The 55603-nt window shown below is 59.7% G+C and carries 57 protein-coding genes and 2 pseudogenes (1 of these 59 cut by a window edge); 34 read left to right on the forward strand and 25 right to left on the reverse strand.

Going from position 1 to position 55603, the window contains the following annotated elements; translation table 11 throughout:
• From HF257_RS19925 to HF257_RS19935, 3 genes are all read left to right on the forward strand, one after another.
• Positions 1–277: ribonucleotide-diphosphate reductase subunit beta (locus HF257_RS19925; RefSeq protein WP_185707844.1), on the forward strand; the 277-nt coding region annotated here is incomplete at its 5' end.
• A 72-nt stretch (positions 278–349) separates the two neighbouring features.
• A complete protein-coding gene (locus HF257_RS19930; protein WP_185707846.1) occupies positions 350–859 on the forward strand; it encodes a hypothetical protein in 510 nt (169 codons plus the stop codon).
• A 160-nt stretch (positions 860–1019) separates the two neighbouring features.
• Positions 1020–1664, forward strand: a complete 645-nt coding sequence (locus HF257_RS19935) for an HAD-IB family hydrolase (protein ID WP_185708202.1) — start codon at positions 1020–1022, stop codon at positions 1662–1664.
• A 42-nt stretch (positions 1665–1706) separates the two neighbouring features.
• Here HF257_RS19935 and HF257_RS19940 read toward each other — a convergent pair whose 3' ends face one another.
• Both HF257_RS19940 and HF257_RS19945 read right to left on the reverse strand, forming a co-directional pair.
• Positions 1707–3251: a Fic family protein gene (locus HF257_RS19940; protein ID WP_185707848.1), complete on the reverse strand. Its 1545-nt coding sequence runs from the start codon at positions 3249–3251 to the stop codon at positions 1707–1709.
• 264 nt (positions 3252–3515) lie between these two features.
• Positions 3516–4475 carry a LysR family transcriptional regulator gene (locus tag HF257_RS19945; protein ID WP_185707850.1) on the reverse strand — a complete coding sequence of 320 codons (960 nt, stop codon included), beginning with the start codon at positions 4473–4475 and terminating at the stop codon, positions 3516–3518.
• A gap of 193 nt (positions 4476–4668) precedes the next feature.
• On the opposite strand from HF257_RS19945, the gene argH reads away from it, so the two are divergent.
• From argH to HF257_RS19980, 7 genes are all read left to right on the forward strand, one after another.
• On the forward strand, positions 4669–6096 hold the full coding sequence (gene argH, locus HF257_RS19950) for an argininosuccinate lyase (RefSeq protein ID WP_185707852.1): 1428 nt from the start codon (positions 4669–4671) through the stop codon (positions 6094–6096).
• 97 nt (positions 6097–6193) lie between these two features.
• Positions 6194–7072 carry an amino acid ABC transporter permease gene (locus HF257_RS19955; RefSeq protein WP_185707854.1) on the forward strand — a complete coding sequence of 293 codons (879 nt, stop codon included), beginning with the start codon at positions 6194–6196 and terminating at the stop codon, positions 7070–7072.
• Positions 7073–7096: 24 nt separating this feature from the next.
• Positions 7097–7861 (forward strand): amino acid ABC transporter ATP-binding protein, encoded by a 765-nt coding sequence (locus HF257_RS19960; RefSeq protein WP_016974699.1) that lies wholly within the window; start codon positions 7097–7099, stop codon positions 7859–7861.
• A gap of 25 nt (positions 7862–7886) precedes the next feature.
• Positions 7887–8708, forward strand: coding sequence for an ABC transporter substrate-binding protein (locus HF257_RS19965; protein ID WP_185707856.1), 822 nt, complete (start codon positions 7887–7889; stop codon positions 8706–8708).
• Positions 8709–8856: 148 nt separating this feature from the next.
• Positions 8857–10026 carry an MFS transporter gene (locus tag HF257_RS19970; protein WP_185708203.1) on the forward strand — a complete coding sequence of 390 codons (1170 nt, stop codon included), beginning with the start codon at positions 8857–8859 and terminating at the stop codon, positions 10024–10026.
• A gap of 54 nt (positions 10027–10080) precedes the next feature.
• A complete protein-coding gene (locus tag HF257_RS19975; protein ID WP_185707858.1) occupies positions 10081–11034 on the forward strand; it encodes a hypothetical protein in 954 nt (317 codons plus the stop codon).
• 175 nt (positions 11035–11209) lie between these two features.
• The gene (locus HF257_RS19980; protein WP_185707860.1) at positions 11210–11569 is read left to right on the forward strand and encodes a helix-turn-helix domain-containing protein; all 360 of its coding nucleotides are present in this window, start codon (positions 11210–11212) and stop codon (positions 11567–11569) included.
• Between the two features lie 160 nt (positions 11570–11729).
• Here the strand turns inward: HF257_RS19980 and HF257_RS19985 are convergent, their stop codons facing one another.
• The 3 genes from HF257_RS19985 to HF257_RS19995 form a co-directional block, all read right to left on the reverse strand.
• Positions 11730–13181 (reverse strand): amidase family protein, encoded by a 1452-nt coding sequence (locus HF257_RS19985; protein WP_185708204.1) that lies wholly within the window; start codon positions 13179–13181, stop codon positions 11730–11732.
• A gap of 201 nt (positions 13182–13382) precedes the next feature.
• Positions 13383–13928 (reverse strand): hypothetical protein, encoded by a 546-nt coding sequence (locus HF257_RS19990; protein WP_233081397.1) that lies wholly within the window; start codon positions 13926–13928, stop codon positions 13383–13385.
• Between the two features lie 328 nt (positions 13929–14256).
• A complete protein-coding gene (locus HF257_RS19995) occupies positions 14257–15315 on the reverse strand; it encodes an MBL fold metallo-hydrolase (protein WP_185707862.1) in 1059 nt (352 codons plus the stop codon).
• Between the two features lie 123 nt (positions 15316–15438).
• Between HF257_RS19995 and HF257_RS20000 the strand changes: the two genes are divergently transcribed.
• The 4 genes from HF257_RS20000 to HF257_RS20015 all read left to right on the forward strand — a co-directional run bounded on the left by HF257_RS20000 (position 15439) and on the right by HF257_RS20015 (position 19496).
• A complete protein-coding gene (locus tag HF257_RS20000; RefSeq protein WP_185707864.1) occupies positions 15439–16065 on the forward strand; it encodes a TetR/AcrR family transcriptional regulator in 627 nt (208 codons plus the stop codon).
• A gap of 189 nt (positions 16066–16254) precedes the next feature.
• A complete protein-coding gene (locus HF257_RS20005; protein WP_185707866.1) occupies positions 16255–17313 on the forward strand; it encodes a diguanylate cyclase in 1059 nt (352 codons plus the stop codon).
• 226 nt (positions 17314–17539) lie between these two features.
• Complete coding sequence (locus HF257_RS20010; protein WP_185707868.1) at positions 17540–18901, forward strand: methyl-accepting chemotaxis protein; 1362 nt, start codon at positions 17540–17542, stop codon at positions 18899–18901.
• 76 nt (positions 18902–18977) lie between these two features.
• Entirely contained in the window at positions 18978–19496 is a 519-nt protein-coding gene (locus HF257_RS20015; protein ID WP_185707870.1) for a DUF1003 domain-containing protein, read from the forward strand.
• 140 nt (positions 19497–19636) lie between these two features.
• Here the strand turns inward: HF257_RS20015 and HF257_RS20020 are convergent, their stop codons facing one another.
• A complete protein-coding gene (locus HF257_RS20020; RefSeq protein WP_185707872.1) occupies positions 19637–20518 on the reverse strand; it encodes a LysR family transcriptional regulator in 882 nt (293 codons plus the stop codon).
• 80 nt (positions 20519–20598) lie between these two features.
• Between HF257_RS20020 and HF257_RS20025 the strand changes: the two genes are divergently transcribed.
• Positions 20599–21300: a CTP synthase C-terminal region-related (seleno)protein gene (locus HF257_RS20025; protein ID WP_185707873.1), complete on the forward strand. Its 702-nt coding sequence runs from the start codon at positions 20599–20601 to the stop codon at positions 21298–21300.
• Positions 21297–21620: an antibiotic biosynthesis monooxygenase family protein gene (locus HF257_RS20030; protein WP_185707874.1), complete on the forward strand. Its 324-nt coding sequence runs from the start codon at positions 21297–21299 to the stop codon at positions 21618–21620. The genes HF257_RS20025 and HF257_RS20030 overlap by 4 nt, the downstream gene beginning before the upstream one ends.
• 49 nt (positions 21621–21669) lie before the next feature.
• Here the strand turns inward: HF257_RS20030 and HF257_RS20035 are convergent, their stop codons facing one another.
• Positions 21670–21993, reverse strand: a complete 324-nt coding sequence (locus HF257_RS20035; protein ID WP_185707875.1) for a DUF2025 family protein — start codon at positions 21991–21993, stop codon at positions 21670–21672.
• Between the two features lie 232 nt (positions 21994–22225).
• Here HF257_RS20035 and HF257_RS20040 point away from each other — a divergent pair, with 232 nt between their 5' ends.
• Together HF257_RS20040 and HF257_RS20045 are read left to right on the forward strand one after the other, a co-directional pair.
• Positions 22226–23353 carry a glycerophosphodiester phosphodiesterase family protein gene (locus HF257_RS20040; RefSeq protein ID WP_185707876.1) on the forward strand — a complete coding sequence of 376 codons (1128 nt, stop codon included), beginning with the start codon at positions 22226–22228 and terminating at the stop codon, positions 23351–23353.
• Positions 23354–24007: a helix-turn-helix domain-containing protein gene (locus tag HF257_RS20045; RefSeq protein ID WP_185707877.1), complete on the forward strand. Its 654-nt coding sequence runs from the start codon at positions 23354–23356 to the stop codon at positions 24005–24007.
• Here HF257_RS20045 and HF257_RS20050 read toward each other — a convergent pair.
• Entirely contained in the window at positions 23999–24862 is an 864-nt protein-coding gene (locus tag HF257_RS20050; protein ID WP_185707878.1) for a sterol desaturase family protein, read from the reverse strand. The two genes, HF257_RS20045 and HF257_RS20050, sit on opposite strands and share 9 nt — an antisense overlap.
• A gap of 155 nt (positions 24863–25017) precedes the next feature.
• Between HF257_RS20050 and HF257_RS20055 the strand changes: the two genes are divergently transcribed.
• Both HF257_RS20055 and HF257_RS20060 read left to right on the forward strand, forming a co-directional pair.
• A complete protein-coding gene (locus HF257_RS20055) occupies positions 25018–25323 on the forward strand; it encodes a PepSY domain-containing protein (RefSeq protein ID WP_185707879.1) in 306 nt (101 codons plus the stop codon).
• A gap of 182 nt (positions 25324–25505) precedes the next feature.
• Complete coding sequence (locus HF257_RS20060; protein WP_185707880.1) at positions 25506–26678, forward strand: sensor histidine kinase; 1173 nt, start codon at positions 25506–25508, stop codon at positions 26676–26678.
• Here HF257_RS20060 and HF257_RS33610 read toward each other — a convergent pair whose 3' ends face one another.
• Positions 26679–27446, reverse strand: a complete 768-nt coding sequence (locus HF257_RS33610; RefSeq protein ID WP_408635723.1) for a methyl-accepting chemotaxis protein — start codon at positions 27444–27446, stop codon at positions 26679–26681. It abuts the gene before it with no gap.
• A 165-nt stretch (positions 27447–27611) separates the two neighbouring features.
• A pseudogene (locus tag HF257_RS33615) lies at positions 27612–28364 on the reverse strand (methyl-accepting chemotaxis protein); the annotation flags it as partial.
• A gap of 204 nt (positions 28365–28568) precedes the next feature.
• On the opposite strand from HF257_RS33615, the gene HF257_RS20070 reads away from it, so the two are divergent.
• Positions 28569–29591, forward strand: coding sequence for a transporter (locus tag HF257_RS20070; RefSeq protein ID WP_185707882.1), 1023 nt, complete (start codon positions 28569–28571; stop codon positions 29589–29591).
• Positions 29592–29822: 231 nt separating this feature from the next.
• A complete protein-coding gene (locus HF257_RS20075; protein WP_185707883.1) occupies positions 29823–31430 on the forward strand; it encodes an inorganic phosphate transporter in 1608 nt (535 codons plus the stop codon).
• Between the two features lie 125 nt (positions 31431–31555).
• Here the strand turns inward: HF257_RS20075 and HF257_RS20080 are convergent, their stop codons facing one another.
• From HF257_RS20080 to HF257_RS20090, 3 genes are read right to left on the reverse strand one after another with little or no spacing between them, the layout of a single operon-like run.
• The gene (locus tag HF257_RS20080; protein ID WP_185707884.1) at positions 31556–32530 is read right to left on the reverse strand and encodes a 5-oxoprolinase subunit C family protein; all 975 of its coding nucleotides are present in this window, start codon (positions 32528–32530) and stop codon (positions 31556–31558) included.
• Positions 32527–33405: a 5-oxoprolinase subunit B family protein gene (locus HF257_RS20085; RefSeq protein WP_185707885.1), complete on the reverse strand. Its 879-nt coding sequence runs from the start codon at positions 33403–33405 to the stop codon at positions 32527–32529. Before HF257_RS20085 ends, HF257_RS20080 begins: the two co-directional genes overlap by 4 nt.
• Positions 33406–33461: 56 nt before the next feature.
• Positions 33462–34220, reverse strand: a complete 759-nt coding sequence (locus tag HF257_RS20090) for a 5-oxoprolinase subunit PxpA (RefSeq protein ID WP_185707886.1) — start codon at positions 34218–34220, stop codon at positions 33462–33464.
• A 120-nt stretch (positions 34221–34340) separates the two neighbouring features.
• Between HF257_RS20090 and HF257_RS20095 the strand changes: the two genes are divergently transcribed.
• Entirely contained in the window at positions 34341–35258 is a 918-nt protein-coding gene (locus HF257_RS20095) for a LysR family transcriptional regulator (protein WP_185707887.1), read from the forward strand.
• Here the strand turns inward: HF257_RS20095 and HF257_RS20100 are convergent.
• A complete protein-coding gene (locus HF257_RS20100; protein WP_185707889.1) occupies positions 35255–36151 on the reverse strand; it encodes a LysR family transcriptional regulator in 897 nt (298 codons plus the stop codon). The genes HF257_RS20095 and HF257_RS20100 overlap by 4 nt on opposite strands.
• 105 nt (positions 36152–36256) lie before the next feature.
• Between HF257_RS20100 and HF257_RS20105 the strand changes: the two genes are divergently transcribed.
• On the forward strand, positions 36257–37015 hold the full coding sequence (locus HF257_RS20105; protein WP_185707891.1) for an SDR family NAD(P)-dependent oxidoreductase: 759 nt from the start codon (positions 36257–36259) through the stop codon (positions 37013–37015).
• On the opposite strand, the gene HF257_RS20110 is transcribed toward HF257_RS20105, so the two are convergent.
• Positions 36972–37433, reverse strand: a complete 462-nt coding sequence (locus HF257_RS20110) for a multidrug/biocide efflux PACE transporter (RefSeq protein WP_185707893.1) — start codon at positions 37431–37433, stop codon at positions 36972–36974. The two genes, HF257_RS20105 and HF257_RS20110, sit on opposite strands and share 44 nt — an antisense overlap.
• 89 nt (positions 37434–37522) lie before the next feature.
• Here HF257_RS20110 and HF257_RS20115 point away from each other — a divergent pair, with 89 nt between their 5' ends.
• Positions 37523–38377 (forward strand): LysR family transcriptional regulator, encoded by an 855-nt coding sequence (locus HF257_RS20115; RefSeq protein WP_185707894.1) that lies wholly within the window; start codon positions 37523–37525, stop codon positions 38375–38377.
• 150 nt (positions 38378–38527) lie between these two features.
• On the opposite strand, the gene HF257_RS20120 is transcribed toward HF257_RS20115, so the two are convergent.
• Positions 38528–39370, reverse strand: coding sequence for a LysR family transcriptional regulator (locus HF257_RS20120; RefSeq protein ID WP_185707896.1), 843 nt, complete (start codon positions 39368–39370; stop codon positions 38528–38530).
• Positions 39371–39482: 112 nt separating this feature from the next.
• Between HF257_RS20120 and HF257_RS20125 the strand changes: the two genes are divergently transcribed.
• Positions 39483–40208: an SDR family oxidoreductase gene (locus HF257_RS20125; RefSeq protein WP_185707898.1), complete on the forward strand. Its 726-nt coding sequence runs from the start codon at positions 39483–39485 to the stop codon at positions 40206–40208.
• Position 40209: 1 nt separating this feature from the next.
• Here HF257_RS20125 and HF257_RS20130 read toward each other — a convergent pair whose 3' ends face one another.
• Positions 40210–40689: an SRPBCC family protein gene (locus HF257_RS20130; RefSeq protein ID WP_185707900.1), complete on the reverse strand. Its 480-nt coding sequence runs from the start codon at positions 40687–40689 to the stop codon at positions 40210–40212.
• Positions 40690–40831: 142 nt separating this feature from the next.
• On the opposite strand from HF257_RS20130, the gene HF257_RS20135 reads away from it, so the two are divergent.
• Positions 40832–41332, forward strand: a complete 501-nt coding sequence (locus HF257_RS20135; protein ID WP_185707902.1) for a GNAT family N-acetyltransferase — start codon at positions 40832–40834, stop codon at positions 41330–41332.
• Positions 41333–41392: 60 nt separating this feature from the next.
• On the opposite strand, the gene HF257_RS20140 is transcribed toward HF257_RS20135, so the two are convergent.
• A complete protein-coding gene (locus tag HF257_RS20140; RefSeq protein WP_185707904.1) occupies positions 41393–41875 on the reverse strand; it encodes a GyrI-like domain-containing protein in 483 nt (160 codons plus the stop codon).
• A gap of 196 nt (positions 41876–42071) precedes the next feature.
• Here HF257_RS20140 and alaC point away from each other — a divergent pair, with 196 nt between their 5' ends.
• The gene (gene alaC, locus HF257_RS20145; RefSeq protein WP_185707906.1) at positions 42072–43289 is read left to right on the forward strand and encodes an alanine transaminase; all 1218 of its coding nucleotides are present in this window, start codon (positions 42072–42074) and stop codon (positions 43287–43289) included.
• Positions 43290–43409: 120 nt separating this feature from the next.
• On the opposite strand, the gene HF257_RS20150 is transcribed toward alaC, so the two are convergent.
• Together HF257_RS20150 and HF257_RS20155 are read right to left on the reverse strand one after the other, a co-directional pair.
• A complete protein-coding gene (locus HF257_RS20150; protein WP_185707908.1) occupies positions 43410–44762 on the reverse strand; it encodes a GntP family permease in 1353 nt (450 codons plus the stop codon).
• An 84-nt stretch (positions 44763–44846) separates the two neighbouring features.
• Complete coding sequence (locus HF257_RS20155; RefSeq protein ID WP_185707910.1) at positions 44847–45380, reverse strand: gluconokinase; 534 nt, start codon at positions 45378–45380, stop codon at positions 44847–44849.
• A 213-nt stretch (positions 45381–45593) separates the two neighbouring features.
• Between HF257_RS20155 and gntR the strand changes: the two genes are divergently transcribed.
• The 5 genes from gntR (at position 45594) to HF257_RS20180 (ending at position 50432) form a co-directional block, all read left to right on the forward strand.
• Complete coding sequence (gene gntR / locus HF257_RS20160) at positions 45594–46625, forward strand: HTH-type transcriptional regulator GntR (protein ID WP_185708206.1); 1032 nt, start codon at positions 45594–45596, stop codon at positions 46623–46625.
• Positions 46626–46846: 221 nt separating this feature from the next.
• Entirely contained in the window at positions 46847–47479 is a 633-nt protein-coding gene (locus HF257_RS20165) for a glutathione S-transferase family protein (RefSeq protein WP_185707912.1), read from the forward strand.
• A 15-nt stretch (positions 47480–47494) separates the two neighbouring features.
• A complete protein-coding gene (locus tag HF257_RS20170; RefSeq protein WP_185707914.1) occupies positions 47495–48232 on the forward strand; it encodes an NAD-dependent epimerase/dehydratase family protein in 738 nt (245 codons plus the stop codon).
• 140 nt (positions 48233–48372) lie between these two features.
• On the forward strand, positions 48373–49788 hold the full coding sequence (locus HF257_RS20175; protein ID WP_185707916.1) for an MFS transporter: 1416 nt from the start codon (positions 48373–48375) through the stop codon (positions 49786–49788).
• Between the two features lie 134 nt (positions 49789–49922).
• Complete coding sequence (locus HF257_RS20180) at positions 49923–50432, forward strand: hypothetical protein (protein WP_185707918.1); 510 nt, start codon at positions 49923–49925, stop codon at positions 50430–50432.
• Between the two features lie 78 nt (positions 50433–50510).
• Here HF257_RS20180 and HF257_RS33620 read toward each other — a convergent pair whose 3' ends face one another.
• The 3 genes and pseudogenes from HF257_RS33620 to HF257_RS20190 form a co-directional block, all read right to left on the reverse strand.
• The gene (locus HF257_RS33620) at positions 50511–51080 is read right to left on the reverse strand and encodes a methyl-accepting chemotaxis protein (RefSeq protein ID WP_408635724.1); all 570 of its coding nucleotides are present in this window, start codon (positions 51078–51080) and stop codon (positions 50511–50513) included.
• Positions 51054–51875, reverse strand: a pseudogene (locus HF257_RS33625) (PAS domain-containing protein); the annotation flags it as partial. The pseudogene HF257_RS33625 and the gene HF257_RS33620, both read right to left, overlap by 27 nt.
• A gap of 122 nt (positions 51876–51997) precedes the next feature.
• The gene (locus HF257_RS20190) at positions 51998–52867 is read right to left on the reverse strand and encodes a LysR family transcriptional regulator (RefSeq protein WP_185707922.1); all 870 of its coding nucleotides are present in this window, start codon (positions 52865–52867) and stop codon (positions 51998–52000) included.
• Positions 52868–52963: 96 nt separating this feature from the next.
• On the opposite strand from HF257_RS20190, the gene gstA reads away from it, so the two are divergent.
• The gene (gene gstA, locus HF257_RS20195; RefSeq protein WP_185707924.1) at positions 52964–53566 is read left to right on the forward strand and encodes a glutathione transferase GstA; all 603 of its coding nucleotides are present in this window, start codon (positions 52964–52966) and stop codon (positions 53564–53566) included.
• Positions 53567–53706: 140 nt separating this feature from the next.
• On the opposite strand, the gene HF257_RS20200 is transcribed toward gstA, so the two are convergent.
• The gene (locus HF257_RS20200; protein WP_185707926.1) at positions 53707–54711 is read right to left on the reverse strand and encodes an ABC transporter substrate-binding protein; all 1005 of its coding nucleotides are present in this window, start codon (positions 54709–54711) and stop codon (positions 53707–53709) included.
• 63 nt (positions 54712–54774) lie between these two features.
• A protein-coding gene (locus tag HF257_RS20205) for a TonB-dependent receptor domain-containing protein (RefSeq protein ID WP_185707928.1) crosses the window boundary here: on the reverse strand, positions 54775–55603 show its 3' portion. The gene runs 1808 nt beyond the window's last position; the window shows 829 of its 2637 coding nt (coding positions 1809–2637); its start codon lies off the right edge, out of view; the stop codon is at positions 54775–54777.

The following is a 55603-nucleotide window of genomic DNA, read 5'->3' on the forward strand; positions in this document are numbered from 1 at the left end:
GACCCAGATGATCCTGCAAGGGACCCAGCTGGAGATCGAATACGCTCGCGACACCATGCCGCGTGGGGTGTTGGGCATGAACGCGGCGATGATGGAGGACTACCTCAAGTTCATCGCTAACCGTCGTTTGTCGCAGATTGGTTTGAAGGAAGAGTATCCAGGGACGACGAATCCGTTCCCGTGGATGAGCGAGATCATGGACTTGAAGAAAGAGAAGAATTTCTTTGAGACGCGTGTGATTGAGTACCAGACCGGCGGCGCGCTGAGCTGGGATTGATATAAAAAATGAAAAAAGAGCTGCTACGGGCAGCTCTTTTTTTTGACAAAAATTCAGGATCGGATCAACAGCATGGAAATGCTTGTCTTCACACTTATCAGCATCGCCCTACTTTCCCTGGGAGCCTGGGGCATCCTGAGCGGAAGGCTTTACAGGAAACCGTTTACCCTTTATCTGATTGGATTCCTCTTGGCACTGGGAGGCGGATACATTGCCTACGGTCTGGATCTGGGATCTCAAAACGATACAGTTTCCACGTTTTTTACCCACCTAAAACTGGCCTCTTCCTTTGTCAGCTACACCATCGCGGCTGCAGGCGGTAGCCTCATTGCCAGCGGTATTGTCTTGAAAGCGCAGCACCAAGCAAAAAAAGATCACCTGAGGGCGAAAGCCTTCGTAGAGCTTATTTTGAAAAGCATCAGGATCATCCAATTGAGCGCCCAGGAGATACTCGATGATCCTGAAAGATTTCCGTTAGAACAGCAGGAAAAAAGACTTCAATACCTGCGCCAACGTTTTTTCGACCAGCAAATCGCATTGCGTGAAGCCACCGACCGACTGGAGCGCATGGAATACCTATAAAGTCGAAGCATTGCGGACTGCTTTTTTCATCAGCCCTCCAATGCTGTAGCCTTGTTCCCCAATTGCCGCCTGCGTTGTCATTGGTCCAAATGGCCGCTGTCATCGCTGAGGCGTGACTAAAATTATTAGATAGGACCGAGGCCTCCCCGTGAACCCAGACATGCTCGAAGCCGGCCCCGCTGACGCCAAAGTACTCTCCGTCTTTGACTTCGACGGCACCCTGACCCACCACGACAGTTTCGTCCCGTTCCTCAAGTTCGCCTTTGGCCCCGGCGAGTTCTATGGCCGGATGGTGAAATTGGCGGTACCTGGACTGCGGTTTTTGCTGCGCCAGATCAGCCGGGATGAGTTGAAGGCGCAGTTGATCCGCACCTTTATGACTGGGGTGGAAAAGGCGTGGGTTCAGCAAAAGGCGCAGGAGTATTGCCAGCGGTACTGGACCAAGTTGATGCGCCCCAGCGGCTTGCAGTCGGTGGCCGATGAAGTGAAATCCGGGGCGGTGGTGACATTGTGTTCGGCATCGCCAGCGCTGGTGTTGCAGCCGTTTGCGGATCGGCTGGGGATCAAGTTGATCGGCACTGAGCTTGAGGTGGTCGACGGCGTGTTGACCGGTAAGCTCACCGGGAATAATTGCCGGTGTGAGAACAAGGTGCTCAGGCTGGAAGCAGTGTATGGGGACCTGGGGGAATATCGGCTGCGGGCCTGGGGTGATACCCGTGGGGATCGGGAGTTGTTGGCGGCGGCGCAGGATGCGCATTTTCGGCATTTTCATGCGAAGAAGAAGCGGGCTCGGTTGCAGCGGTGATACTAGTGGGCGGGATCGGCAAGGAGACCGGGGCGATCCCGATCAATTGTCGCCGCTACCTGAGTCTCGTTCTTCAAATGCAGATCGCACCGCTTCCACTACCCGCTCGGCCAAGCGAGCAACTTCCAACTGCGGATACGCCTTCTTCAACTTCCCCGATACCTGCCAGCCATTTTCCTTTAGAGAGCGAATGACGCGGTTTGCATCTTGGTCCGGCATTTCCAGCACTTCTTTGAGCTGCTCTTGAGCGCGTTGAAAAATGACCAACACACGTGCTTCATCAGCCATTTCTGTAAGGACTGTGTGCGCCACAACCTGTGCCGTATACAAGACATGCTCGGTCAAGTCGGGATAGCGCCATGCGAATTGCGCATCCTCGTAGTCATCAAAGACCAAGTTGCTGCGGGTGCCGTCCTCGTAAACTACGAGTTCGCCAAACCGATAGGACGCGGCGTAGCGTTGCATGAAGGGCCGCGAAAACACCTCCAGCGTGCGATCGTAACGCACCCGGAAATCAATCGAACTTGTGATCGTGGCTGACACCGGCAGGATCACGCCATCAGGCACCGCGTTATCACGGATCAAGCTGTCGTTGATTAGAAAGCGATGGATCCGACCATTACCATCCCGCATTGGGTGGATGTACACGAAGGCGAAAGCAATGACCGCTGCCCGTACCAGCGACTCAGAGCCTCGAGTTGCTCGCTCGAATGCCTTCAAGCCATCGAGCAGCTGTGTGAGCACCTCATATTGCGGCGCAATGTAGTGCACGATGTCTTCGCGCATGGTTGCTTGCCCCACGAAGACTGGCGAGCGGCGCAAACCCAGCCCGAGCGCCTCTTCCCCCAAAATACCGGTTTGCAACGTGTGCAGGCTTTCGCTGCTCAACGGATCCTCAATATGGCCACAGTACTTGGCGATCACGTGGGCAAACCGCTGGATCCTGTCGGCTTTGTCTGCCTCTCTCTCGATCAAAAAGCTGGCACGCGACTCCTTGAACGTCAGCCAACTTGCGGTGCGCATCAGGATATCGGCGCCAAAGGCTTGGTTCAGTTCCCGCAGTGCCGCGCCCAGATCAAACTGCAACGCTTCTTGCACGGCCTCGGTACGGCGAATCAAGGGGGAGAACGCTGGTACGCCAGGAAGGTTATCGTTGATGCGCCAGCGCCGTATCCGTATCGGCTCAACACGGGTCAGGTAAAGTTGCGATGAAACTGCGTCGACATAACCGCCGTTAGTGACATCTGGCACGTCAAGATGCAGTCCGGTTAACCACTCGTACAGGAATCCGGTGCGGCGGGCATATTGACCAAAGGGTGTTTGCCGGCACCAGGCTTCGACCGGCGCAGGGCCGACTGCAGCAAACAGGCGAGCGAAAAATTCGAGGTGAATTTCTTCGTACTTGAGCCCAAACTCGAAATGTCCCGCAAAGTCGTCCGAGGGTTGATAGCTGATCGGGTACTTGCGCTCGACACGTCCATTGTTCTCGTGGCTCGTGCGTGTCGTAGCGATTACAGACTCGACGCGTAGGGGTTGCGCAAGCGCGATACGGTAGCGGTCAGCGAGTGCCTTAAAACCTACTTGCATTGTCGAATCCCCTAACGAGAGCTAAAAAACGATAACTATTGGGAGATAGTAGGCGAAAACGATAATGTCGAGGTTACGAAAATGCTAATGCGCACTCAAATTTGCTAATAAATCCACTATTCGCGTTGAAAACGCTAAATGTCTGAATAGGGGCGATGCGGGGTTGTGGGCTCGGGAGGGGCACTGAGTCGATCCCTTCGCAGCCTCGCTAAAGCTCGACAGCTTGCTCCCACATTTGATCTCTGTTGCTGGGTAGAGTGGTGTTTATGCCGTGGCTTTGAGGTCTACGCCCAGCGCAGTGGCGAAGGCTTTTACCATCGGGCTTCTGGGGGCGTTGTGACGCAGGATCAGGTTGAACGCGGTGCTCAAGTGGACATGCTCCGGGCACAGTGCGCGCAGGCGCCCTTCCCTAACCAATGGCGCGGCGTAATGTTGCGGCAGGAAGCCCAAGAACCGACCGGTGAGGATCAGGATCGCGACGGCTTCCACTTGTGAGGCCGAGGCGGACTGGCTGTCGTAGTTGACGAAGTTGGTCTTGTCGCGGTGGATCGCATAACGATGGTTCACCACTTCGTATTGGCGCAGGGCGTCGGGGGTGATGTCGCTCGCATTGAACAGTGGATGTCCTACAGCGCAGTAGGCGTGGGCCTTTTCTTCGTACAGCGGGAAGTAGTCGAACTCTTCACGACGCTGGTACACCGGCACAATTCCGACAATCAGGCGGCCTTCCACGACGCCGCGCTCAACTTCGTCGAGTTGCGAGGCATGTAGGCGCAATCTTATTTTTGGCGAGTCACCGTGTAATTTTCCCAGCGCAGCAATAAGCGGGGAGTTAACGTCGGACACGGTGTTATCAATTACGCCCACACTAAGGTCGCCAATAAGCTCGTTTTGCGCCGAACTAAGCTTGTCGCGAAAACTGTCGACCGAGGTAAATAACTCGATGGACGCTTGATACACCAGCTTGCCTTCTTCGGTCAGCCCAAAACCTTCCCTTCCCCGCGTGCACAGGCGCATGCCGATGCGGATTTCCAGGTCGGATATCTGTTTGCTGATGGCCGCCAGGCCTACATTGAGCTCATTTTGCGCAGCACTGAAACCGCCGGCTTCGACCACGGCCATGAACACGCGCAGCAATTTGAAGTCCAGCCCGCTCAGTTGCAGGGGCGGTCGTGTGCCGGGTTTTGGCGGTATGTTTCCAGAAGTGGAAAGTGGGGTTTCCATAATACGCGTTGACCTCTAGTGCCATATTCAACAGGCTTCAACCCAGTCCTTGAACATAGCCAGGCGGCGATAATGAACATAAACATCCGCCCTTGGCAACCTTGAATACGGCGCGTCAGACGCTGGTTCAGTCTAGTTGAAAACTTATTTTTACTGCCTCCGACTCTTCTAAAAACAAGCGTGAGGAATACCCATGTCTCAACCCACCGACCGCCTTTGGGGCGCTCGTTTCAAGACCGGTCCGTCTGCTGCATTGGCCGCGTTGTCCCGTTGCCCCGAGCGCTACTTTCGCCTGACGCCTTACGACCTGGCGGGCTCCCGTGCCCATGCCCGTGAGCTGCAGCGCGCCGGTCTGCTGGATGAGTCGGAGACCCTGCGCACGCTGCAAGCCCTAGACGCTATCGGCGCTGACTTCGCCGCCGGCAACCTGCATCCGACCCTGGATGACGAGGACGTGCACACCTTTATCGAACGCGTGTTGACCGAGCGACTCGGCACCCTGGGCGGCAAGCTGCGCGCCGGGCGTTCGCGCAATGACCAGACGGCCAACGACCTGCGCCTTTTCCTACGGGACCATGCGCGCACTATCACCACCGAGGTGCTGGGTTTGCAGCAAGCGTTGGTGGAGCAGGCTGAGCGGCACGTCGAAAGCATCTGCCCTGGCTTCACTCACTTGCAGCAGGCGCAACCCATCGTGTTCGCCCACCACTTGCTGGCTCACTCGCAGTCGATGCTGCGCGATGTGCAGCGCTTGGTGGATTGGGATGCGCGCACAGCCCTGTCGCCGCTAGGTGCGGCAGCGATGGCTGGTTCTGCGATTGCCCGTCAGCCGGAACACTCGGCCAAGGAAATGGGCTACACCGGGCCATGCGAAAACTCCATCGATGCGGTCGCCAGCCGTGACCACGTGGCGGAGTTCCTGTTTGTGGCGGGCATGCTCGGGGTGAATATTTCGCGCCTGTCGGAAGAGTTTTGCCTGTGGTCTTCGCGCCAGTTTCGCTGGGTGGTGTTGGACGATGCCTACGCCACCGGCAGCTCGATCATGCCGCAGAAAAAGAACCCGGATATCGCCGAATTGGCGCGAGGCAAGGCTGGGCGCTTGATCGGCAACCTGACCGGGTTGATGTCCACGCTCAAGTCGTTGCCACTTTCCTACAACCGCGACTTAAGCGAAGACAAGCACAGCGTATTGGACAGCGTGGATACCTTGTTGCTGGTGCTGCCGGCGATGGCCGGAATGGTCGCGACCATGAAGGTGCAGGTGGAAGAACTACGGCGTCAGGCGCCGATGGGTTTTACCTTGGCGACTGAGGTTGCGGATTGGTTGGCGACCCGTGGTGTGCCGTTCAAGGAAGCCCACGAGATTACCGGCGCGCTGGTACAGGCCTGTGAGAAGCATGAGATTGAGTTGTGGGAAGCCTCGCCGGCGATGTTGGCAGAGGTGGATGCGCGGTTAACCCCTGAGGTGCGCGACTGCCTGACGCTGGAGGCGGCGATTGCGGCACGCAGTGGTTGGGGTGGGACGGCGCCGGAGCGGGTTCGGGAGCAGATTGGGCGGTTGAAGGTGGCGTTGGCTGGGCAAAAAAAGTGGGCCGAGAGTTACCAGGGTTTCAGGATTTAAATCTGCGGTGTGTGGGCTGGCGCCTTCGCAGGCAAGCCAGCTCCCACATTTGAACCGCGTACAGCATTAGAGCGTTGTTAGTTTTTGGAGTAGCACCATGAACCAAACCCCGGCAGAGCGCTTGGAAGCCGAGCGAAAGTTGTCCGAGAACCAGTTCGATATCACGCAATACGAGCACGTGCCACGTCGCTATTACGGGCGAATGTTTTTCGCCACATTGATCGTGATCACACTGGCTGCGTTGTTGCGTGCGTTTGCCAATGGCCAGATCGAATGGTCCTACATCGGTCAGTTCCTCACGTCTGAGGCCATCCTGTGGGGCTTGGTGAACACCATCGTCATGTCAATCCTGGCCATGGCGCTGGGCGTGGTGATCGGGGTGATCACGGCGATCATGCGCATGTCGGCCAACCCGATCCTGCGTTATGTGGCCATCACCTACACCTGGCTGTTTCGCGGTACACCGCTGATTCTGCAACTGCTGCTGTGGTTCAACCTGGCGCTGATTTTCCCGGTGATCGCGATTCCTGGTGTGTTCAGCATCGACACCGTCGACCTGATGACGCCATTCGTGGCCGCCCTGCTCGGCCTGAGTATCAACCAGGGTGCATACACCGCCGAGGTGGTACGTGCCGGTCTGCTGTCCGTAGACACTGGCCAGTACGAAGCCGCCAAGTCCATCGGCATGCCGAGCCTGCAAGCGCTGCGTAGGGTAATTCTGCCGCAGGCGATGCGGGTGATCATTCCACCTGTAGGCAACGAGTTCATCAGCATGGTGAAAATGACCAGCCTGGCCAGCGTGATCCAATACTCGGAGCTGTTGCACAACGCGCAAAACATCTACTACGCCAACGCACGGGTCATGGAGCTGCTGATTGTGGCCGGCATCTGGTACCTGGCGGTGGTGACTGTTCTTTCATTTGGTCAAAGCCGCCTTGAGCGTCGTTTTGCCCGCGGCGCCGGCAAGCGTTCGTAAGTTTGGGTTGAGGAGATTTGCCCCATGAGAAGCATCGTCAAGGCCGTCAACCTGAACAAGTATTACGACCAGTATCACGCACTGCGGGACATCAATATCGAGGTCGAGCAAGGCGAGGTGATGTGCATCATCGGCCCGTCGGGTTCCGGTAAAAGTACCCTGCTGCGCTGCGTCAATCAGCTGGAAAAAATCGACAAGGGTGGCCTGTGGGTCGACGGCGAGTTGGTGGGTTACCGGGTGGTCGGCAACAAGCTGCATGAGATGAACGAATCGCAGATCGCCCGCCAGCGCCTGGCCACCGGCATGGTGTTCCAGCGCTTCAATTTGTTCCCGCATATGACCGTGCTGCAGAACATCATCGAAGGCCCATGCCAGGTGCTCAAGCGCTCGCCCAAGGAAGCCACTGAAGACGCGCTGGAGCTACTCGCCCGTGTCGGGCTGGCGGACAAGCGCAACGCCTACCCGGTGGAATTGTCCGGTGGGCAACAGCAGCGTGTAGCGATTGCCCGAGCCTTGGCGATGCGCCCCAAGTTGATGCTGTTTGACGAACCCACGTCAGCCCTCGACCCAGAGTTGGTAGGCGAAGTGCTGTCGGTAATGCGTGATTTGGCCACCACCGGCATGACCATGATCGTGGTCACCCATGAATTGGGTTTTGCCCGTGAAGTGTCCAACCGCATGGTGTTTATGGATGCCGGCCAGATTGTGGAAGCCGGTAGCCCCGAAGAAATTCTAATAAGCCCACAAAACCCGCGTACCCAAAGCTTTATTTCTGCCGTTCGCACTTAACTAAAAAACAAACGAGAACGCCCCCATGAAAAAATTGTTTATTCCAACGTTGCTCGCAGGCCTGATGGCCTCCACTGCAGTTTTCGCGGCATTGCCGGCGGCAATCAAGGAAAAGGGTGAAATCAGCGCGGCCATCGTGCCGAACTATCCACCGATGGATTTCAAGGACCCGGCCACCAACAAGATCACCGGCCTGGACTTCGACCTGGGCAACGCCCTGGCCGAGCGCCTGGGCGTGAAGATCAAGTGGCAGGAAACCGGCTTCGAACAGATGCTCAGCGGGCTGACCACCAAGCGCGTAGACATCGTGTTGTCGGGCATGTCCGACACCGCCGAGCGCCAGAAGGCTGTGACCTTTATCGACTACTTCACCAGCGGCCCGCAGCTTTACACCCTGGCCAAACGTGAAGACCTCAAGGAATTGACTGACCTGTGCGGTAAAAAAGTCGGCACCAGCCGCCGCACTACCTGGCCGTCGGAAATTGCCGCGTGGAGCAAGGAAAACTGCGAAGCCGCGGGTAAGCCAGCCATCGTAGTGATCGGCACCGAAGGCTCGGCGGATGCGCGGGCGCAGTTGCAGCAGAACCGTCTGGATGCGGCGATGCAAGGTAGCGAAACGATTCCTTACCTGATGTCGCTGGATAAAGGTAAGTACAAGCCAGTGGGCCTGGCGCTTTCCAAGCAGTTCACCGGGCTTGGGGTTGAGAAGAGCAACACGGAGCTGGTTACTGCGATCAGTGAGGCCATGCAGGCGATGATTGACGATGGCACCTACGGCAAGATCCTCAAGAAGTGGGATCTGGAGCAAGGTGCGGTCGAAAAAATCACCATCAATTCCGGCCAATAACACAATCTAAATGTGGGAGCGGGCTTGCTCGCGAATGCGGTGAGTCAGTCACCGAATATATTGGCTGACACACCGAATTCGCGAGCAAGCCCGCTCCCACATTTGATCTGTGTTGTCTCGAAGCTATAACAAGGACATCCGCCCCACCGTGGCCACCTACTCCCTGGTAATCCGCCGCCTGATGATCTGCTCGGTGACCATCGTGGTCAGCCGCGCCATGACCAGCCCGTTGCTGGCCTTGCTGTTGAGCACCCGCCTAGGCCTCAACCAACAGGACATCGGCCTGCTGATGGGCATCGCCGTGTTCATCGCCACACTGCTGGGCCTATACGGCGGCTACATCATCGACCGCCTGGAAAAGCGCAAGCTGCTGATCCTGGCCATGTTGTCCAGCTCCATAGGCTTTCTATTGCTGACTTTTGCCAGCAACCTCTACCTCACCACTTTGACCCTGGTGATCACCGAAGCGGCGTCTGCACTGTTCCTGATCGGCTCCAAAGCCATCATCAGCGAGAACCTGCCGGTGGGCGACCGGGCCAAGGTGTTTTCGTTGCGCTATACGCTGACCAACGTCGGCTACGCCACCGGCCCGATGGTCGGTGTGGTGATCGCCGGCCACATGCAACTGGCGCCATTTCTGATCGCCAGCGCCATCGCGTTTGGCAGCCTGTTCCTGATGATCGGCATCCCGCCCACGCAACGGGATGACAGCAACAAACCTTTGAGCTTCCTGACCACCCTGCGCACTTTGCGAAGTGATCGCACGTTGATCCTGTTCACCAGCGGCAGCCTGTTGAGCACCATCGTCCACGGGCGCTATACGCTTTATCTGTCACAGTTTCTGCTGGTGGCCTACAAGCCCGCCGAAGCGCTGAAAATTCTATCTGCGGTACTGGCGTGCAATGCCATCACGGTGATCTTGATGCAGTACCAGATCGGCCGTTTTCTCAAACGCGAGCAACTGCGTTATTGGATCGTGTTGGGTACTCTGCTGTTCATCTGCGGGTTGATCGGGTTCAGCCTCGCGGACAGCCTGGTTACCTGGTGCGTGGCAATGTTCGTGTTCACCTTGGGCGAGATGATCATCTACCCGTCGGAATTTCTGTTTATCGACACCATCGCCCCGGATGCGCTGCGCGGCAGCTACTACGGCGCGCAAAACCTGGCGGCCTTTGGCGGGGCGATGAGCCCGGTGATATGTGGGTATTTGCTGATCAATGCGGCGCCGACCAGTATGTTTTATGCGCTGGGGGCACTGACCGCGGTGGGCGGCTCTCTGTGTTTCTTGAGTGGGCGGCGCGTAGCAGGTTCTTGCTGATATTTGCGCTGGATCCCGCTATTAATAGCGAAACTTCTCACGGACCCGAGCCCCATGAAATTCGACACGGCCTACAGCTTGAGTCTCGATGAAAAACTGTCGATCTACGACGTAAGAGACCTGAATTTCGACGAAACCACTGCCTTTGACTCCGACAAAGACAGCTTCCTCTGCCCCAACGATGAATGCCGTGCCACGTTCGATACAGGTAATGCGCTGAGCACCTTCAACGCTAAGAACGTCAATTACCTGCGCACCCCACACTTCAAAAACAAGACCAGTACTCGGCACATCGACGGCTGCCGTTACGCCAGCACGCACAAGACGACGACCGGCGAAAACGACGACGAGCGTGAAGAAAATTTTCCATCGGAATGGTTGCTGACGCGACGACAGTACGAGCGTAAAAACCCTGTCGTAGGAACCGAAGGAAACGTCCCACTAGATCCGACGAAAGCACCTTCAAGCCGAATCTCCACTCCCCTGCCTGCCAGCGACACAGCCCCAGACAAAACCAGCGTGTTCGCCCACCCGGTGGAATGCTACGTGTCCAACATCGACGACAAGGACAAGCTCAAGTCCATGCCGTTGAAAATCGGCGACCACACCGCCACCTACTGGACGTTTTTCAAGAAGATCGAATACCTGCAAGACAACAAGGGGCTTATCTACTGGGGCAAGATCAAGGCGATCAAGGACTACACCAGCAGCTTTCGCATCGACTTCGAAAAGAAGGTGTGGCTCGACAGGAAGCCCTATTCGGTCAACGTCTACCTGAGCAAAAAACTCATCGAGAACTACCGCAAGCGCAAGGCGTTTCTGGAGCAGATCAAGGCAGCGGCAGACAGCGAGCGGCCGTTGTATTGCTTTTTCTATGGAGTAACGCCGGAACTGCAACAGGTACCGAGCAAGAAAAACCCCGATCAGACGTTCGGGGTGTTCAGCGCAAATATCGAAAACCTGGACCACCTGATTATTCGAGAGGCGCCAGGGGTGGAAGGCCTTTAATCAACTTGAGCACGTAACGATTGCCGATAGATGGAAGCGATCAAGCGCGGCCTTGCAGCGTTCAAAATAGAGCAGCGCAGGCACTGAGGAAAAATCCAGTTGATGAGCGGTCAAAACAACTGTACAAAAACACAGTATAGTTTGCCCTCCCCCGTCAAACCCTGGAGAAACCCCCATGTCCTCCCTGGCAATGAGCTCTTTCGTCGAACAGCAGATCGTCCTGCATCAATTCACCGCAAAACACAGTGTACAAGCCCGTGCGATGCTGGGCTGGAGTCGGGAAGACCTGGCCCGCCAGGCGGGTATAGCGGTGGATGCGGTGCAACGCTTTGAAAGCCACGCCGAGGTCGAAGATGAAACCCGTTTGACCCTGGCGTTTAGGCTGGAGGCTGAGGGGCTGGTGTTTTTCCCGGGGTTTGCACCGGGGTGGGGGATGAGTGTGCGCCGGTTTGACAGCGCACCCGCAGAGCCCGCTGCGCAAGGCATCATCGCTCGCTTGATCGGTCCCACAGGACCTCAGCCCAGTGAAGCTTAGCGCCCAGCACTCTCCGGCTTCTGAGTCCGGCGGTGTTCAGACGTATGACCAAGGCCACGAACTGCCTCGATGGCCTTGGGTGTAAACCGCGCCGTACTTTATGACTCAAACACTGGAAACAATCGCCACTGCATTCCTGCACGTTGAGATTTAAGTACGGTCAGTCGCTCTTTTCTGTCGTCTCAACCACTTCGTCTGCATTCACAAACTCTGGCGAGAAAGGTACGCCAGGCAGAAAGGCAGGTTCCCTGATCGCTTGCGACGCCTGTTCATAACCATAGGCAATCGACAGCAACGTAGCCTCGCTGTTACCCGTACCGTATAGGTGAAGCGCGGTGGGCATACCTTCATCATCCATTCCGGACGGTATCGATATGCCTGGATAGCCCGCCGCAGCGCTGAAGAAGTAGCTGTGGGACAGAAAGTTCGAGAGCATCGCGTCGAGCTTATGTTCCTTGAGCGGCTCATCAATGGTTTTCTGGAAAACCGGCACGATGTCTTCCCACAATTTTTCGCGTTGCTCTTGAGGCACGTCCAAGCCATTGATCATTTCCAGCAGCGCCTGGTCAGGATCTCCAGGCTGTTGGTCGCGCTTGTTGAACGCGATCAGTTCCGACAACGATTTGACCGGCAACCCGTTCCGGCCGGCCAAGTACCCTTCGAGCTGATGCTTGACGTCTGCAAACAGCGCATCGTTATAGCCCTCATAGGTTTCTTGCGAAACGCCATCATCCAATCGGCCTATCGGCACCAGAATCGCACCCTTGTCCTTCAATACCTCAAGCGCCTGCTCAAAGTGCTTCCTGTCCGCTCGTATTGCCGGGTTACGTGCATCGTCTGCAGACAACTCAGGCAAAGGCGTATAGCCGATTCGCTTGTCTTTTAACGCATCATCACGTAACCCATCGTCGTAGGTATGGGTTTCGGTCATGGCGTTGAGGGCTTGCGCCGCATCACAGATATTTCGCGTAAACGTACCGACTGTATCCATCCGGGAGCTGGTCATGACGCCCTCGGTGCTGATCAAGCCTGCCGTGGTTTTTAGTCCGAAAACGCCGTTATACGCTGCGGGGGCGATAATCGAACCATTGGTTTCAACCCCTAAGGCCAGCGGCACATGTCCTTGGGCCACTGCCACCGCAGAACCTGAACTTGAACCCGCTACCTGGCCACCTAACCGATGGGGATTGAGCGTCTGGCCGCCGCGTGAGCTCCACCCATCAGCCGGTGACTCAGACCGAAAGTTGGACAACTCGCTCATGTTGGTTTTACCCACGATCACTACACCCGCCCTCAACAAATTGTCGACGACCTTCGCATTCTTTGTTGCGGGCGCCCCCACCAACGCCTTGGAGCCTGCGCTTGTCTGCATGCGGTCTTTGGTTTCAAACACATCTTTGAGCGCTATCGGAACGCCGTGTAGATAACCGCGCACATGGCCCTTTGCACGTTCATGATCTCGCGCCTTTGCCTCTTTCCGGGCATCTGGGTTGGTTTCGACAAATGCGTTACCGCCTTGTAACCCCTGATCAATGTGGGCGATTTGCTTCAATGAGTCTTTAACCAGGGACTCTGACGTCACCCCACCTTGCCCAGCCATCTCTCCCGACATCTGGCAGGCACTCTTGAAGCCTTGCACAGGATTGGAAAGTGTCTGGAACAGGCCCGTTGCCCAACCCAAGGACGAAATTGGTCCAATCATGAAATGACCCTCTATTTGACTGAATGTTAGGGGTATCCATGGATAGCCCGGCACCAGTCTAAGAAGCCAACCACGCTGCGCCGTTGAGGCGAATCCTGCCGCCTGATCAGATCACTCTCTATCGGACGTGGGCATCAAGACGGCCTGTTGTAGTAGCTGGCGATAAACCTGCACCAGTGCCATCAAACGATCACCTGCCCAACGGGCGCCGTAAAACCAAAGCTTCGTTCCATCCACTAGAGACTCACACAACCCTGGGTACCCGCTCTTGCAGGCGCCGTGAAACGCAGCACTGCTACTTTCAGACACCACGGCGTCAAGACGATGTTCGCTTACGCATGCATCGATTTCATTTCGAGTCTGCAGGGTGAATTGATTGGCAGCGTCGCTGCGATGTGACTCCACCGGCACCAATAGCGCACCCGCCGAGCGCAGGGTATTCAAGGCCTGGAGGAACGCCGCACTGTGGCACATAGCCTCAGCTTCTCCAGCGCCCACATATTGGTGGGCAAACCCTATGCGCCAGCCAGCCAACGCCTGGACGGAGGTGAAGGTGCTGTTATTCAGCACTACGGGGACTTCCACCATCAAGGGGCCCTCGGGGTCGATGCCACTCAAGGCATTGAGTGACAATGCCGGATCACGGACAGTTTTCATCAGCGGCCCAGGCACATCGAGCCTGGGAACGGGGGGGCTCGTTACCGGATGTTCAGAAGCGTGGGGCGCAGCCCCGAACGCAATACCGCGTTTGCCTGGGCTCTCGTTCGTATTGTCGGAAAACGTCGACGGCGCAATGCAGTCTGAGGATGACGATGGGGCGCGCCCTGTGGGGCAAGGCATGTATGGACGCCAATATTTCCTACACTTTTCGTCCATCCTGAGCGACTCCCGAGAATTAGAATTCCCGGGATCATCGCACCGTCATCGTGCGCTTGTCGCAAGGTGGAAACACCTTGAAAATTCCTTTTTCCAGGGCAGCTGTTTCTTAGCCTACCGCACGATCTTCAACGCCTTGGGTCTCCACCGCCAACCACCACGCATGCCCACGCTCAGGTTGGTTCAAGCTGAACGCTTGCCCCATCGGCGGCGTGGTTATCGACACATTGCGTTCCCAGGCCAGGGCCATGATGCGGTCGAACGGCTCGTGCCAGGCATGGAACGCCAAGTCGAAAGTGCCGTTGTGAATCGGCAGCAGCCAGCGGCCCTTTAGGTCGATATGCGCCTGTAAGGTTTGCTCCGGCTGCATGTGCACGTGTGGCCAGTCGACGTTGTAAGCACCGGTTTCCATCAGGGTCAGATCAAACGGGCCGTACTGCTCGCCAATACGTTTGAAGCCATCGAAGTAACCGGTGTCGCCGCTGAAAAAAATCCGCCGCGCACCGTCGATCATCACCCAGGAACACCAAAGGGTCTGGTTGGCATCAAACAGCCCGCGCCCAGAAAAATGCTGTGCGGGCGTGGCAACAAAACGAATGCCATCGACCTCGGTGCCTTGCCACCAGTCCAGTTGCCGCACTTTGCTGGCATCCACACCCCATTTGATCAGAATATCGCCTACACCCAGCGGCGCCAGGAAGTAACGGGTCTTCGCGGCCAATTGGACGACAGCCTTGTGGTCAAGATGGTCGTAGTGGTTGTGGGAAAGGATCACCGCTTCCAACGGCGGCAGGTCTTCAAGGCTGATGGGCGGCTGATGGAAACGTTTGGGGCCGGCCCAACTGAATGGCGAGGCGCGCTCGGCGAATACGGGGTCGGTGACCCAGAACTTGCCGCGCATTTTCATCAGCACGGTGGAATGCCCGAGGCGGAATACGCTGTGATCAGGTGCCGCCATCAACTGCTCGCGGGTCAGCGGTTGCACCGGAATTTGCCCTACCGGTCGCGTACTGCGCGGTTTGTTGAATAGCATGTTCCAGAAGATACGCAGGGTTTTACCAAAGCCGCCGTGCTGCACGGGGGCGTCATTACTGAAGTGGCCTTGATCCTGTTCAGCAGGCTTGAGCGCCACAGGTGAAGGGTCGATACGCGATGAAATGGTGGCCATTATCAGGAGACTCCGTTGGTCCGCTCATAAATTACACTGCACAGTGTAGTTTCAAGATTGCAACAAAATTCGGAACAAGTAAACTACCGAGTGTAATTTTACCGAAAGAGACGAGCGCCACCCATGACTGCCCCTCGACGCCTCACCGACCGCAAACGCGAAGCCATTGTGGCTGCCGCCATCGCCGAGTTTCGCGATAACGGTTTCGAGGTCACCAGCATGGACAAGATTGCCGCCACCGCAGGGGTGTCCAAACGCACGGTGTACAACCACTTCCCCAGCAAGGAAGAGTTGTTCGCCGAAATTCTCCATCAACTCTGGGCCAGCAGCGTCGCGCAGTTGGATGTGAGCTACGACCGCAACCGCCCGCTGCGCGATCAATTGCGCGGGTTGTTGGAGGCGAAGATGCAGATGATGTCGGATGCCAATTTCCTCGACTTGGCTCGCGTTGCCATCGCCGCCACCATCCATTCGCCGGAACGTGCGCAAGACATGGTCAACCGTCTGAGCAAGCGGGAAGAAGGCTTCACCCAGTGGGTACGCGCCGCCCAGGAAGACGGCCGCCTTAGCGGCAACGACCCAGCATTTGCCGCCCACCAGATCCAAGGCATGCTCAAGGCCTTCGCCTTCTGGCCGCAGATTACCCTCGGTCAGCCTATTCTCGACGCCGCCAGCCAGGCCAGTGTGATCGAGTCGGCCATCGACCTGTTTCTGGCCGGTTATGAGGTTAATCCCCCTCCTGCGCAGTAAAACCCTGTTGTATGAACGACATTTCAGGTCGCTTTTGACGCATTCGCCCTCTGTTTTGCGCAAATGGCCTGAAAGGACACTGATTATTCCCACGCGAATCACTGACAATATTCACAGGTGTTATCCGATCAACGGTTACCTCGCGAACGCGTGTTGTCGTATCTGCAAAAAGAGTTGACCCAGGAATCTATGGAAAACAGACAAGGCAAAGGGCTTTCATTTGCCAGGCGCATCTACAGGCCAAGAATCATCGGCACAGCCATGTGCTGTATCAGTGTGATTGCCGCCTTGTCCCCGCTGGCAAAGCCTGACTGGGTCTGGGCATTGCTGTTGATCAATGGTTTTGTCTGGCCGCATCTGGCATATCAACTGGCGACTCGCTCCAAACTCCCCTACGACGCTGAACAACGCAACCTGGTGTGGGACGCATTATTCAGCGGATTTTGGGTGGCTACGCTGCAATTCGCCCCGTTGACCAGCGTCACCCTATTGTCGATGGTCTCCATGAACAACGTCGCTGCGGGCGGCAAGCGTTTGCTGTTGCGCGGTGCGCTGGCGCAAGCGTTTGGCGTGGGAGTGGCCGGCCTGCTGTTTGGCCTGGACTTCAACCCCGCGGTCAGCCTGACACAGGTCTACGCTTGCCTGCCCATGCTCACGCTCTACCCCATGGCCATCGGCTTGGTCTGCTACCAATTGGCGATCAAACTGTCGGAACACAAACGCGCGCTCAGCGCCCTGAGCCGCATCGACAGCCTCACCGGCCTGCTCAACCACGGCTCATGGAAAGATCTGCTGCAACTCAAGTTCCACAAATGCCAACAGCAACAAGGCCACGCCACCATTGCGCTGATCGACATTGACCACTTCAAGCGGATCAATGATACCCACGGCCATATCGTCGGTGACGCGGTGCTGCGCCAGTTGAGCCTGGAGTTGCGGAGCAGCTTGCGGGAAAACGACCTGGCCGGGCGCTACGGAGGCGATGAGTTCTGCGTGATTCTTCCGCAGATGGCCCTTGAGCAAGCTGCGCAGGTCATGGAGCGCATGCGCGAGAACTTCGGTAATTACCGCAACCCGCAAATCCCGGAATTGCGGGTCAGCCTGAGCATCGGCCTGGCCAGCTTTCAACCGTCGTTCACCGATGCGGCAATGTGGCTGAATGCGGCAGACCGGGCGCTGTACGCAGCCAAAGACACCGGCCGCAACCGAGTCAATGTCAGCGCAGAAATGGTCGCTCATTCCGCCTGAAGTTGTCCTATGACACCTCGTCTGATTTTTCCTACCCGTGCGCACGGCAATAGCATAATGCCGCCATTGGTCGCCTTGTGTGAAAAGTACCTGTTTCGGGGCCGAACTTCTGACACAACGCGCAACTCTGAACCCGTTGTTCCACTCCCTCTGTCAGCACCAGGAAGCTGACAATGAGCACGTCAACCGTAAGGCCCCAGCGCCCTACGGGGGCAGGCGACCTTGCATGGATAACCCCGACGCTTGCTTGCCCGAGCACCCGAACATGCCACTATTCAACGCCCACAAAAAAACCATCGCGACCCTTCACCACACAGTGGCCCAACAGGCCAGCCTGCTGGACGCCATCGAGCGCTCCATGGCCGTGATCGAATTCGATCTGCAAGGCAACGTGCTGCGGGCCAACGACAACTTCCTCAGCACCATGGGCTACCGCGCCGAGCAGGTCGCGGGCCAGTCTCACCGCTTGTTCTGCACCCCGGCGTTCGCCCGCAGCGCCGAGTACAACCAGTTGTGGTCGAACCTGCGCAATGGCCAATTCCAATCTGGGACCTTCGAGCGTGTTGCGGGCACTGGCCAGTCGGTATGGCTGGAAGCCAGCTACAACCCGGTGCGGGATGAGGCTGGCCAGGTGATCAAGGTGGTGAAGTACGCGATGGACGTCACTCCACGCCTGCAAGCCGAAAGTGAAGCCAACGCCAAGCTGGACGCCATCGGCCGGGCCATGGCGGTGATCGAGTTCAACCTCGACGGCACCATCATCACGGCCAACGCCAATTTCCTGCAGCGCATGGGCTACAGCCTGGCGCAGATCCAAGGCCAGCATCACCGCCTGTTCTGCCCAGCGGCAATCGCCAACAGCTCGGCCTACGGCGATTTCTGGCGACGCCTGAACCAGGGCGAAATGTTCAGCGGTCAGTTTGAGCGAGTGGATAAAAATGGCCAGACCGTGTGGCTTGAAGCCAACTACAACCCGGTGTACGACGCCAGCGGCCGCCTGTGCAAAGTGGTCAAGTTCGCCTCCGACGTGACCGCCATGGTGCAACAACATAGCGCCGATGCGGCGAGCGCAGCCCAGGCTTATCACATCTCGCTGACCACCCGGGACATTGCCGAAAAAGGCGCCGAAGTGATCCAGCAAACGGCCAGCGGCATGCGTGAAATTGCCGCCGACATCGACGGATCTTCGCAACTGATCGCCAAGCTGGGCGAGCGTTCGCAGCAGATCACCGCCATCGTCAACACCATTCGCGCGATTGCCGACCAGACCAACTTGCTGGCACTCAACGCCGCCATCGAAGCCGCGCGCGCCGGTGAACAAGGCCGCGGATTTGCGGTAGTGGCTGACGAGGTACGGCAACTGGCGGCGCGTACCAGCGGCTCCACCGCCGAGATCTCCAGCATGATCGCGATGATCCAGGATGAGACCCGCCAAGCCATCGACAGCATGGAGGGCACCCGCGACCGTGCAGCCCAGGGTGTTGACCTGGCCAACCGTGCCGGCACGGTGATTCTGCAAATTCGTGAAGGCACCAGCGACGCGGTACAGGCCGTCAGTGCCTTTGCCAACGAGCGTGGCGGCAACTGACCCGTTCTTCATGCGCCTGGCGGGGGGCTCGGTCTATAGTGCGAGATTGACTTCAAGCACAGGATCCGAGCCCGCCATGACCCCCGACAAGCCCGAAGCCGCACCCGTCGACCATTTGCGTTTCCACCGAGGCCACGCCCACCTGGCGCCCACCTTCGGCAACGATACGTTCGCCCTCAAGGCCGAAGCCTTTGCGCGCTTCTTCGGCACGCCGACCTTTCTCGGTGCGCAAACCGCCATCGTAGTGTTGTGGGTGGTGCTGAACATGACCGGCGTCACGCACTTCGACGTGTACCCATTCATCTTGCTCAACCTGGCGTTCAGCCTGCAATCGGCCTACGCCGCGCCGTTGATCCTGCTGGCCCAGACACGTCAAGCCGCCCGCGACAAAGCCCAGTCCGACGCCGACGCACAACATCGCGAAGCCCTGGCCGTGGCCAATACCGAGCGCCAGGCCCAGGCTGCGCAGACCACCAAACAGCTGCTTGAGTTGCTGGAACAGAACACCCGGCTGACGGAAATGACCAAGCAGTTGACCGAGCGCATCGAGACGTTGACGTGCGAGATGCATGAGCAGTTCGTGCGTAAAACCTGAAATCACACCAATCCCCTGTGGGAGCGGGCTTGCTCGCGAAAGCAGTGTGTCAGCCACTTAATTGATCGACTGACACTGCGCATTCGCGAGCAAGTCGAATCGTCGCACCGCCGCTCCCACATTTTGTTTCCTTGCTTTACTCACGACCGCATCTGCACATGCCTGCCCAATTCATCAAACAACGCCACCACCGAGCGCAAGGCCCGGCAGTCAGGCCGTGTCAGTAACCACAGCGCCGTATCATGCCCCGCCAACGCAGGGCCCAACGGCTGCAAACCGTCATCCAATAGAAAATTCGGTAGCGCCGCCACGCCCATCCCCGCCCGCACCAATTCGGTGACCGACAACATGCTGTTGCAACGATAACTGGGCCTCACACCCGGCAAGTGCTCACGCCGCCAGGCGACGGTGGGATGATCGGGGAGGAAGTCATCCGGGGCGATCCAGGCTAGGTCGGCTAACGCACCGCCCTCGTGCTGACGGGCGTAGGCAGGGCTTGCGCAGACCTGATAAGCCACCGACCCCAGGCAACGTCCTACAAGGTGCTCCGGCGGCGTCTTCGTCAGGCGTAGGGCGATATCCGCGTCGCGCCGGCTGAGGTTGGCAAAATCATTCGATGTGCTCAGCTCCAGGACAAGCGCCGGATATGCCGGCATGAACTGCGCCAAGGCGGGCAGCAGCAAGCCTTGTAACACCGAGTCGGTGCACGTCAGGCGCACCGTGCCGCTGATCACTTCGCCGCCCTGCTCCACGCCGATACGTGCTGCCTCCAAGGCTTGCTCGGCACGCTCGGCTTGCTGCGCGAGGTCTCTGGCCAGGCTGGTGGGCAGATAGCCGGCGCGGCTTTTTTCGAACAAGGTCTGGCCCAGTGCCGCCTCCAGGCGCCGCACCGCGCGGAACACCGTTGATACATCGACCCGCAATAACGCCGCCGCCCTCGCCAGGGTGCCCCCGCGTACCAGGGCAAGGATCAGCGACAGGTCAGGGTAGTCAATTTGATAGTGCGTTGCTGCATTGAACATATGGGCAAACGCCAATATTGATTGCGTGAACGCCAATCTATAGTGCGCCTCAGGACACAACAAGCCATGGGTCGCACGCAATGAAAAACACCCCGCTGCACCTCGCCTTGATCGGCGACTACAACCCCGACGTCACTGCCCACCAGGCGATTCCACTGGCACTGGAACAGGCCGCCGACAGCCTCGGTTTGACGGTCCACGTGCAATGGCTCGATACCGACACGCTGCCGCCCTCACTGCACGACTTCGACGGCTTCTGGTGCGTACCCGCCAGCCCCTACCGCGACACCGACGGCGCACTGCGCGCCATCCGTTTTGCCCGCGAGCACCGGCGACCTTTCCTCGGCACCTGTGGCGGGTTTCAACATGCAGTACTGGAATATGCCCGCAATGTACTGGGCTGGGCCGATGCCGAACATGGCGAACTGGCACCGCAGGCCACACGCGCAGTCATCACGCCATTGAGTTGCGCCCTGGTGGAAGCCACCGACACCGTGCGCCTGGTGCCCTACACCCGCATCGCCGAGGCCTACGGCACCCTCGATCTCAGCGAAGGCTATCGTTGCCGCTACGGCGTAAACCCCGAGTTCCTCGACGCCCTGCTGGAAGGCGATTTGATTCCCAGCGGCCATGATTCATCAGGGGATTTGCGCGCCGTGGAACTGCTCGACCATCCGTTTTTTGTCGCCACCCTGTTTCAACCCGAACGCGCAGCGCTCAAGGGCATCACGCCGCCGCTGGCGATTGCCCTGCTCAAGGCTTGCCAGGCGCTGTCGGCATGATCGCCCGCACACCAGCCGCCCCCTACTACGCGGTGATATTCAGCTCACTGCGCACCGAGGGTGACCAGGGTTACAGCGAGGCTGCCAGCCGCATGCTGGCGTTGGCACGTGAACAGCCAGGGTTTCTCGGGGTGGAATCGGCGCGTGAGGATGGCTTGGGGATTACCGTGTCGTATTGGGAAAGCGAGGCGGCGATTGTGGCGTGGAAGCAGCAGGCCGAGCATAGCGCGGTGCGTGAGCAAGGGCGGGCAACCTGGTACTCGGCGTTTCAGACGCGGGTGTGCAAGGTGGAGCGGGCCTACACCTTTAACGCAACATGAATGTGGGAGCTGGCTTGCCTGCTCCCACAATCGACCTGCGTCGTTTTACTCAGCTCACCAGACTGCGCAACGCACTGATCTGTGGAATTTCCACCCGGCGCATGTACACCCGCAACGGTTCGGTGATGTTGATACGGTCGTCGATATTCTGGTCCAGCAGCAGTTGGATACGCTCGCGCGACAGGGTCATGGCATGCTCGGGGGCCGGCAGCCAGACGAATTCGGCAGTGGGGATGATGCCGTCATCGGCCACGTCCATGCCGAAGGCGTCTTCACTGAAACGTACGATGTACTGGCCGGTCTTGCGGTTCAGGCCGACAAAACCATGGAGTTGGTCGGCGGCCTGGCAGATAAGCTCGGAAGTGATGCGCATGGTAAACCTCACTGAAAAGTCCCACCGGGACTGGAAAGATGGTTTACACGCGTGGCAGAAATTACTGCCCTCTAACGGGGCAGCTTCGGGCAAGAGTACTGCAATGCACTACAAAAAAACCGAGAAAATTGGCCCGCGCGCACGTTAATGTCGGTTTGGTGATAGCGCCTTTCGCAATCAATTGTTAAAAAGGACGCCTTCTCAAAGTTACCTCCACGAAAGGACTTCGCATATGCCTGTCACGTTTACCAAGAGCGCCCTGCTGCTCGCATTGATGCTGGGCCTTGGCCAAGCACAGGCTGCCGACCCCATCAGCCCGGCTGAATTGGCAACAAACGAAGGCATTCCGTACCCGGCGGTCATCGCCCATCGTGGCGCTTCCTATGACGCCCCCGAGTCCACCGCCGCAGCCTACAAGGTCGCCCGTGACCTGGGTGCCGACTACCTGGAAATGGACCTGCAACGCAGCAAGGACGGCGTGCTGTTCGCCCTGCACGACAACAACCTGCAGCGCACCACCGACGTGGCCACCAAGTTCCCCGAGCGCAAAGACGCCCCGGCCAACGAATTCACCTGGAAAGAACTGCAAACCCTCGACGCCGGCAGCTGGTTCAACGCCGCCTACCCTGACCGCGCGCGCCCAGGCTTCGTGGGCCTGAAGATCCAGAGCCTGGACGACATTATCAAGATCGCCGAAGGCAACCCGCAGCACAAACCCGGCCTGTACATCGAGACCAAAGAGCCCAAGCAATTCCCGGGCATCGAAGCCGACCTGAAGAACAAGCTGCTGGACAAAGGCTGGCTGAGCTCCGCCGGCTCCAAGCTGGGCAAGAGCAACACCGGCGTCGGTCAGGGCCGTGGCCGCGTGGTGCTGCAGACGTTTGAAAAAGACAGCCTGAAAGAGCTGCAGAAAGAAATGCCCAACACCCCGAAAATCCTGCTGTTGTGGGTGGGTGCTGGCAGTATCGAACCGAAGTCCACCCAAACCTTCGCTGAATCAGGTGAAGCGACCAAGGCCGCCTACTACGCCAAGCAAGAGCCAAAAGACGCCGCCGAGTTCGAAAAATGGGTCGACGAAGCCAAGAGCCTCGGTGCGATCGGTACCGGCCCGTCGGCTGAGCTGACCAACCATGGCGACCAGAGCTACACCGACCTGGTCAAGCCTGAGATGAACAAGCTGACCCACGATAAGGGCCTGCTGGTGCACGTCTACACCGTGGACGAGCCTGTGGACTTCCAAAAAGTGATGAGCGCCGGCGTCGATGGCATCTTCACCAACCGCGCCGCCGAGCTGTTGAAGTTCTACAAGCGCTGGCCGTCGTCCAGCGTGCAGGACCTGTTGAACGACTATAAGTACTGAGTGAAGGCCCAATGGTCAGGCCGCCTGTGGTTGGGGCGTGACTACGGCCTGATCGTCGGCGAGCTGGGGCGCACTGCGCCCCATGCGCACTACGCACACCAACTGATGTGCAGCTCCGGCGTACCGATCACGGTGAGCCTGGACGGCCAGGTCACCACGGCCCGGCGCCTGTTTATCCCTTCGCGGCAGACCCATGCCATTCTCGATTCCGAGGGTGAAGTGACGGTGTTGTATGCCGAGCCTGCGGTGTTTGATATCGCCCCCTTGCTGCATCAGGACCTGTCTCTGGAGGCATTGCGCCAACTGCCCCGGCGTAGCCTGGGTGATCCGCGCCTGGAACGTGCCCTCGCCGCCCTGGACCAGCAACTCAGCGGTAAAGTGTCAGCGCAGGCCTTGGCCCAGGCCGCGCATTTGTCGTTGAGCCAGCTGGAACGCCTGTTCAGCCATCAACTGGGTTTACCGGTGCGCCGCCTGGTGCTGTGGCGCCGGTTGCGCGTCGCCCTGCAATTGGCACTCGCCGGCAGCACGTTGACCGACGCGGCCCACGGCGCGGGCTTTGCCGATTCGGCGCACTTTTCGCGGACAATGAAGCAGCTATTTGGCGTCACGGCCGCCGCGTCATTGCGTCAGCTGGATGTGCAACTGTTAGCGTAATTGCTCTGGCAGTGATGGCTCCTTGCTCAGGCGCACAGGCTTGAACGGGTCCAGCATCTGCGCCCCATACGCCACCGGGAAATCCGGGCGGCTGCCAATCCCCAGGTCCCCTGGCCCCATGCGATAACCCTCGCGGTAATACGCCGTGCCCAGCAGCCAGTCCCACAGGTTGAAAAACAGCCCAAAATTCACATCGCCCGCACGGCCGTATTTCATATGGTGAAAACGATGCACCGGCGCCCACGCGAATACCCAACGCAAGGGCCCCACGCGCATGTCCACATTGGAGTGCTGCAACAGCAACTGAATGGCAATCGCCAAGGCCAGCAACTGCGCCACGTCCAACGGAATGCCCAGCAGGATCAACGGCAGCAGCCCAGCAGTGGCTTCGAGCATCTGGTGCAAAGGGTGTTTCATCAAACCGTTGAACCCATACAACCGTTGCACGCTGTGATGCACCGCATGCAAGCGCCACAGCGGCGCGATGCGGTGGCTGGCGTAATGCATCAGGGTGATACCGGCGTCGGCGAGCACGATGGCCAGTAACAGTTGCTCCGACAGCGACCAGCCCCGTGGCCAGACGCCTTCGACCGCCAGCAGTGCGGTGAGCCCTGGCAGGATCAGCAAGCCTGCGGCATTCAGGCTTTCGTTGACCAGCGCATGCAAGGTGTCGCGCCGACGATCGCCCAAGCTGCGGTTCCATTGCCGCTCGTAGGGCAGCCATTGCTCCATCAGGAACGACACCCCTACCGCAACCACAAACACCAGTACCAGCCAGTGCGGCTGCCAGATACCCCACCCAATAAACCCCAGCAGAAATGCGGGCGCGTAGACCCAACTCACTAACCGTTTCATCCCGAGTCTCCCTTTAAATGAGGACTGAGCATGCGATCCGGCGCGCTTGGCGGATTGAATAAACTGCGCAACTGCTTGAAATAATTAAGGGTGAGTTAAGTTGTGCTGGCTAACCTGAGGCCACTTAAACAGTTCACCTCAGAAGGACACACACCATGAAAACCCTGACCGCATTGTTCGCCGCCACCGCCCTGACCCTGACCGCCGGCCTCGCCCAAGCGGACGTTCGCCCGGACCAGATTCCGAGCCTGCTCAAGTCCGGTGCGGTCAAACCCTTCGAACAGCTCAATGCTGATGCCCTGGCCAAACATGCCGGCGCGACCATCACCGACACCGAGCTGGACGACAAGGCTGGTCGTCTGGTGTACGAAGTCGAAATGCGTGATACCAGCAACGTGAAGTGGGAGGTGAAACTCGACGCCAAGACCGGCGAAGTGCTGGAAAACAAGCAAGACACGTGAGTTCAATCCCCGAAAAACCGCGCCACCCCAGGGTGGCGCGTTTTTTTTGTGGGCGCTCGTCGGCAAGCCGTAGGAAAAACACCTCAAAAATAAATGAAACTACACCTACCTAACGCAAGGTCGTTAGACTTCCAGGCATCAGCCAAGGCATTAAGCCATTGCCGCCACATCGAGACCGCTACATGGGGCAGAAAGCCGCCGACATCGCCACCATCGGCCGCATCAGCGCGGTGCCGGCCATGCTCAAAGTCATCAGCGACATGACCGGCCTGCGGTTTGCCGCGGTTGCCCGCGTGACGGAGGACACCTGGACGGCCTGCGCGGTGCTCGACCAACTGGAATTCGGCCTCGGCGTGGGAGGCGAACTGGACCTGACCACCACCCTTTGTCACGAAATCCGTGGCTCGCACGTGTCGGCGGTGATCGATAAAGCCAGCGAAGACACGCTCTACCGTGACCATCACACCCCTCGGATCTACAGGTTCGAAAGCTACATTTCCGTTCCGGTGTTCCGCACCGACGGGCGTTTTTTCGGCACTATCTGCGCCCTGGACCCCAACCCCGCGCAACTGCGCAGCAGCACGATCCAGTCGACCATGGAGTCGTTTGCCCGCGTGCTGTCGCTGCAAATCGAAGCCGAAGAAAGCCAGCAACGCACCGAAGCCGACTTGTACGAAGAACGCGGCACCGCCGAATTGCGCGAGCAATTCATCGCCGTGCTTGGGCACGATCTGCGCAACCCGCTGTTTGCCATCAACTTCGGCGCCGAGCGGTTGCTGCGCAAGCACCCCAATCCCGCCACTGACAACATCGTGCGGCACATCCTCACCAGCGGTCGTCGCGCAGCCCAATTGGTGGAAGACGTATTGGATTTCGCACGGGGACGCATGGGCAACGGGATTCCCTTGAGCATTGGCGATTGCCAGGGCTTGCAGGCCGCGTTGCAGCACGTGGTGTCGGAGATACAAAGCGTGCACCCGCAACGCGAAATCCGAGCGGATATCGGCGATCTTCAAGGCGTCAGAGGCGACCGGGAACGGTTGGCGCAATTGCTCTCCAACCTGGTCGCCAATGCCATCCATCATGGCCGTGATGATGGCCCGGTCGAGGTCAGCGTGCAGATCGAACAAGGCCATCTCAACCTGACGGTGAAAAACCCCGGCCAGATAAGCGAACAAGCCCTGCCTAAACTCTTTCACCCCTATGCGCGGCCGGTCACCGATACGCCCCAAGCCGGGCTCGGCCTGGGGCTGTACATCGTCAAGCAGATCGCCGATGCCCATGGCGGCGAACTGAGCGTGTCCACCACCGAACAGCACGGCACGGTGTTTACCTTTCGCCTGCCTAGGGCCTGATCAGGCGCCCAAGCGCGCCGTCACCTCATTCAACTCACCCGACAAGCCCCGCAGGTTCTGGCTCGCCGCTTCGGTGCGCTGCACGTTATCCATATTGGCCGTGGCCACCGTGGTGATCTGGGTGATGTTGCGCGAGATATCCTCGGCCACCGATGTCTGTTCCTCGGCCGCCGTGGCGATCTGGCGGTTCATGTCGCGAATAGCCTCCACTGCCTGGGTGATGTGCGCCAACATGGCGCCGGCCTGGGCCACTTTTTCCACACTGGCATCGCTGCTCGACTGGCCGCTGACAATGGCCTCGGCCGCATCCACCGCACCGGTTTGCACCGCGTGAATAATCTGATTGATCTCGATGATCGACGCCGCCGTGCGTTGTGCCAGGCTGCGGACTTCATCGGCCACCACCGCAAAACCACGCCCAGCTTCGCCTGCACGCGCGGCTTCGATCGCTGCGTTAAGCGCCAGCAAGTTGGTCTGTTCGGCGATTCCACGAATCACTTCCAGCACCTTGCCGATGCGCACGCTGTCGGTTTCAAGCCGGCGGATGATGGTTCCGGTGTTGAGGATTTCGTTGCGCATCTGGCCGATGGTGGCGATGGTGACCTTCATCACTTCCCCGCCTTCACGGGCCGAACTATCCGCCTCATCGGCAGCTCTTGAGGCACTGGCTGCATGGCGCGCGACTTCCTGGGCGGTGGCCGACATTTCGGTCATGGCCGTGGCTACCTGGTCGGTTCGGTTGAATTGATCGTGGGTGCCCGTCGCCATTTGCCCGGCAATGGAGTTCAACTCGCCACTGGCGCTGACCAAATCGGTGGCACTGCGCTGCAAACGGCTGAAGGTTTCGGCAAGGAAGTCGCGCAAGGTATTGGCAGCGGCGGCAAGGTGGCCCAGTTCATCCCGGCGGCGGCTGGCAACACGCTCGGCAAAACGCCCATGGCTCAGTTGGGTCACGTAATCGATCAAGCCACGAATCGGCAGGATCAGGTTGCGGTTGATCAGGAACAGGCTCAGCACGCCAATGACGGCGCCCGACAGCAACATGATCGCCAAGCCCACCCACACGGTGCGTTCGGCATAGGCGCTGATGGCCAGGGACTGGTGGTTGCCTTGCTCACGCAGGTCGCTGACCAACGTGCTCATTTGCTCGCTGGCAGCGCGGTCGACGCCCTTCACTGCGTTGTCGCCAGCGGTCGGATCACCACCGGCAGCCATGTAGGCATCGCGCCCCATCTGGTAGGCCACGCCGAGTTGTTGATGCTCCTGGCGCAGGGTCTCGATGCGCCGACTCAAGACAGAGTCGCTGGCAGTCTGGGCGACCAATCGGCTGAGGATGCCTTGCACATCGCGCTGACGGTCCTGGAACTGGCCCCAGTATTTCTCCATGTCCTGAGGCTGTTTGCCGCGCAGCAGCACGTTTTTCCATTCCTGCACCTGCACCTTGAATTGCAGGTTGGCCTCATCGATCAACTGTGAGGTGAGCAACGGCCCTTCCAGCAAGTTGCGGTAGCTCTGAACCCCGTTAGACAGGAAGTTGAAACACGCCAACGCGATCAACAGCATCGCCAGCAGGCTGCCACCGAGCAACGACAGGATTTGTGCTCTCAGGGAGGTTCGCAAAACATTCATCGGGGAAAAGCCTCGATACAGGGGAGTAGTGCATGCACGCCATAACGTCCCTGTCATCAAAGTCACCGCCCATCCACAGCGGTTCTTGATGCCTTGAATCGGCTGGATTTGAGGCTTCTTGAACGGTTCCTGACAAGCGGTCAAATAACTGTCACCACAACGAAATAATTCGTAAAACGTCACAAAACTGTCAAATCTCCTTGCAATGATCGCCCACGCGACCTGTGAAACGTCCTACAGGCCATTTCTCTGCGAGCCTCCATGAACCACAGCATTGATCACAGCCACCAGGATTCCGATCTGTTTGGCTTGCTCTACGGTTTTCGTTTTCGCCCCGGTGAAAAAGGCGAGCAGATTGATTCGGCCACCGCGCTCAAAGCCTTGCAGCAACCCGACGACCCCGAAGAGTTCTTGTGGCTGCACCTGAACCTGGCCCACGCTGCCTGCGAACGCTGGATGCAGTCGCACCTGGACTTGCCCGCCGAGTTTTTTGAAGCCTTGCACGAAGGCTCACGCTCCACACGCATCGAACACGTCGACTCGGCTTTGCTGGCCGTGGTCAACGACGTGGTGTTCAACTTCAGCAACATGGTCTCCTCGGATATTTCCACGCTGTGGGTGTGCGCCCGCAGCCGCTTGCTGATCAGCGCGCGCCTGCAACCGCTGCACTCGGTAGACAAATTGCGCTCGTCGGTAAAGGCCGGCGAACGCTTTCGCTCTCCTCTGGAATTACTGGTGCACCTGTTGCGCGACCAAGGCGAAGTGCTGACCCAAATCGTGCGCAAGACCAGCATCAGCGTCGACCATATCGAAGACCAATTATTGTCCTCGCGCCTGTCCACCAACCGTGCCGAACTCGGCGCCGCACGCCGGGTGCTGGTGCGCCTGCAACGCCTGCTGGCGCTGGAACCGGGTTCCTTGCTGCGCCTGCTCAATCGCCCGCCGCAGTGGCTGCAGAAGGAAGACGTGAAGGAGCTGCGCAAATCCACCGAGGAGTTTGCGCTGATCATCAACGACCTGATGGCCCTGGGCGAACGCATCAAGTTGTTGCAGGAAGAGATCGCCGCCAACCTCAACGAACAAAGCAACCGCACGCTGTTCACCCTGACAGTGGTGACGGTGTTGGCATTGCCGATCAACATCATTGCCGGTTTTTTCGGCATGAACGTGGGGGGCGTGCCGCTTTCTACGGACCCGGAGGGGTTTTGGATTCTGGTGGCGTTGGTGGCTACGTTTACCCTGATCGCCGGACGCTGGGCGTTCAGGAAGCGCAAAGATTACTAAATCTGAAATGCAATCAAACTGTGTGCGGGCTTGCTCGCGAATGCGGTGCATCAGTTACGGATGTGTTGGCTGAACCACCGCATTCGCGATCAAGCCCGCTCCCACATTTAACCCGACGGTGTCCTCTCGATCAGCGGCAACCTCAATTACCCAAACACTGACTTGCGGCAGCATCTCTGTAACATTCTGCAATGAATATGAACGGCATCCTCCCCACACGGATGCTCCGGCATGGCCACCCCTTCCCTGACTGCCTCCTCACACGCAGACCCCAAACCCCGGCTAGACAAGAAAAACAACCTGGTGACGGTGATCATTTTCTTCGCCGTGCTTGCCATGGGCCTGTTGTTCACCGCCTACAGCCTGATGCACGACATGCACGAACTGGGCACGGTGGTCACCACCTGGACACCGTTCCTGCTGCTGGGTGTGGCGCTGTTGATCGCCCTGGGTTTCGAGTTCGTCAACGGCTTCCACGACACCGCCAACGCGGTGGCCACGGTGATCTACACCAATTCGCTGCCGCCGCATTTCGCGGTGGTGTGGTCGGGTTTCTTCAACTTCCTCGGCGTGCTGCTTTCCAGCGGAGCGGTGGCGTTCGGCATCATTGCCCTGCTGCCGGTCGAGCTGATCTTGCAGGTCGGTTCGTCGGCGGGTTTTGCGATGATCTTCGCCCTGCTGATCGCTGCAATCCTGTGGAACCTCGGCACCTGGTGGCTGGGTTTGCCGGCGTCGTCGTCCCACACCTTGATCGGTTCGATCATCGGCGTCGGCGTGGCCAATGCCTTGATGCACGGACGTGACGGCACCAGCGGTGTGGATTGGAGCCAGGCGATCAAGATCGGTTACGCCTTGTTGTTGTCGCCGCTGATCGGCTTTGCATTCGCCGCCATGCTGTTGCTGGCCCTGCGCGCCTTCGTCAAGAACCGCTCGCTGTACAAGGCCCCCAAAGGCGACACCCCGCCGCCATGGTGGATTCGCGGCATGTTGATTGCCACCTGCACCGGTGTGTCCTTCGCCCACGGCTCCAACGATGGGCAAAAAGGCATGGGCCTGATCATGCTGATCCTGGTGGGCACGCTGCCGATGGCCTACGCGTTGAACCGCACCATGCCGGCCGAGCAATCCTTGCAGTTTGCCGCGGTGGCGGAAGTCACCCAGGTGGCCTTGGTGAAAAGTGCGCCGCAAGCACTGACCGGTGACCCACGGCCGATCCTCTCGACCTACGTGCGCACCAAGGAAGCCACCCCGGAACTGGTACCCGCCCTCGCCGCCCTCGCAGGCCAGATTGGTGAAGAAGTCAAAGGCTACGGTTCCCTGGCCAAAGTGCCAGTGGAAGCGGTCGGCAACGTGCGTAACGACATGTACCTGACCAGCGAAACCATTCGCTTGATGGACAAGGGCAAGGTTGGCAACTTCGACGCGGATACCCAAGGCAAGCTGCAACTGTTCAAGCAACAGATCGACAGCTCAACACGCTTTATTCCGCTGTGGGTCAAGATCGCCGTGGCCATCGCCCTCGGCCTGGGCACCATGGTCGGCTGGAAGCGCATCGTGGTGACCGTCGGCGAGAAGATCGGCAAGACCCACCTCACCTACGCCCAGGGCGCCTCGGCCGAAATGGTGGCGATGCTGACCATCGGCGCGGCGGATATGTATGGGTTGCCGGTGTCGACGACCCATGTGTTGTCGTCCGGTGTGGCGGGGACCATGGTCGCCAATGGCGGTGGGTTGCAGATGAGGACGATTCGGAATCTGGCGATGGCGTGGGTGCTGACATTGCCAGCGGCGATTGTGTTGTCCGGCAGCCTGTACTGGCTGTTCACCAAACTGTTCTGACACACCACAGGGCAAAAATGTGGGAGCGGGCTTGCTCGCGAAAGCGGTGTATCAGCCACCAGATTAATTGACTGAAAGACCGCATTCGCGAGCAAGCCCGCTCCCACATTTGGATGTTTGTTTCTTCAGTTGTTGAAGAGTACAGCCATCGCCTTCAGCCGTTTTTTGTACAACCGCCGCGCCTCCAACGCCTCCTCCAAACTCACCGCCACAAACCCCGCCCGCTGGTTCGGCTGCATTTGTCCGATCAAGTCCAAATCCGCACTGATCACCGTGCCGATCATCGCGTAACCACCGCCCGACACCGCATCCCGATGCAACACAATCGGTTCCAACCCGGCCGGCACCTGGATCGAGCCAATCGGGTAACAGCTGTCGACGATGTTTGACGGATCCGACCCTGCACCGAACGGCTGCTCTCGTGGCTGGAAGCTCAACGCGCTGCCGCCCTTGAAGCGATAACCGATGCGGTCCGCCTCCGAACCGACGGTCCACGGTTCGGCAAAAAAACTGCCTTTGGCGGCGTCACTCAGGCGCTCGTAATACAGCCCCGGCACCACGCGCAAGGTCACATCGCCGCCAACCGATCGGCGCAGCGCCATGGGCAAGCTGTTGCCCGCGCGGCCTGCACCGCTGGCTTCGCCGATGGGCAACTCATCGCCTTCCTGCAAGCGCCGCCCGTTAAACCCACCGAGTGCGCCGAGGGTGTACGTCGAACGGCTGCCGAGCACCAACGGCACATCAATCCCACCGGCCACCGCCAGGTAAGTGCGCGCCCCGGCCTTGGGGAATTCAAAGCGCAGTACTTGTCCGGCACGTACCTGGAAGGCGGTGTCCTGATGCACCACTTCACCGTCCAGGCGCGGTGACATCAATGCGCCGCTGAGGGCTACCAGTGCGTCTTGTTGAAACTCCAATTCGGGGCCGATCAACGTGCACTCAAGGCCCGCTGCGCCGATGGGATTGCCTACCAGGTGGTTGGCCGCGCTCAGCGCGTATTGGTCCAGCGCCCCCGAGGGGGGAATGCCCAGGTGGTAATAACCTTCGCGGCCAAGGTCCTGCACGGAGGTGGCGAGGCCGGGTTTGAGGACCTTGATCATGCCAGCGCCTCCTGCAGGGTTTTCGGATAGCCGATGGGGTCGGCAAGAAAAGCGTCGAGGGAAAACTCCACCGGGCGGATGCGCAGGTCGAAACGTCCTGCGTCCACTTCGGCGACGGCCAGGTCATAGGCGTCGCGGTCCATGGGTTTGAACTGCACGATATCGCCGGGCCGGAAGAACACCATGTGCTCCTTGAGGTAGGCCAACTGCTGCGCCGGATCGTAGATGGGCGCCGGGGTCACGCCGAACATCTGGTAACCGCCGGCGCCGCGCACCGAGTAGATGCAGCCGAAACAGCCGCCATGGCCGAGGGTCAATTTGGGTGTGTCCGTGCGCGGGCGCAGGTACTTGGGCACCTGCAACTGCCGCTCGCGTTCGACCATCTGGAACATGAACGGCAGGCCCGCGACAAAGCCGACCATCGACACAAACCACGGCGCGCCGCTGTGGGCAGCGATAAACGCATCCACATCGGCCAGTCCATTGATGCGTGCAGCGTATTCCAGGTCGGTGCCGCTGGGGTCTTGATGACGGTCGCGAAAACGCATCAACGTCTCATGGGTCCACGGGTCGTTGTAGAGCACCGGGATTTCGATGATGCGCGTGTGCAAGGTGCGCTCGGCCACAGCCTGGGCTTCGGCGGTCTGCACCGCATCGAGCAACACGTGGGGCGCGATGCGGTCGGGGTCGAAGCGAATCTGGAACGACGCATTGGCCAGGCACACATCCAGCACGCCTTCCAGCGCCAGGCGTTCCACCGCACGGGTCACCGCCATGCCTTTGAAAAAGGCCTCCAGGGACATGCTGTCGCTGACCTCGGCAAACAGGTGTTCATCACCGCCGAAGCTGTAGCGGATGGGGGACGTTTCAGCCATGTCTGTTCCTCTTGGAATCATTGTAGAAAGGCAGGCAAAAAAGTAAGGGACCGTTTTTATTGTGGTGTTTTGACCGCGATGCCCGCTTGGTCCAACGCTTCGCGGGTGGCTTCTACCAACTCCAGGGCACCGGGGGTGTCGCTGTGCAGGCAGATGGAATCGAATTCGATGTACAGGTCTTCGCCTTCTACGGTGCGTACCAGACCCGTCTGACAAGCGCGTAGGACGCGTGCCGCCACTGTCGCCGGATCCAACGCCCGCACAGTGCGGGTAAACACGATGGAGCCGCTGAGATCGTACTCACGGTCGGCATAAAACTCGCGCACCACCGGTTGCCCCAGTTCCTTGGCCACTCGCCAGATCACCGAATTGGGCATGCAGTACAACAACAACGTAGGCTCGATGATTTGCAGGTTTTGCACCAGCAGGCGTGCGGCTTCTTCGTCGCGGGCCAGGTGCATGTAGAGCGCACCGTGGGGCTTGATGTGTTGCAGGCTAACGCCTTGGGCGCGGGCGACTTCTCGCAAGGCGCCGAGTTGGTAGAGCATGTCGTCCACCAGCTCCTGGGCCGGGGCGTTGATATGTCGACGGCCAAACCCCACCAGGTCGCGAAAGCCCGGATGGGCGCCGATGGCCACGCCCAATTGCTTGGCGCGCTCCACCGTACGGCGCATGGTGCCGGGGTCGCCCGCGTGAAAACCGGTGGCGATATTGGCCGAGCTGATGTAGGCCATCAGCTCCGAATCAACGCCATCGCCGATGGTCCAGGGGCCGAAGCCTTCGCCCATGTCCGAGTTGAAATCCACTGCCTGCATCGGGGTCGCTCCGCCTAAGTGATGGGCAAAAAGTAGGCTGCGGCTTGACCCCTTGGGAAGATCTATTATCAGATAGGGTATCTTCTGAAAATCAGATAACCCTATGTTCGGGAGCAACAGATGTCTCTGACCTTGCGCCAAGTCCGCTACTTCGTTGCCACCGCCGAAATCGGCCAGATTTCCCAGGCGGCGATTCACCTGAATATCTCCCAGTCGGCGGTCACCACCGCCATCAAGGAACTGGAAGCCATGCTCGGCGTGCAATTGTTTGTGCGTTCGGCCCAGGGCATGAACCTCACTGACGCCGGGCGGCATTTCCTCAACCGCGCCTACGTGATCCTGCGCAGCGTGGACGACGCACTCAACAGCCCACTGCCCGACTATCGCGCCAGCGGCGTACTGCGTCTGGCCGCCAGCTACACGGTGCTGGGTTACTTCCTGCCCCACCACCTGCAACGCATCGAGCACTGGCACCCGGACGTGACCATCGAGGTGTTTGAGCAGGAACGCCAGGCCATCGAGCAAGGCTTGCTGGACGGCCAGTTCGACATGGCCGTGGTGCTCACCGCCAACCTCACCCACCCGGATATCGTCTCCGAAATCCTCTTCAACTCGGAGCGCCGCCTGTGGCTGCCCAGCCATCATCCGCTGTGCGAGCGCGGTGCCGTGAGCCTGTCGGATGTGGCGCAAGAACCTTACATCCTGCTCACCGTCGATGAGGCCGAGCACAGCGCGATGCGCTATTGGGAGCAGGCTGGGCAAACCCCCCAGGTGCGTTTGCGCACCAGTTCGGTGGAGGCCGTGCGCAGCATGGTTGCCAATGGCAGTGGCGTGGCGATCCTGTCAGACCTGGTGCACCGGCCATGGTCCCTGGAGGGCAAGCGCATCGAGACGCTGACGGTGACCGACCCCGTCACGCCGATGAGCGTCGGCCTGGCCTGGCACCGCGAACGTGCGTTCACCCCGGCCATGCAAGCGGTGCGCGATTACTTCCACGACGCGTTCCTGACGCCGCAGCAGTTGTCGGCACGGCGTTAGAGCTGGGACTGCAAGAGCCCGGCCAGCCAATCCATGAACACCCGCACCCGCTGGGGTAAGTGGCGTTGGCCGGCGTATAACAAGGACACGTCCAACGGCGGCGCCGGGTAATCGGGCAACAGCGCCACCAGTTCACCGCTGGCCAATAATTCGCGAATCCCCAGCGCTGGCACCTGAGTAATGCCAAAGCCTCCCAGGCACGCGACTCGGTAGGCATCCGTGCTATTGACTGTGACCCGCCCCGCCATAGGCACGCGGTGCACCTTGTTGCCCTGCACGTATTCGAAGCCCGGCGAACGCGAGCCCAGAGGCCGTACGTAATGCACCAACTGATGGTGCGCCAGGTCGGCCAGCGTTGTAGGCACGCCGTAACGTTGCAGGTAAGCCGCGCTCGCGCAGTTGATCATCGGCATGCTGCACAGCAGCCGCGCCACCACCGTCTGGTCTGGCTGCGCGCCCACTCGCAGCACGCAATCGAACCCCTCGGCGAGCAGGTCGACCTGGCGGTCGGTGCTGCTGATTTCCAGCTCGATCAGCGGGTGGGCATCCATGAATTCGGGCAGGCGCGGCAGGATCAGTTCCCGCGCCATCACATTGGGCATGTCCACGCGAATCCGCCCGCTAAGTTGGGCTTCATCCTGGCGAAACAGCCCTTCCAGTTCTTCCATGTGCGACAGCAAATCCTTGCTGCGCTCATACAGCACGCGACCATCCTGGGTCGCCTGCACCTTGCGCGTGGTGCGTTGCAGCAGGCGCGTGCCGAGCAGTTCTTCCAGCGCCTGCACATGCTCGGACACGGTGGAGCGTGGCAACCCCAGGCTTTCGCCGGCGCCGGTAAAGCTCGACAGTTCGGTAACGCGCACGAAGGTACGCAGCAACTCTAATTTGTTCATTGGATTGTTCGCCTTATCCGGCCAGTGATTCCGGCATAGCCCTGTTTATCACGTTACAGGCGGACAAATACACTCTCTCCAACGATCACCTGAGAGGACTGCACCATGACCCGTAAAATCGCACTCATCACTGGCGCCAGCCGTGGCCTGGGCAAAAGCGCTGCCCTGCACCTGGCGGCGCAGGGCGTCGATATCATCGGCACCTACCACAGCGCTGCGGGCGAAGCCCAAGCGGTGGTCGAGCAAATCGAAGCCTTGGGTGGCCGCGCCGCCATGCTGCGCCTGGATGTGAGCCAGAGCGCAACCTTCAACGATTTCGTTGGCGAAGTCGGCAACGTTCTCAAGGATGTTTTCGCACAGGATCACTTCAACTTTCTGATCAATAACGCCGGGATTGGCGCGCATGCCAGCTTTGCCGAAACCACCGAAGAACAGTTCGACCAACTGCTGGCGATCCAATTCAAAGGCCCGTTTTTCCTGACCCAGAAGCTGTTGCCGTTGATCAGCGACGGCGGCCGCATCCTTAATATTTCCAGCGGTTTGGCGCGGTTCAGCCTGCCGGGTTATGCGGCGTATGCGGCGATGAAAGGTGCGATGGAAGTGCTCACCCGCTATCAGGCCAAAGAGTTGGGCGGGCGTGGCATCACCGTGAATATCCTTGCGCCCGGCGCCATCGAAACCGACTTCGGCGGCGGCGCCGTACGCGACAACGCCGCCCTCAACACCATGGTTGCCAACAACACCGCGCTGGGTCGCGCCGGCCTGCCGGATGACATTGGCGGGGCCATTTCCACCCTGCTGGCCGATGGCAGCAACTGGATCACTGGTCAGCGCATTGAGGCTTCGGGCGGGATGTTTCTTTGACTCGCAGCAGCTTCTCGCGCAGCACGTCATAGCCCCAGTGATACACATAGGTGTACGGCAGGAAAAACAGCAGTACGCCTATGTCGAGCATAAACGCCTGCATCAGGCTGATATTCAGCCACGCGGCGATCAGCGGCACGGCGACGATAATCAGCCCGCCTTCGAACATCAGCGCATGCAGCACCCGCGTCCCTGCGCCGCCGGACAGTTGCAGGCGCACCTTCAAGCGGTCGAACAGGCTGTTGAAAATGATGTTCCACGTCAGCGCCAGCAGGCTCAAGCCTAAGGTGACCGCGCCCATTTCCAGGGCTGGGCGGCCGGTGATCCACACCAGCAGCGGTGTACAGATCAATAGGGCCAAGCCCTCAAAACCCAGGGCTTGGCAAACACGTTCAGTAATCGACTTGGTAGGGCTCATAACCTGCGCTCGTTGAGTGAAGAGTGTTGCCATGATTACCCCTTGAACCGATACTTCATAATCAATAACCATCGATCAAGGCGATACTTATGGCCTCCAATGAAGTGCTGCAGGCGTTTGTGCAGGCGGCCACCCAGGGTTCGTTTTCGGCGGCTGCGCGCAAGCTGGGCAAGAGCCAGTCCACCGTCAGCGCGGCAGTGGCGAGCCTGGAGATTGACCTGGATGTGGTGCTGTTCGACCGCAGCAGCCGCAAGCCGACGTTGACGCCTGCGGGCCACGTATTGCTGCAACGTGCCGAGCAGGTCCTGGACGCCAGCAGCCGCCTGGAACTCACGGCGAGCCAATTGTCCCAGGGCCTGGAGCCGAAGCTGACCATCGCCATGTCCGATACCTACCAGTCCGACCGCTTCGAAATCGCGCTGAAAGTCTTTGAGCAGCGCTATCCCGACCTTGAGTTGGAATGCCTGATCGCTGAATGCGAAGACCTGATCGACCTGGTGCAAAGTGGCCGCGCGCACATCGCATTCATCGAAAAACAGGAGGTTTACCCGCCCGACCTCACGGGGGCGCCGGTGGAAGAACGCACGGAAATTGCGTTATTCGTTTCTCCCGGACACCCATTGGCCACGCAGGAAAATATCTCCGCCGATACCCTGCGGCAACACCGTGAACTGCGCCTGGCCAGCATCATCAACCCCACTGAAATCCGCGCCAGCGGGCGTGTATGGTCGGCGCCCAGTTACCTGATGCTGATGGAAATGGCCCAGTTGGGGTTTGGCTGGACGCCGCTACCGCGCTGGCTGGTGGAGCGCTTTGATCGCGGGCAATTGGTGGAGCTCAAGGCGCGCAGTTGGCCGCGCTTTGTAGCGGTGGATGCGCTGTGGTCGCGGCATCACCCGCCGGGGCCGGCGGGGAGTTGGTTGCTGGGCAAGATGCTCGAATGATGAACGCTCACCTGAAGACAATTAAGATCCAAATGTGGGAGCGGGCTTGCTCGCGAATGCGCTGGATCAGTCAATTTATCTGTGACTGACACACCGCATTCGCGAGCAAGCCCGCTCCCACATTGGACTTCCTTTGGCTTTAGAGTGGGGTCAGGCCGCTGAAAGCTGCGGCGGTCGGTGGTTCTGGAAGTACTCGTGCAAGGCACGCAACGCCGGTAGCTCCAAGGCTTGCGCAGCAAAGCACAACCCCACCCGCCGGGTCGGCGCCGGCAAGTGCCACTCCCGAATCACCACCCCGGCGCGCTCCACCGCCAGCGATTGCGGCAACATGGCCACGCCCACACCGGCCGCCACCATATGCAACGCTTGGGTCAACGACCCGGCATGCCCGGCCACCGCTTGCGGCGAGCGGCCGTAGAGCGCCATCAAGCGTTGATGGGAATCGTGTTGCGGGCAGGTGATCCAGTCTTCAATCGGCGCCCAGGCTTGCTCGTGGCCCGCCTTGGCCATCGGATGGCTGGCTGGTAACGCCATCACGTAGGACTCTTCCCAAAGCGGCAGGAATAGCTCGTCCTCGCAGCACATTTCCTCCACCGCCAAGCGACCCTCGCCTTCGCAGCCTTCCTGCAACGTCAGCAGCAACCCGGGCAAGCCCTGGTGCGCCATACGCAGGAAGGTTTCGATCTGGCTGTCGGCAATATCGCCTTCCACACCCAGCTCCAAGGCAACCCGATTTTCGCGCCCGCGAAACAGGCGGCTCAACGCATCGGTTTCGGCCACCATGCGCCGTGCCTGGGGATACAGCACCCGCGCTTCGCCGCTCACCTCCACCCCCCGGGGCTGACGCACGAACAGCGCCACGCCCAGCTCGTCTTCCAGTTGCTTGATGGTCACCGACAAGGTCGGCTGGCTGATAAACAAACGCTGGGCGGCTGCGGTGATATTGCGTTCTTCGAACACCGCGAGAAATGCCTTGAGGTGGCGAACATCCATAGCTTTATCCGATAGCAGACAGAGGAATAAGGCATTTTTCAGCCTCGTCGACGCTAAATATACTGCGCCCACGCTTTAAGTTATCGGTTTTTCTTATTTCAGGAGTAGGTTCATGAGCAAGCCACTGATCATCATCACCGGCGCCAGTTCCGGCATCGGCGATGCCACCGCCCGCCGTTTGTCGGCCGCCGGCCACCCATTGTTGCTGCTGGCGCGACGCATCGACCGCCTTAACGATCTGGGCCTGCCAAACACCTTGAACCGTGGCGTCGACATCACCGACCGCGCCGCCTTGGTCGCCGCCGTGCAGGAAGCCGAAGCGCAATTCGGGCCGGCCGATGCATTGATCAACAATGCCGGCGTGATGCTGCTGGGCGCGGTCAGCGAGCAAGACCCGGCGCAGTGGGAGCAGATGCTCGATGTAAACGTGAAAGGCCTGCTCAACGGTATTCATGCAGTCGCCGGCAGCATGGTAGCGCGTAAAGGCGGCACCATTATCAACGTCAGCTCCGTGGCCGGGCGCAAGACCTTCCCGAATCACGTCGCCTATGTAGGCACCAAGTTCGCCGTGCATGGGATTTCGGAAAACCTGCGTGAAGAATTGTCCCCCAGCAACGTACGCGTGATCACCATCGCCCCGGGCGCGGTGGAAACCGAGCTGCTCAGCCACACCACCGACGAAGCGATCAAAACCGGTTACCAGGCCTGGAAACAGGACATGGGCGGCACCGTGCTCAGCGCCGATGACGTGGCCTCGGCAATTGCCTACGCCTACCAGCAGCCGCAACACGTGTGCATTCGCGAGATCGTGCTGGCGGCGACGCGTCAGCAGCCGTAAGTCACTCGCCCATCCCTTCGGTGACCAACGTCACCAGCCGGTCGAGGCTCTGGCCCCAGCCGTCGTGAAAGCCCATGGCCTCATGGGCTTTTTTGTCTTCGGCGGTCCAATGCATGGCGCGGGCGGTATAGAGGGTCTTGTTGCCCTCGACTTCCTGCAGGGTGACTTCGGCGGTCATGAACGGCTTGCCTGACGGAATCCAACCGGGCGTGAACGCATCGGTAAACACCAGGCGCCGCGGCGCGACAATCTCCAGGAACACGCCCTGGGTCGGGTATTCGCTGCCATCCGGCGCACGCATCAGGGTGCGAAACAGCCCACCCACCCACAGGTTCATTTCGCACTCCGGGGTGGTCATGCCGTGGGGCCCCCACCACTGTTGCAGCAAGGCAGGCTCGGTCCAGGCCCGAAACACCCGGCTGCGGGGTGCGTCGATCACACGGCTGATAGACAGTTCGAATTCGGCAGGTTGGGCAGACATGGGGTAAACCTCCTGAGTCTTGGGGTTGTTGTGGTCAGGGATTCAGTGGGCGAACGGTATTCACTATAGTTCGTGGTCGACCGGAGCAACGCCAAAACCGCTAGAATCGCCGCCTCTGTGTAGTCTTTGGGACGCCCCCCCGATGGAAACCCGCCTCGTCCCCTATGAGACGCTGAGCAACGCGCAAAAACAGCAGCTCGACACCCTGCAAGTGCATCCCGAGCAACTGGCGTTTTCCGGCGATATCTACTGCGCGCTGAACAGCCTGCTGGTCAACCCCAACCCTGCCAGCGTCAAGGGCTTCGTCCTGCTCGCAGGCGATCTGCCCGTGGCCTTCCTGTTGCTGAAGCGCCCTCCTTGCCTGCCCCATTGGGCCGATGAACACAGCGCCACGCTGCATGCTTTGCAAGTGGATCGCGCGCAACAAGGCCGAGGATTTGGCAAGGCGTGCCTGCAGGCGCTGCCGGAGGCGGCGTTGCTGGCGTGGCCGCAGATCAAGGGGCTGGAGTTGTCGGTAGATGCGGACAACGTGGCGGCGATGGGGTTGTATCTGACGACTGGCTGGGTGGACAGCGGGGAGGCGTACAGGGGGCGGATTGGGCATGAACGACGGTTAAGGTGGGTGTTAAATCCACAACGCTGATGTCACGTAAACATGACATTCAGAAGTACATGTCTTGTTTACGTGACATTGGCTGCGGCTTCAGCCTCTTTCGCCCACCGGTAGCCAGATTTCCACCGTCCCGGTGCCCTTGCGCACATCAAAATCGGCGCTGTAACGCTCGAAGTCCGCCCCCATCACCTTGTAACCCGAGTGCGGCAACCACTCGAACATGATGCGTTCGTACGTTTGCTCAAACGCCTGCACCGGCCCGTAATGCGGGAACACGGCATAGTTGAGCGGCGGTATTTCGATAAACTCAAAGTTGCCCGGCACGTCGCTTTTACTCGGTACTTCCACCCCGGCCATGTAATCGAATTCGCCGTGACTGGGGTTATGGCACACGCCGTAAGTCACCCCGCCGACGCGCTTCTTGATGTCCTTGATGCAGGTGTCGAACAACTCCCACAGCTTGGGGATATCCCCCACGGTGGCTTTTGAATAACGCCCCTGCACCCCGGCGATCACCAAGGCTTTACCCGCTTCCATGCGTGGCTCCAGCGGTTGTTTTGTCTGCTGATCCATACGAACAGTCTCCTTCTTATGAGGGAACAAACCCGCATCGAGTATAGGGGCATATCCGCGCCGTACTCCATGCAGAAATTTTTCCTACGCATCTGGACAACTGGCCATCACCGACCGTATTGTCTGCCCCGCAGGCCACCGCAGTGGCCGACGTCGCTCGGACGGTTCCGGGCGCTTACGTACTTCGAGGCAACAAATGGCAGACCAAGGTTCGCCGCGCCGCTTTGCGCGCATAGATCGACTCCCCCCTTACGTTTTCAATATCACTGCCGAGCTGAAGATGGCTGCGCGTCGGCGCGGCGAAGACATCATCGACTTGAGCATGGGTAACCCTGACGGCGCCACACCTCCTCACATCGTGGAGAAGATGGTCACCGTCGCCCAGCGTGAAGACACCCACGGCTACTCCACCTCCAAAGGCATTCCGCGTCTGCGCCGGGCGATTTCACGCTGGTACAAAGACCGCTATGAAGTGGACATCGACCCTGAGTCGGAAGCCATCGTGACCATCGGTTCCAAGGAAGGCCTGGCGCACTTGATGCTGGCCACCCTGGACCAGGGCGACACGGTGCTGGTGCCAAACCCGAGCTACCCGATTCACATCTACGGTGCCGTGATTGCCGGCGCCCAGGTGCGTTCGGTGCCGCTGATTCCGGGCGTGGACTTCTTCGCCGAGTTGGAACGGGCGATTCGCGGTTCGATCCCCAAGCCGAAGATGATGATCCTCGGATTCCCGTCCAACCCGACCGCGCAGTGCGTGGAGTTGGACTTCTTTGAGCGTGTTATCGCCCTGGCCAAGCAGTACGACGTGCTGGTGGTGCACGACCTGGCCTACGCCGACATCGTCTACGACGGCTGGAAAGCCCCGTCGATCATGCAGGTACCAGGCGCCAAGGACATTGCGGTGGAGTTCTTTACCCTGTCCAAGAGCTACAACATGGCGGGCTGGCGCATCGGCTTCATGGTGGGCAACCCGGAACTGGTCAACGCCCTGGCACGCATCAAGAGCTACCACGACTACGGCACGTTCACGCCGCTGCAAGTGGCCGCCATTGCGGCATTGGAAGGCGACCAGCAGTGCGTGAAAGACATTGCCGAGCAGTACCGCCAGCGCCGCAATGTGCTGGTCAAGGGCCTGCATGAGCTGGGTTGGATGGTGGAGAATCCGAAGGCGTCGATGTACGTCTGGGCCAAGATTCCCGAGCAGTACGCTGCCATGGGTTCGCTGGAATTTGCCAAGAAGCTGCTGCTGGAGGCGAAGGTGTGCGTGTCGCCGGGCATCGGGTTTGGTGAGTATGGCGATGATCATGTGCGCTTTGCGCTGATCGAGAACCAGGACCGGATTCGGCAGGCGGTGCGGGGGATTCGCGGGATGTTTCGGGCGGATGGGCTGGTCCCGAAAACCGGAGCCTAACTCGATCTAAATGTGGGAGCGGGCTTGCTCGCGAATGCGCAGTGTCAGTCAACAGATTCATTGCTGATCTACCGCATTCGCGAGCAAGCCCGCTCCCACAGTTGTTTTGTGGTGTACCTGTTACACCACCAACGACAACAGCATGATGAAGATCAACGCCACGACGGACAGAATCGTCTCCATCGCCGTCCACGTCTTGAACGTCTCAGCCACGGTCATATTGAAGTACTGCTTCACCAGCCAGAACCCCGCATCGTTGACGTGAGACAAGATCAACGACCCCGCCCCCGTCGCCAACACCAGCAGCTCACGGTTGACGCCCGGAATCATCCCCACCACCGGCACCACAATGCCCGCGCCGGTAATGGTTGCCACCGTCGCCGAACCCGTTGCCACACGAATCACCGCCGCCACCAGCCACGCCAGCAGGATCGGGTTGATCTGCGCGTTCACCGCCATATGGCCGATCACGTCGCCCACACCGCTGGTCACCAGCATCTGCTTGAAGCCACCACCGGCACCGATGATCAGGATGATCGCGGCGGTCGGCGCAAGGCTGGCGTCGAGCAGCTTGAGGATCTGCTTGGAGTGGATACCCTGGCGATGGCCAAAGGTGTACAGCGATAGCAGCAACGCCAGCAACAGGGCGGAGATCGGGTGACCGATCATGTCCATCCAGTTGCGCACGATGTGGCCGTCCGGCAAGCCGATGTCAGCGAAGGTTTTGAGCAGCATCAGGAACACCGGCAGCAGCACGGTGATCAGGGTGATGCTGAAACTCGGCAGGCTTTTGTGTTCCGACTCGCGGGCCAGTTGGTCCACCAGTTCCTGGGACGGGTTGCCCGGGATGTACTTGGCAATGAACGTACCGAAAATCGGGCCGGCGATGATGGCAGTCGGCAACGCGACGATCAGGCCGTAGAGGATGGTCTTGCCGATGTCCGCACCAAACACGCCGATGGCCAGCAGCGGGCCAGGGTGCGGAGGCACCAGGCCGTGCACCGCCGAGAGGCCGGCGAGCAGCGGGATACCGATCTTGATCAGCGACACACCAGTGCGGCGCGCGACAATAAACACCAGCGGGATCAACAGTACAAAACCGATCTCGAAGAACAGCGGGATGCCCACCAGGAACGCGGCGAACATCATGGCCCACTGAACCTTTTCCTTGCCGAAGGCGCGGATCAGGGTCTGGGCGATCTGATCGGCACCGCCGGATTCGGCCATCATCTTGCCGAGCATCGTGCCCAGCGCGAGGATGATGCCGACAAAGCCGAGTACTCCGCCGAAACCGTCCTGGAACGCCTTGATGATCTTGTCCACGGGCATACCCGAGGTCAGGCCGAGGAAGCCGGCCGCGATGATCAGTGCAATGAACGGGTGCACCTTGAACTTGGTGATCAGAACGATCAACCCGATGATAGTGACCACTGCATCTAGCAGCAGGTAAGACTCGTGGGACATGCCAAACATGGGGGGTCTCTCCTGTTTGTTGTTGTTATTAAAGCGGGTGTTGAATTTCCTGCCGCAGATAGCGCTATCTTTTCTGGCAAAAAATTACTTGGAAGGTTCGAAGCCGTGTTGCAGCCACCAGGCATTGGTTTGCTCGGCCAACGCCTCGACGCTGTCCACGCTGGCATTGAGGGCCAGGGTCAGCGGCTCGCCCACGGGCGATTCAAGGGTGGCGAACTGGCTGTCTATGAGGCTTGCCGGCATGAAATGATCAGGCCGATGGGACACGCGGTCGGACGCGACTTCACGGGTCAGCTCCAGAAACACGAAACCCAGGCCCGGCGCAGCTTCGCGCAGGTGGTCGCGGTATTTCTTTTTCAGCGCGGAACAGGTGAGTACCGGGTGTTCCCCGGCCTTGAGCGAGCGGCGCAATTCATCGCAGAGGATGTCGAGCCAGCCGGCACGGTCGTCATCGTTGAGGGGGTGGCCGGCGCTCATCTTTTCGATGTTCGCGGCAGGGTGGAAGCTGTCGCCTTCAATGGCGGTGGCGCCGTTCAGACGGCACAGGGCTTCGCTGACGCTGGTCTTGCCACAGCCAGCAACACCCATGATGACCAGGGCAGTAACAGGTTGACTCATGAAACACCTCAGGACGCAGATAGCGCTACCTTTGCACGCTGTAAGGCTAGTGCAAAAACAGGCTTTTCCCGCGCCGTCTTGTCTTTTTTTATGGAGTGACGCGTGCATCCGCTCCAATGATTTGAACGGGATCAGGCAACCCGACGTTCAAGCATTTGCAGCCTTTTGGAGACAGCGCTACCTTAGTGCCTCGATTTTTGTTTGGCAAGCCGCCTGATGACCTCCAAGAACGATAAAAAATTGCGCACCACGGGTCGTCCGACCCTTAACGAAGTCGCCCGCCTGGCTGGCGTCAGCCCGATTACCGCCTCCCGCGCGTTGCGCGGCATCAGCACCGTGGCCACCGAACTGGTGGAAAAAGTGCAAAAGGCCGCCAGCGAACTGAACTACGTGGTCAACCCCGCCGCCCGCGCCCTCGCCTCGGCGCAGAGCCATTCGGTGGTAGTGATCGTACCGTCGCTGTCCAACCTGCTGTTTATCGAAACCCTCGAAGCCATCCACCAGGTGCTGCGGCCCAAGGGTTTTGAAGTGCTGATCGGCAACTCCCACTACTCCCGTGACGAAGAAGAAAACCTGCTGCGCAACTACATGGCCTACCAGCCACGGGGTTTGCTGTTGACCGGCTTCGACCGCACCGAAAGCGCCCGACGAATGGTCGAGGCTAGCAATGTGCCCTGCGTCTACATGATGGACCTGGACCCCAACGCCGGCGTGAACTGCGTGGGTTTCTCGCAGTTGGCCGCGGGTGAAACGGCGGCGGCGCATCTGCTGTCCCGTGGGCGCAAGCGCCTGGCTTATATAGGTGCGCAGTTGGACCAACGCACCTTGCTGCGCGGCGAAGGCTTCCGCCGCGCACTGCAACAGGCGGGCCTGTATGACCCGGCGCTGGAAGTGCTGACGCCACGCCCGTCCTCCGTGGGCCTGGGCGGTGAGTTGTTCTTGCAGTTGCTGGCGACTCATCCGGATGTGGACGCGATCTTCTTTGGTAACGATGACTTGGCTCAGGGCGCGCTGTTGGAAGCGATGCGCCACGGCATCAACGTACCCGAGCGGGTGGCGGTGCTGGGCTTCAACGACTTGCCGGCCTCATCCTTCATGGTGCCGCGCCTGAGCAGCATCAGCACCCCACGAGAAGCGATTGGTCGGCGCTCGGCCGAGCATTTGTTGACGATCATGGCGGGGAACAAAGTGGCCAAGCCGGTGGTGGATATGGGGTTTGAGTTGCAGGTGCGGGAGAGCACCTGAAAGCGCCCTCGAAAACCGGGTTTAACACGATCCCTGTAGTGAGCGGGCTTGTCCCGCGCTGGGTGGCGAAGCCGCCCCAATAAGACTGCCTCGGTGTTTCAGGAAGACCGAATTGCTTGGGTTTAGGGCGGCTTCGCCACCCAGCGCGGGACAAGCCCGCTCACTACAAAAATGTGACCAGCCCTGCTAGATTGGCCGCTCTCCACCGCAAGGAAAGCACCATGGGACACTCATTGAAAATCCTCGGCCGCACGTCCTCCATCAACGTGCGCAAAGTGCTGTGGACTTGCCAGGAACTGGGCATCGACTACCAGCGCGAAGACTGGGGCATCGGCTACACCCCCACCCAATCCCCCGAGTTCCTGGCGCTGAACCCCAACGCCCAGGTGCCGGTGCTGATCGACGACCACGGCGTGCTGTGGGAGTCCAACACCATCTGCCGCTATCTGGTCGGCCTCTACCAACGCGATGACTTGCTGCCCGTCGAGCCCGCGCCACGCGCCCGCGTGGAGCAATGGATGGACTGGCAGGCCACCGAACTCAACCCATCCTGGGGCTATGCGTTCCACGCGCTGGTGCGCCAGAACCCGGACTACCAAGACCCGCAGCGCATCCAGGCCGGCGTGCAAGCCTGGAACGACAAGATGGGCCTGCTTGAACAACAACTCATCAAGACCGGCGCCTTTGTGGCCGGCAGTGAATTCACCCTGGCTGATATCCTCGTCGGCCTGTCGGTGCACCGCTGGCGCAACGCACCGCTGGACCACCCGCCCTACCCCGCTGTCGAGGCGTACTACCAACGCCTCAGCCAGCGCCCCGGCTTCCAAGCCTTTGCCCTCGATGGCCATAACTAAAACAAGGACGACACCGTGAAAGGACTCAACGTACTGCTAACCGGCGCTTGCGGCCGAATCGGCAAGACGTTTTTCGAAGCCTCGAAAGACCGCTACCGCTTCACCCTCACCGACCGCATTGCGCCGGATTTTGCCCTCGGCGAACACCGTTTCGTGCATGCCGACCTCAGCGACAAAACCAGCCTGGCCGCCCTGCTCGATGGCATCGACGTGATCGTGCACCTGTCGGGCATCCCCCACGCCAGCGCGTCGTTCGATGAGTTGCTGCCCAACAACATCCTCGCCACCACCTATTTGTTCGAGGCCGCTGTGGCCGCCGGGGTGAAACGCCTGGTGTTCGCCAGCAGCGCGCAAACCATCGAAGGCTACCCGGTGGACCGCCAGATCACCCCCGGCATGCAAGTAATGCCGGCCAACCTGTATGGCGTGAGTAAATGCTACGGCGAGGCGCTGTGCGGTTTCTATGCGTCGAAAACCCCACTGTCGACGATTGCCCTGCGTATTGGCGCCTTCGAATTCCCCGAGACCCACGACCTCAACAACGCGCGCGACCTCAGCGCCTGGCTCAGCCCTCGCGATGCGGTGCACCTGCTGCAGCGCTCGGTAGAGGCCGAGGGCGTGAAGCACCTGATCGCCCATGGCATTTCCAATAACCGTTTCAAGCGCCTGGACCTGAGCGAAACCACGCGAGTACTGGGCTATCAGCCCCAGGATGACGCGTTCCAGGAGTTTGAGATTCCCATCACCTACTGAATCCCAGCGCTATAAAAGCGTTGAAAGCGAAGCCCCGGCGCAATAAATCGGTGAATGGGCCGCCAAACAAGCACAACTTCACAATCACCGATTTCCGTTAGCCAGCTAAGATTCCAGGTCACTGCCCCTGGAATCTCCCTATGTCCACACTGACCGCCTCAGCCACGGACGGCATCGACCCGATCCGTGCCGCCCATATCAGCGCACGCATTGACCGCTTGCCCGCCGTCGCCACCGTCTGGCGCCTGGTGGCGTTGCTCTCGATCGGCGGCTTTTTCGAGCTGTATGACCTGTTCCAGACCGCCTATATCAGCCCCGGCCTGATCAGCGACGGGATTTTTCACACCGGCAGTGAAGGGGTGTTCGGCTTCTCGGACCAGGCGGCCTTTGCTTCGGCAACCTTCCTGGGCCTGTTCCTCGGCGCCAGCCTGCTCAGCCCTATCGCCGACCGCTTCGGACGGCGGGCGATCTTCACCTTTGCGTTGATCTGGTACACCGTCGCCACGGTGTTGATGGGTATTCAGACCTCTGCCGTGGGCATCATCTGCATGCGTTTCCTGGTGGGCATTGGCCTGGGGATCGAGCTGGTCACCATCGACGCCTACCTCTCGGAACTGGTGCCCAAGCGCATGCGCAGCTCGGCGTTTGCCTTTGCGTTTTTTATCCAGTTTCTGTCGGTGCCGGCGGTGGCGTTGATGTCGTGGTGGCTGGTGCCCCAGGCACCGTTCGGCGTGTCCGGCTGGCGTTGGGTGGTGTTGTCGAGTGCGGTGTTTGCGCTGTTTATCTGGCAACTGCGCAAACGCCTGCCGGAGTCACCGCGCTGGCTCGCGCAAAAAGGTCGATTCGAGGAAGCCGGTGCAATCATGGACACCCTGGAGGCGCGCTGCCAGAAGGACCATGGCAAGCCGCTGGATGAGCCGGAACCGGAGGCCGTCAGCGTGCAAGGCAGCGGCCGCTTTGCCGATATCTGGCAACCGCCGTACCGCCGTCGCGCGTTGATGTTGATCGTGTTCCATGTGTTCCAGGCCATCGGCTTCTTCGGCTTCGGCAATTGGCTGCCGGCGCTGCTGTCGGGCCAGGGCGTCAGCGTGACCCACAGCCTGCTCTACGCCTTCATCATCACCCTTGCCTACCCACTGGGGCCGCTGCTGTTCGTGAAGGTGGCCAACCGCTTTGAAAACAAATGGCAAATCGTCGGCTCGGCGCTGGGCGCGATGATCTTCGGCAGCCTGTTTGCCCTGCAAACCACAGCAGTGGGCCTGCTGATCTGCGGAGTGATGATCACCTTCTGCAATGCCTGGCTGAGCTTCAGTTACCACTCGTATCAAAGCGAGTTGTTCCCCACCAACATCCGCGCGCGGGCGGTGGGGTTCTGCTATTCGTTCAGCCGCTTGTCCACGGTGTTCAGCAGCCTGTTGATCGGTTTTATCCTGGAACACCTGGGCACACCGGGCGTGCTGGCGTTTATTGCCAGCAGCATGTTGATCGTGATGATCACCATCAGTTGGTTCGGGCCGCGTACGCGCAACCTGGCGTTGGAAAATATCGCCCATTGACGGCAACGGTTGGCCGCCGGTAGGACAACCCTTGCCGCAACGGCCAGTCCCGCCCCAATAAAACCGGGCACTTCACCTGCGGCACGCTATTTGCTCCACCGGTGGCACACGAATATTTCCACAGGTGACCGATCATGCTGGTTAACAACAACACCCAAGCCGTGTCGACGATCCAACAGCTCAAGCGCGCCGACATGGACCCGGCCAACGCCGCCGCCAGCGCGCTCTACAGCGGTGCCGTGCAAGCAGCGCAGCAAAGCGTGACCGTGCCGGCTGCGCAGAAGGAGCTGGACAAGGCCAACGATCGTATCGATGAAGCCTTCGCCAAGACCCGTGTGCAGCTGCAAGCCACCACCGCAGCCACCACGGCAACGACGGATGTGCCGGCAGCCGGTTCCAGCACCAGCACCGCCCGTGCTGACTTCACCGACTACATGAGCAAATCCCCGGCCGAGCGCATCCGTGAGCAATTGCTCAAGGAACAGGGCTTGACCGAGGCGGATGTGCAGAACATGTCCCAGGAAAAACAGGACGCGATTGCCAAGCAAGTGGCGGACCGTGTGAAACAGCAGCAAGAGCAGCAGGTAGCGGCGAAAGCCACTGACCCGGCGCAAACCGTGAAAGAAACCCTGGCCGCAATCTAAGCTTGGCTTGTAGTGAGCGGGCTTGTCCCGCGCTGGGGGGGCGAAGCCGCCCAGCGCGGGACAAGCCCGCTCACTACATTATTGCAACTGCAAGGTGGAGTTGAACTGGCTGATCGCATCCACCACATGCCGTGACCCCTCCTGAATCTCCAGGATCACCTGCCCCGCCTCATTCGCCAGCTCCACCCCAAGCCCTGTGCGGCTCAAGCTCGACTGCATGCTCGACACCGCGCTCAGCGACAGGTCGTGGTTCTTGCGCACCACATCCACAATCTCCACCGTCGCCTGGCTGGTTCGTGCCGCGAGGCTGCGCACCTCATCGGCCACCACCGCAAACCCACGCCCATGCTCACCGGCCCGTGCCGCTTCAATGGCCGCATTGAGCGCGAGCATATTGGTCTGCTCGGCAATGCTGCGGATGGTCTGCACGATGGCGCCGATAATGTCGGACTGCTTGCTCACCGCATCGATGCTTTGCGCCGCCTGGTTCAGGTCGTGGGAAATTTCTTCGATGATTTGTACGGTTTGCTGCACCACCTCCGAGCCCTTGCGGGCGCAGGCGTCGTTTTGTACTGAGGTGGCGTGGGCCGAATCGGCGGCGGTGCGCAGGGTGGTGACTTGATCCGTGATGTCGCTGGCGAACTTCACTACTTTGTACAAGCGCCCATTGGTGTCGAAGATCGGGTTATAGGACGCCTCCAGGAACAGTGTCTTGCCGTATTTGTTTTTGCGCTCGAAGCGGTGCGAGTGGTATTCGCCACGGTTGAGCGACGCCCAAAACGCCTTGTAGGCCGGTGATTCCACTTCGCTACGATGGCAGAACATGCTGTGGTGCTGGCCGATGATTTCCTCGCGCGAGTACTGCACGGTGCGCAAAAAGTTGTCGTTGGCGTTGAGGATCTGGCCCTGTGGGGTGAACTCGATCACCGCCATGGAACGGCCGATGGCGTCGATCAGGCTCTGGTTTTCGTGTTCATGGTGAACCCGCGCGGAAATGTCCGACGCCACCTTGATCACGCTTTGCACCTGTTTGTCGCTGTCCAGCACCGGCATGTAGCTGGCTTCCAGCCACACTTCCTGGCCGCGTTTGTTCAAACGCATGAACGTGCCACTGATGGCCTCGCCCCGCGCCAAATCACGCCAGAGCTTGGCGTAGGCCTCGGTGTGGGTATAGGCCTCCTCGCAGAAGAGACGATGATGCTTGCCGCGAATCTCCTCGGCGCTGTAGCCCATGGTTTTGCAAAAGTTGTCGTTGGCGTCGAGGATCACGCCATTGCGGTCAAACTCGATCATCGCCATGGAACGGCTGATGGCGGCGAGCTTGGCGTTGGCTTCGGTAAGGGCGCAGGCGAAACGTTCGATTTCAAGCAGGTCGGATTTGTGATGGCGGTTGAACATGGTCAGATCACCCTTGATTCCCGGCGCCTGGAAGGCGCATTCCATTCTTCAGTTGGATAGTGCTGGCAAACCTTCATGGGGAAAAAACCATCCGAATCGCTTTTATATGGCAAGCGTCATCACGGTTCTGGGTGAGCATAGACAGGGCTTGGCGCTATGCAAGGCCACTAGTCAGCCAGCATTTTTAACAATGCGCAGGTGGCGGCCGATGGCGGGCGGGCTGGAGAACTGACCAAGGCGAATTCGCGGTGCAGCGGCACCGTCAACGGCATCACGCGCAAGCCGTTGCGTTGCGCTGGCAAGGCCATTTCCGGCACCAGCGTCACACCGACACCTTCTCGCACCAGGCTGAAGGCGCTGCTCCATTCGCGCACTTCCACGCGGATATCGCGTAATGTCAGCCCCGCTGCGGCGCCCAGGCTGCGGGCGTTGGCGGTGCAACCACCGGTGGCGAGCACGAAGGGTTGGTCGAGCAGCTCTTCCAAAGACACCGTGGCATCCGCCGGGCGTAGCGCCAGGGCGTGATGGGTCGGCAGCACTGCCATCCAGAAATCGCGGCCCAGCACGGTGGCGTTGCGCTCGGGCTTGGGGTTGAGCACCACGCCGAGGTCGATCAGGTCGGCGTCGAGCAGCGTGTGCACTTCGTTATCGGTGACATCCAGGGTGGTGACTTCGATGCCAGGATAAAGCTGCCCAAAACGCTGCAACAGCGGCGTCAGAAAGGTCGCCAGCACCATGGGGAAACTGGCGATGCGGATCGTCCCACGCAGTGTGGGCTTGGCGGCATCCACAGTGCTGCGAATGGCCTGCAATGCGCCCAACATCACCCGCGCCTGCTCGATCACACTCAACCCCAAGGCCGTGGGCAAGGTCTTGCGCGGCTCACGGGTAAACAGTTGCGCACCCAAGGTTGCCTCCATACCGGCCATCGCTTGGCTGGCGGCGGACTGGGTCATGCCCACGCGCTCGGCGGCGGCGGTGATGCTGCCGTGATCGGCCACGGCGACCAGCAAGCGCCAGTGCATCAGGTTCATCATGGCAGTAGCAGTCCTTATGGCAGGGGTCTGAAGGTTTAATTTTACGCACGGTGCCATGCCCGCGAGACTGGCGCAAACCCTAAGGAGCTGCCCTCGATGAAACTGTATTACTTCCCCAACGCTTGCTCACTCGCGCCCCATATCGTGCTGCGCGAATTGGCGTTGCCGTTCGACTTGGTGTTGGTGGATAACAAAGCCAAGACCACCGCCAACGGTGAGAATTTCCTGCACATCAACCCCAAGGGATACGTGGCGGCACTGCAATTGGACAACGGCCAGGTGCTGACCGAAGCCAGCGCGATCCTGCAGTACCTCGCCGACCTGAAACCCGCAGCCGAACTGGCCCCGGCCAACGGCAGTTGGGAGCGCGTGCGGTTGCAGGAATGGCTGAACTTCATTGCCACCGAGATTCATGGCGGCTTGGCAGTGTTTTTCAACGACGCGATTCAGGGCGAGGTGCGGGCGACGTTCCAGGCCACGTTGTTCAAGCGATTTGCGGTGCTGGTGCAGACGCTTGAGCGCCAGGACTATTTGCTGGGCTCGCAGTATTCGGTGGCAGATGCGTATTTGTTCGTGGTGCTGCGTTGGGCGGCTTTCCACGATATTGACCTGCGCGAATGGCCGGCGTTGGATAATTTTCAACAACGGGTCAATCAGCGTCCGGCAGTCGTTGCTGCCCTGGCCGCCGAAGCTGCATGACCTGAAATACGCTCCAAAATGTGGGAGCGGGCTTGCTCGCGAAGGCGACGTGTCATCCGACACACCTGTGACTGATACACCGCTTTCGCGAGCAAGCCCGCTCCCACACAAGCCCGCCCCCACAGTTGATCTTCGGTGGTTTAAAGGGCGGCGTTGACCTTCGCCGCCACCTGCGCCGGTACCCACTGCTGCCACACCTGCGGCTGCTCCTTGAGGAACGCCAACGCCACTTGGCGTGGCTGCGTGCGCTTCTCGCTCATGTCAGCCAGGAGGCCGTTAAGCAGATCAATCGGCAGGTCGACCTTTTCAAACACGCTCACCAGTTGCGGGTATTGCGCCTTGAACGGCGCCGATACGCCAATCGCCAACTTCGCGGGCATCGAGCGGGTGCCGATGGGATTGGGGTTTTTCGCGTCGGAGAGGGTCTTCCAGGCTTCGGCGTTGAACGGCGGTTCTTCCAGCTTGACCAGTTTGAAGCGCCCCAGCAGCGGCGTGGGCGACCAGTAGTAGAACAGCACCGGTTTGCCACGACGGATCGACGACGCCACTTCGGCATCCAGCGCCGCACCGGAGCCGGTGCGGAAGTTGACGAAGCTGTCGGTCAAGCCATAGGCCTTGATCTTCTGGCTGTTGACGATCTCCGACGTCCAACCGGTGGGGCTGTTGAGGAAGCGGCCACGGGTTGGGTCTTCGGGGTCGCGGAACACGTCCTTGTAGCGCGGCAGGTCGGCCACTGACTTGAGGTCCGGCGCCAGCGGCTTGATACCGCGCGCGGCGTCGCCCTTGATCACAAACTCAGGTACCCACCAGCCTTCGGTCGCGCCTTTAACGGTGTCGCCCAGGCCGAAAACCTTGCCTTCGCTCTCAGCCTTGACCCACGCAGGACTGCGCCCTGCCCACTCTTCGCCGATCACTTGGATATCGTTCTTGGCCAGGGCGGCCTCCAGGCTCACGGTGCTGCCGGGCAAGGTGTCGGTGGGCAGGCCGTAGCCTTTCTCGACGATCAGGCGCAGCACTTCGGTGATGAAGCTGCCGCTTTCCCAGGTGATGTCGCCGAAGTGGATGGGTTCAGCGGCGTGTGTCGGCTGAGCCAATACAGCGAGTGCCAGCAGCGAACCACCCAGCAGGTTTTTAAGCTTTTTCATGCAGAACCTCGTGTTGAATCAATATCCGAAACCATGCGGCTCCAGTGTTGGAGCGGGTTGCTCTTAGAAGTCATAGCTGAGTCGCGTGTAGTAGAACGCCCCTTCCGGCGCGGTCGGCGACAGGTAGCTGTACTGCTGGCCCGGGGTCTGGCGCAGGCGGGTGTTGAAGTCGTCGGGCTTGCTGTCGAACAGGTTGTTCACGCCCACCGAGACACGCAGTTGATGGGTGAACGCGTAGTTCACGTCGAGGTCGGTGGTCCATTGCGCACTGAAGGTCTGGTCGTATTGGGCGTTGGCGGCGTCGGAGGCATATTTACGGTATTTGCCGTAGCGGGTTTCGTTGAGGGCGATGGTCCATTGGTTGAGTTTGTGCACCGCGCCAAACACCAACTTGTCCTCGGGATAGCCATGCTCGATAAAACCACGGGCTTCGCGGGTCAGCACTTCGAAGCCGTTGGGGTTTTCGTGGATTTTCTCGATGGTGGTACGCGCCTTGGTGTAGCCCGCCGACAGGTTCAGGTTGCCGAACTGTGCGAGGTCCAGGTTGTACTTGCCGACGATATCGACGCCACGGGTGCGGGTGTCGGCGGCATTGGTCATGAACTGCGCCCAGGAATACTGGCCGTAGCCGGCATTAGTCAGGATCTGCTCGGCCAAGGGCCCGGAAATACCGCCGCTGAACACCAGCCGGTCGCGAATCGAGATCTGGTAGGCGTCAATGGTCAGCGACGCGTTTTCGGCAGGGCGCAATACCAGGCCGAGGGAGTAGTTGGTGGACTTCTCTGGCTTGAGCGGTTGCGCGCCGAGGGCACGTGCCGCCGGATTGTCAGCCGGCAACATGCGAGTCAGCACCGGGTTGCCGTTTACATCGAGGTTGGTGGTGGTGGTCCAC

The sequence above is a fragment of the Pseudomonas cremoris genome (assembly GCF_014230465.1).

What these genes read in the sequence shown, in the direction of transcription:
- HF257_RS19930 (WP_185707846.1), top strand. Translation starts at nt 350, where the DNA reads ATGGAAATGCTTGTCTTCACACTTATCAGCATCGCCCTACTTTCCCTG.
- HF257_RS19935 (WP_185708202.1), top strand. Translation starts at nt 1,020, where the DNA reads ATGCTCGAAGCCGGCCCCGCTGACGCCAAAGTACTCTCCGTCTTTGAC.
- HF257_RS19940 (WP_185707848.1), bottom strand. Translation starts at nt 3,251, where the DNA reads ATGCAAGTAGGTTTTAAGGCACTCGCTGACCGCTACCGTATCGCGCTT.
- HF257_RS19945 (WP_185707850.1), bottom strand. Translation starts at nt 4,475, where the DNA reads ATGGAAACCCCACTTTCCACTTCTGGAAACATACCGCCAAAACCCGGC.
- argH (WP_185707852.1), top strand. Translation starts at nt 4,669, where the DNA reads ATGTCTCAACCCACCGACCGCCTTTGGGGCGCTCGTTTCAAGACCGGT.
- HF257_RS19955 (WP_185707854.1), top strand. Translation starts at nt 6,194, where the DNA reads ATGAACCAAACCCCGGCAGAGCGCTTGGAAGCCGAGCGAAAGTTGTCC.
- HF257_RS19960 (WP_016974699.1), top strand. Translation starts at nt 7,097, where the DNA reads ATGAGAAGCATCGTCAAGGCCGTCAACCTGAACAAGTATTACGACCAG.
- HF257_RS19965 (WP_185707856.1), top strand. Translation starts at nt 7,887, where the DNA reads ATGAAAAAATTGTTTATTCCAACGTTGCTCGCAGGCCTGATGGCCTCC.
- HF257_RS19975 (WP_185707858.1), top strand. Translation starts at nt 10,081, where the DNA reads ATGAAATTCGACACGGCCTACAGCTTGAGTCTCGATGAAAAACTGTCG.
- HF257_RS19980 (WP_185707860.1), top strand. Translation starts at nt 11,210, where the DNA reads ATGTCCTCCCTGGCAATGAGCTCTTTCGTCGAACAGCAGATCGTCCTG.
- HF257_RS19985 (WP_185708204.1), bottom strand. Translation starts at nt 13,181, where the DNA reads ATGTCGGGAGAGATGGCTGGGCAAGGTGGGGTGACGTCAGAGTCCCTG.
- HF257_RS19990 (WP_233081397.1), bottom strand. Translation starts at nt 13,928, where the DNA reads ATGAAAACTGTCCGTGATCCGGCATTGTCACTCAATGCCTTGAGTGGC.
- HF257_RS19995 (WP_185707862.1), bottom strand. Translation starts at nt 15,315, where the DNA reads ATGGCCACCATTTCATCGCGTATCGACCCTTCACCTGTGGCGCTCAAG.
- HF257_RS20000 (WP_185707864.1), top strand. Translation starts at nt 15,439, where the DNA reads ATGACTGCCCCTCGACGCCTCACCGACCGCAAACGCGAAGCCATTGTG.
- HF257_RS20005 (WP_185707866.1), top strand. Translation starts at nt 16,255, where the DNA reads ATGGAAAACAGACAAGGCAAAGGGCTTTCATTTGCCAGGCGCATCTAC.
- HF257_RS20010 (WP_185707868.1), top strand. Translation starts at nt 17,540, where the DNA reads ATGGATAACCCCGACGCTTGCTTGCCCGAGCACCCGAACATGCCACTA.
- HF257_RS20015 (WP_185707870.1), top strand. Translation starts at nt 18,978, where the DNA reads ATGACCCCCGACAAGCCCGAAGCCGCACCCGTCGACCATTTGCGTTTC.
- HF257_RS20020 (WP_185707872.1), bottom strand. Translation starts at nt 20,518, where the DNA reads ATGTTCAATGCAGCAACGCACTATCAAATTGACTACCCTGACCTGTCG.
- HF257_RS20025 (WP_185707873.1), top strand. Translation starts at nt 20,599, where the DNA reads ATGAAAAACACCCCGCTGCACCTCGCCTTGATCGGCGACTACAACCCC.
- HF257_RS20030 (WP_185707874.1), top strand. Translation starts at nt 21,297, where the DNA reads ATGATCGCCCGCACACCAGCCGCCCCCTACTACGCGGTGATATTCAGC.
- HF257_RS20035 (WP_185707875.1), bottom strand. Translation starts at nt 21,993, where the DNA reads ATGCGCATCACTTCCGAGCTTATCTGCCAGGCCGCCGACCAACTCCAT.
- HF257_RS20040 (WP_185707876.1), top strand. Translation starts at nt 22,226, where the DNA reads ATGCCTGTCACGTTTACCAAGAGCGCCCTGCTGCTCGCATTGATGCTG.
- HF257_RS20050 (WP_185707878.1), bottom strand. Translation starts at nt 24,862, where the DNA reads ATGAAACGGTTAGTGAGTTGGGTCTACGCGCCCGCATTTCTGCTGGGG.
- HF257_RS20055 (WP_185707879.1), top strand. Translation starts at nt 25,018, where the DNA reads ATGAAAACCCTGACCGCATTGTTCGCCGCCACCGCCCTGACCCTGACC.
- HF257_RS20060 (WP_185707880.1), top strand. Translation starts at nt 25,506, where the DNA reads ATGGGGCAGAAAGCCGCCGACATCGCCACCATCGGCCGCATCAGCGCG.
- HF257_RS33610 (WP_408635723.1), bottom strand. Translation starts at nt 27,446, where the DNA reads ATGGCGACGGGCACCCACGATCAATTCAACCGAACCGACCAGGTAGCC.
- HF257_RS20070 (WP_185707882.1), top strand. Translation starts at nt 28,569, where the DNA reads ATGAACCACAGCATTGATCACAGCCACCAGGATTCCGATCTGTTTGGC.
- HF257_RS20075 (WP_185707883.1), top strand. Translation starts at nt 29,823, where the DNA reads ATGGCCACCCCTTCCCTGACTGCCTCCTCACACGCAGACCCCAAACCC.
- HF257_RS20080 (WP_185707884.1), bottom strand. Translation starts at nt 32,530, where the DNA reads ATGATCAAGGTCCTCAAACCCGGCCTCGCCACCTCCGTGCAGGACCTT.
- HF257_RS20085 (WP_185707885.1), bottom strand. Translation starts at nt 33,405, where the DNA reads ATGGCTGAAACGTCCCCCATCCGCTACAGCTTCGGCGGTGATGAACAC.
- HF257_RS20090 (WP_185707886.1), bottom strand. Translation starts at nt 34,220, where the DNA reads ATGCAGGCAGTGGATTTCAACTCGGACATGGGCGAAGGCTTCGGCCCC.
- HF257_RS20095 (WP_185707887.1), top strand. Translation starts at nt 34,341, where the DNA reads ATGTCTCTGACCTTGCGCCAAGTCCGCTACTTCGTTGCCACCGCCGAA.
- HF257_RS20100 (WP_185707889.1), bottom strand. Translation starts at nt 36,151, where the DNA reads ATGAACAAATTAGAGTTGCTGCGTACCTTCGTGCGCGTTACCGAACTG.
- HF257_RS20105 (WP_185707891.1), top strand. Translation starts at nt 36,257, where the DNA reads ATGACCCGTAAAATCGCACTCATCACTGGCGCCAGCCGTGGCCTGGGC.
- HF257_RS20110 (WP_185707893.1), bottom strand. Translation starts at nt 37,433, where the DNA reads ATGAGCCCTACCAAGTCGATTACTGAACGTGTTTGCCAAGCCCTGGGT.
- HF257_RS20115 (WP_185707894.1), top strand. Translation starts at nt 37,523, where the DNA reads ATGGCCTCCAATGAAGTGCTGCAGGCGTTTGTGCAGGCGGCCACCCAG.
- HF257_RS20120 (WP_185707896.1), bottom strand. Translation starts at nt 39,370, where the DNA reads ATGGATGTTCGCCACCTCAAGGCATTTCTCGCGGTGTTCGAAGAACGC.
- HF257_RS20125 (WP_185707898.1), top strand. Translation starts at nt 39,483, where the DNA reads ATGAGCAAGCCACTGATCATCATCACCGGCGCCAGTTCCGGCATCGGC.
- HF257_RS20130 (WP_185707900.1), bottom strand. Translation starts at nt 40,689, where the DNA reads ATGTCTGCCCAACCTGCCGAATTCGAACTGTCTATCAGCCGTGTGATC.
- HF257_RS20135 (WP_185707902.1), top strand. Translation starts at nt 40,832, where the DNA reads ATGGAAACCCGCCTCGTCCCCTATGAGACGCTGAGCAACGCGCAAAAA.
- HF257_RS20140 (WP_185707904.1), bottom strand. Translation starts at nt 41,875, where the DNA reads ATGGATCAGCAGACAAAACAACCGCTGGAGCCACGCATGGAAGCGGGT.
- alaC (WP_185707906.1), top strand. Translation starts at nt 42,072, where the DNA reads ATGGCAGACCAAGGTTCGCCGCGCCGCTTTGCGCGCATAGATCGACTC.
- HF257_RS20150 (WP_185707908.1), bottom strand. Translation starts at nt 44,762, where the DNA reads ATGTTTGGCATGTCCCACGAGTCTTACCTGCTGCTAGATGCAGTGGTC.
- HF257_RS20155 (WP_185707910.1), bottom strand. Translation starts at nt 45,380, where the DNA reads ATGAGTCAACCTGTTACTGCCCTGGTCATCATGGGTGTTGCTGGCTGT.
- HF257_RS20165 (WP_185707912.1), top strand. Translation starts at nt 46,847, where the DNA reads ATGGGACACTCATTGAAAATCCTCGGCCGCACGTCCTCCATCAACGTG.
- HF257_RS20175 (WP_185707916.1), top strand. Translation starts at nt 48,373, where the DNA reads ATGTCCACACTGACCGCCTCAGCCACGGACGGCATCGACCCGATCCGT.
- HF257_RS20180 (WP_185707918.1), top strand. Translation starts at nt 49,923, where the DNA reads ATGCTGGTTAACAACAACACCCAAGCCGTGTCGACGATCCAACAGCTC.
- HF257_RS20190 (WP_185707922.1), bottom strand. Translation starts at nt 52,867, where the DNA reads ATGATGAACCTGATGCACTGGCGCTTGCTGGTCGCCGTGGCCGATCAC.
- gstA (WP_185707924.1), top strand. Translation starts at nt 52,964, where the DNA reads ATGAAACTGTATTACTTCCCCAACGCTTGCTCACTCGCGCCCCATATC.
- HF257_RS20200 (WP_185707926.1), bottom strand. Translation starts at nt 54,711, where the DNA reads ATGAAAAAGCTTAAAAACCTGCTGGGTGGTTCGCTGCTGGCACTCGCT.